40 protein-coding genes and 11 pseudogenes (1 of these 51 running past the window's edge) are annotated in these 57,671 nt (G+C 58.4%); 37 read left to right on the top strand and 14 right to left on the bottom strand.

The genetic code is table 11. From position 1 onward, the window contains the following. The 4 genes and pseudogenes from ABIB90_RS05540 to ABIB90_RS05525 all read left to right on the top strand — a co-directional run. Positions 1-808, top strand: the 3' portion of a protein-coding gene (locus ABIB90_RS05540; RefSeq protein ID WP_354159335.1) for a metallophosphoesterase. Its footprint begins 110 nt before the window's first position; 808 of the gene's 918 nt are visible here — the last part of the coding sequence; its start codon lies beyond the left edge, outside the window; the stop codon is at positions 806-808. 50 nt (positions 809-858) lie between these two features. Then, positions 859-1,050, top strand: coding sequence for a type II toxin-antitoxin system VapB family antitoxin (locus tag ABIB90_RS05535; protein WP_007599974.1), 192 nt, complete (start codon positions 859-861; stop codon positions 1,048-1,050). Further along, entirely contained in the window at positions 1,047-1,418 is a 372-nt protein-coding gene (locus ABIB90_RS05530; protein ID WP_007599975.1) for a type II toxin-antitoxin system VapC family toxin, read from the top strand. The genes ABIB90_RS05535 and ABIB90_RS05530 overlap by 4 nt, the downstream gene beginning before the upstream one ends. Further along, positions 1,415-1,507, top strand: a pseudogene (locus ABIB90_RS05525) (4-hydroxybenzoyl-CoA thioesterase); the annotation flags it as partial. The gene ABIB90_RS05530 and the pseudogene ABIB90_RS05525, both read left to right, overlap by 4 nt. Here ABIB90_RS05525 and ABIB90_RS05520 read toward each other — a convergent pair. Together ABIB90_RS05520 and ABIB90_RS05515 are read right to left on the bottom strand one after the other, a co-directional pair. Continuing rightward, the gene (locus ABIB90_RS05520; protein ID WP_354101100.1) at positions 1,486-3,132 is read right to left on the bottom strand and encodes a recombinase family protein; all 1,647 of its coding nucleotides are present in this window, start codon (positions 3,130-3,132) and stop codon (positions 1,486-1,488) included. The pseudogene ABIB90_RS05525 and the gene ABIB90_RS05520 overlap by 22 nt on opposite strands. Beyond that, positions 3,110-3,331, bottom strand: coding sequence for a hypothetical protein (locus ABIB90_RS05515; protein ID WP_198034936.1), 222 nt, complete (start codon positions 3,329-3,331; stop codon positions 3,110-3,112). The genes ABIB90_RS05520 and ABIB90_RS05515 overlap by 23 nt, the downstream gene beginning before the upstream one ends. 887 nt (positions 3,332-4,218) lie before the next feature. Between ABIB90_RS05515 and ABIB90_RS05510 the strand changes: the two genes are divergently transcribed. Beyond that, positions 4,219-4,662 carry a YbgC/FadM family acyl-CoA thioesterase gene (locus ABIB90_RS05510; protein WP_354101099.1) on the top strand — a complete coding sequence of 148 codons (444 nt, stop codon included), beginning with the start codon at positions 4,219-4,221 and terminating at the stop codon, positions 4,660-4,662. A 154-nt stretch (positions 4,663-4,816) separates the two neighbouring features. Here ABIB90_RS05510 and ABIB90_RS05505 read toward each other — a convergent pair whose 3' ends face one another. Next, positions 4,817-4,984 (bottom strand): hypothetical protein, encoded by a 168-nt coding sequence (locus ABIB90_RS05505; protein ID WP_354200399.1) that lies wholly within the window; start codon positions 4,982-4,984, stop codon positions 4,817-4,819. A gap of 148 nt (positions 4,985-5,132) precedes the next feature. Between ABIB90_RS05505 and ABIB90_RS05500 the strand changes: the two genes are divergently transcribed. From ABIB90_RS05500 to ABIB90_RS05440, 13 genes and pseudogenes are all read left to right on the top strand, one after another. Then, a complete protein-coding gene (locus ABIB90_RS05500; RefSeq protein ID WP_027515530.1) occupies positions 5,133-5,333 on the top strand; it encodes a hypothetical protein in 201 nt (66 codons plus the stop codon). 11 nt (positions 5,334-5,344) lie between these two features. Further along, a pseudogene (locus tag ABIB90_RS05495) lies at positions 5,345-5,785 on the top strand (transposase); the annotation flags it as partial. Positions 5,786-6,939: 1,154 nt separating this feature from the next. After that, complete coding sequence (locus ABIB90_RS05490) at positions 6,940-7,269, top strand: helix-turn-helix domain-containing protein (protein WP_354101973.1); 330 nt, start codon at positions 6,940-6,942, stop codon at positions 7,267-7,269. Positions 7,270-7,346: 77 nt separating this feature from the next. Beyond that, positions 7,347-7,979, top strand: a complete 633-nt coding sequence (locus ABIB90_RS05485; RefSeq protein ID WP_354101972.1) for an ImmA/IrrE family metallo-endopeptidase — start codon at positions 7,347-7,349, stop codon at positions 7,977-7,979. A gap of 119 nt (positions 7,980-8,098) precedes the next feature. Then, the gene (locus ABIB90_RS05480) at positions 8,099-8,425 is read left to right on the top strand and encodes a hypothetical protein (RefSeq protein ID WP_084462136.1); all 327 of its coding nucleotides are present in this window, start codon (positions 8,099-8,101) and stop codon (positions 8,423-8,425) included. Continuing rightward, a complete protein-coding gene (locus tag ABIB90_RS05475; RefSeq protein WP_354101971.1) occupies positions 8,422-8,796 on the top strand; it encodes a hypothetical protein in 375 nt (124 codons plus the stop codon). The genes ABIB90_RS05480 and ABIB90_RS05475 overlap by 4 nt, the downstream gene beginning before the upstream one ends. 1 nt (position 8,797) lies before the next feature. Then, positions 8,798-9,400, top strand: a complete 603-nt coding sequence (locus tag ABIB90_RS05470) for a hypothetical protein (RefSeq protein WP_354101970.1) — start codon at positions 8,798-8,800, stop codon at positions 9,398-9,400. Continuing rightward, the gene (locus ABIB90_RS05465) at positions 9,397-10,221 is read left to right on the top strand and encodes a HesA/MoeB/ThiF family protein (protein WP_354101969.1); all 825 of its coding nucleotides are present in this window, start codon (positions 9,397-9,399) and stop codon (positions 10,219-10,221) included. Before ABIB90_RS05470 ends, ABIB90_RS05465 begins: the two co-directional genes overlap by 4 nt. Before the next feature lie 985 nt (positions 10,222-11,206). After that, the gene (locus tag ABIB90_RS05460; RefSeq protein ID WP_354200398.1) at positions 11,207-12,463 is read left to right on the top strand and encodes a DUF6035 family protein; all 1,257 of its coding nucleotides are present in this window, start codon (positions 11,207-11,209) and stop codon (positions 12,461-12,463) included. Between the two features lie 126 nt (positions 12,464-12,589). Next, the gene (locus ABIB90_RS05455; protein WP_354200397.1) at positions 12,590-12,988 is read left to right on the top strand and encodes a HEPN-associated N-terminal domain-containing protein; all 399 of its coding nucleotides are present in this window, start codon (positions 12,590-12,592) and stop codon (positions 12,986-12,988) included. A gap of 20 nt (positions 12,989-13,008) precedes the next feature. Beyond that, positions 13,009-14,169, top strand: coding sequence for an IS30 family transposase (locus ABIB90_RS05450; protein ID WP_231142770.1), 1,161 nt, complete (start codon positions 13,009-13,011; stop codon positions 14,167-14,169). A 44-nt stretch (positions 14,170-14,213) separates the two neighbouring features. Next, positions 14,214-15,299, top strand: coding sequence for an RES family NAD+ phosphorylase (locus tag ABIB90_RS05445; RefSeq protein WP_354200396.1), 1,086 nt, complete (start codon positions 14,214-14,216; stop codon positions 15,297-15,299). A 968-nt stretch (positions 15,300-16,267) separates the two neighbouring features. Next, positions 16,268-17,023 (top strand): annotated as a pseudogene (locus ABIB90_RS05440) (transposase); the annotation flags it as partial. A 329-nt stretch (positions 17,024-17,352) separates the two neighbouring features. Here the strand turns inward: ABIB90_RS05440 and ABIB90_RS05435 are convergent. From ABIB90_RS05435 to ABIB90_RS05425, 3 genes and pseudogenes are all read right to left on the bottom strand, one after another. Next, positions 17,353-18,435 (bottom strand): restriction endonuclease, encoded by a 1,083-nt coding sequence (locus tag ABIB90_RS05435; protein ID WP_354101399.1) that lies wholly within the window; start codon positions 18,433-18,435, stop codon positions 17,353-17,355. Positions 18,436-18,578: 143 nt separating this feature from the next. Then, positions 18,579-19,097 carry a DUF6119 family protein gene (locus ABIB90_RS05430; RefSeq protein WP_354101400.1) on the bottom strand — a complete coding sequence of 173 codons (519 nt, stop codon included), beginning with the start codon at positions 19,095-19,097 and terminating at the stop codon, positions 18,579-18,581. 1,497 nt (positions 19,098-20,594) lie between these two features. Beyond that, a pseudogene (locus ABIB90_RS05425) lies at positions 20,595-20,890 on the bottom strand (hypothetical protein); the annotation flags it as partial. A gap of 294 nt (positions 20,891-21,184) precedes the next feature. Here ABIB90_RS05425 and ABIB90_RS05420 point away from each other — a divergent pair. Then, positions 21,185-21,391, top strand: coding sequence for a hypothetical protein (locus tag ABIB90_RS05420; protein WP_354101401.1), 207 nt, complete (start codon positions 21,185-21,187; stop codon positions 21,389-21,391). Between the two features lie 876 nt (positions 21,392-22,267). Then, a pseudogene (locus ABIB90_RS05415) lies at positions 22,268-22,497 on the top strand (hypothetical protein). 42 nt (positions 22,498-22,539) lie between these two features. Here ABIB90_RS05415 and ABIB90_RS05410 read toward each other — a convergent pair. Beyond that, positions 22,540-22,756: pseudogene (locus ABIB90_RS05410) on the bottom strand (transposase); the annotation flags it as partial. Positions 22,757-23,789: 1,033 nt separating this feature from the next. Between ABIB90_RS05410 and ABIB90_RS05405 the strand changes: the two are divergent. The 3 genes from ABIB90_RS05405 to ABIB90_RS05395 all read left to right on the top strand — a co-directional run bounded on the left by ABIB90_RS05405 (position 23,790) and on the right by ABIB90_RS05395 (position 27,461). Then, entirely contained in the window at positions 23,790-24,941 is a 1,152-nt protein-coding gene (locus ABIB90_RS05405; protein ID WP_027515542.1) for a glycoside hydrolase family protein, read from the top strand. Positions 24,942-24,952: 11 nt separating this feature from the next. Beyond that, a complete protein-coding gene (gene araD1 / locus ABIB90_RS05400; protein WP_354200395.1) occupies positions 24,953-25,945 on the top strand; it encodes an AraD1 family protein in 993 nt (330 codons plus the stop codon). A 163-nt stretch (positions 25,946-26,108) separates the two neighbouring features. Beyond that, positions 26,109-27,461 (top strand): aminotransferase-like domain-containing protein, encoded by a 1,353-nt coding sequence (locus tag ABIB90_RS05395; protein ID WP_354101403.1) that lies wholly within the window; start codon positions 26,109-26,111, stop codon positions 27,459-27,461. 58 nt (positions 27,462-27,519) lie between these two features. On the opposite strand, the gene ABIB90_RS05390 is transcribed toward ABIB90_RS05395, so the two are convergent. Next, complete coding sequence (locus ABIB90_RS05390) at positions 27,520-28,965, bottom strand: aldehyde dehydrogenase family protein (protein ID WP_354101404.1); 1,446 nt, start codon at positions 28,963-28,965, stop codon at positions 27,520-27,522. A 206-nt stretch (positions 28,966-29,171) separates the two neighbouring features. Here ABIB90_RS05390 and ABIB90_RS05385 point away from each other — a divergent pair, with 206 nt between their 5' ends. The 3 genes from ABIB90_RS05385 (at position 29,172) to ABIB90_RS05375 (ending at position 33,729) form a co-directional block, all read left to right on the top strand. Then, a complete protein-coding gene (locus ABIB90_RS05385) occupies positions 29,172-30,383 on the top strand; it encodes a CaiB/BaiF CoA transferase family protein (protein ID WP_354101405.1) in 1,212 nt (403 codons plus the stop codon). Between the two features lie 64 nt (positions 30,384-30,447). Next, the gene (locus ABIB90_RS05380; RefSeq protein ID WP_354101406.1) at positions 30,448-31,227 is read left to right on the top strand and encodes an enoyl-CoA hydratase-related protein; all 780 of its coding nucleotides are present in this window, start codon (positions 30,448-30,450) and stop codon (positions 31,225-31,227) included. A 1,173-nt stretch (positions 31,228-32,400) separates the two neighbouring features. Beyond that, positions 32,401-33,729 (top strand): MFS transporter, encoded by a 1,329-nt coding sequence (locus ABIB90_RS05375; RefSeq protein WP_354101407.1) that lies wholly within the window; start codon positions 32,401-32,403, stop codon positions 33,727-33,729. Between the two features lie 522 nt (positions 33,730-34,251). Here the strand turns inward: ABIB90_RS05375 and ABIB90_RS05370 are convergent. After that, positions 34,252-34,854, bottom strand: a complete 603-nt coding sequence (locus ABIB90_RS05370; protein ID WP_354101408.1) for an oxidoreductase C-terminal domain-containing protein — start codon at positions 34,852-34,854, stop codon at positions 34,252-34,254. Between ABIB90_RS05370 and ABIB90_RS05365 the strand changes: the two are divergent. The 9 genes and pseudogenes from ABIB90_RS05365 (at position 34,808) to ABIB90_RS05325 (ending at position 47,476) form a co-directional block, all read left to right on the top strand. Continuing rightward, positions 34,808-35,064: pseudogene (locus ABIB90_RS05365) on the top strand (Rieske 2Fe-2S domain-containing protein). The gene ABIB90_RS05370 and the pseudogene ABIB90_RS05365 sit on opposite strands and share 47 nt — an antisense overlap. Positions 35,065-35,514: 450 nt before the next feature. Next, on the top strand, positions 35,515-35,649 hold the full coding sequence (locus tag ABIB90_RS05360) for a hypothetical protein (RefSeq protein WP_256379146.1): 135 nt from the start codon (positions 35,515-35,517) through the stop codon (positions 35,647-35,649). Between the two features lie 437 nt (positions 35,650-36,086). Next, the gene (locus ABIB90_RS05355) at positions 36,087-36,785 is read left to right on the top strand and encodes a hypothetical protein (protein WP_051448290.1); all 699 of its coding nucleotides are present in this window, start codon (positions 36,087-36,089) and stop codon (positions 36,783-36,785) included. A 124-nt stretch (positions 36,786-36,909) separates the two neighbouring features. Then, positions 36,910-37,500, top strand: a pseudogene (locus tag ABIB90_RS05350) (transposase); the annotation flags it as partial. 1,048 nt (positions 37,501-38,548) lie between these two features. After that, on the top strand, positions 38,549-39,343 hold the full coding sequence (locus ABIB90_RS05345) for a polysaccharide deacetylase family protein (RefSeq protein WP_354101410.1): 795 nt from the start codon (positions 38,549-38,551) through the stop codon (positions 39,341-39,343). Between the two features lie 187 nt (positions 39,344-39,530). Further along, a pseudogene (locus ABIB90_RS05340) lies at positions 39,531-39,761 on the top strand (EAL domain-containing protein); the annotation flags it as partial. Positions 39,762-40,471: 710 nt separating this feature from the next. Beyond that, complete coding sequence (locus ABIB90_RS05335) at positions 40,472-43,672, top strand: hypothetical protein (protein ID WP_354101411.1); 3,201 nt, start codon at positions 40,472-40,474, stop codon at positions 43,670-43,672. Between the two features lie 101 nt (positions 43,673-43,773). Beyond that, a complete protein-coding gene (locus ABIB90_RS05330) occupies positions 43,774-45,147 on the top strand; it encodes a hypothetical protein (RefSeq protein WP_354200393.1) in 1,374 nt (457 codons plus the stop codon). A 73-nt stretch (positions 45,148-45,220) separates the two neighbouring features. Then, positions 45,221-47,476, top strand: coding sequence for a di-heme-cytochrome C peroxidase (locus ABIB90_RS05325; protein WP_354101413.1), 2,256 nt, complete (start codon positions 45,221-45,223; stop codon positions 47,474-47,476). Positions 47,477-47,820: 344 nt separating this feature from the next. Here the strand turns inward: ABIB90_RS05325 and ABIB90_RS05320 are convergent, their stop codons facing one another. Both ABIB90_RS05320 and ABIB90_RS05315 read right to left on the bottom strand, forming a co-directional pair. After that, complete coding sequence (locus tag ABIB90_RS05320) at positions 47,821-48,249, bottom strand: hypothetical protein (RefSeq protein WP_354101414.1); 429 nt, start codon at positions 48,247-48,249, stop codon at positions 47,821-47,823. 906 nt (positions 48,250-49,155) lie between these two features. Further along, positions 49,156-50,040, bottom strand: a complete 885-nt coding sequence (locus tag ABIB90_RS05315; RefSeq protein WP_354101415.1) for a DMT family transporter — start codon at positions 50,038-50,040, stop codon at positions 49,156-49,158. A 674-nt stretch (positions 50,041-50,714) separates the two neighbouring features. Between ABIB90_RS05315 and ABIB90_RS05310 the strand changes: the two genes are divergently transcribed. Next, a complete protein-coding gene (locus ABIB90_RS05310) occupies positions 50,715-52,700 on the top strand; it encodes an argininosuccinate synthase-related protein (RefSeq protein WP_354101416.1) in 1,986 nt (661 codons plus the stop codon). A gap of 292 nt (positions 52,701-52,992) precedes the next feature. Here ABIB90_RS05310 and ABIB90_RS05305 read toward each other — a convergent pair whose 3' ends face one another. The 3 genes and pseudogenes from ABIB90_RS05305 to ABIB90_RS05295 form a co-directional block, all read right to left on the bottom strand. Then, complete coding sequence (locus ABIB90_RS05305; RefSeq protein WP_354101417.1) at positions 52,993-53,466, bottom strand: GNAT family N-acetyltransferase; 474 nt, start codon at positions 53,464-53,466, stop codon at positions 52,993-52,995. Positions 53,467-53,878: 412 nt separating this feature from the next. Next, a pseudogene (locus tag ABIB90_RS05300) lies at positions 53,879-54,963 on the bottom strand (IS5 family transposase); the annotation flags it as partial. Positions 54,964-55,339: 376 nt separating this feature from the next. Continuing rightward, positions 55,340-56,333 (bottom strand): annotated as a pseudogene (locus tag ABIB90_RS05295) (IS91 family transposase); the annotation flags it as partial. Between the two features lie 489 nt (positions 56,334-56,822). Between ABIB90_RS05295 and ABIB90_RS05290 the strand changes: the two are divergent. After that, a partial coding sequence (locus ABIB90_RS05290) for a tyrosine-type recombinase/integrase (RefSeq protein ID WP_354200392.1) occupies positions 56,823-57,671 on the top strand: 849 nt, incomplete at its 3' end.

Here is a 57,671-nt window from a genome sequence, read left to right as displayed (position 1 = left end):
CCGCTATCATCCGACGCCGCGGCAATGGCCCGCGGACTTTCCGCTGAAGATCGCCGTGATCGCCGACATCCATGCCTGCGATCCCTGGATGTCGCTGGAGCGGATCGATTCCATCGTCGAGCGCACCAACGCACTGAACGCGGATATCATCGTGCTGCTCGGCGACTATGTCGCCGGCTTGCACCAGGTCACGCGCATCATTCCGGCGAACGAATGGGCCAAGGTGCTGGCCGGTCTGAAAGCGCCGCTCGGCGTCCATGCCGTCATGGGCAATCATGATTATTGGGCGGACAGGACCGTGCAGCAGGTGGGGCACGGGCCGACGGTCGCGCATCGCGCGCTGGAGGCGGCCGGCATTCCTGTCTACGAGAACGACGTCGTGCGGCTCGCCAAGGACGGCCGCGCGTTCTGGCTCGCTGGCCTCGGCGATCAGCTCGCCTTTCTGCCGGCGCGCCGCCTCCGGAGCACGGGGCGCTTCGGCGCTGACGATCTCGACGCGACGCTTGCCAAGGCCACCGACGATGCGCCGATCATCCTGCTCGCGCATGAGCCCAATATCGCGCCGCGCGTGCCCGCCCGCGTCGCGCTGCAACTGTCCGGCCACACCCATGGCGGCCAGATCCGCCTGCTCGGCTGGTCGCCGGCAGTTTCGCGGCAGCATGGCCTGCGGCTCGCCTATGGTCACTTCCGGCTCAAATGCGACCTCATCGTTTCCGGCGGCCTCGGTTGCAGCCTTATGCCGGTCCGCGTCGGCGTGCCGCCGGAGATCGTCGAGGTGACGCTGGGGCGGGGGCCGGTGGTGATCTAAGGCATGGAATTCTGCATCAAATGATGCTATATTCGATGTAGAGGTGCCCCATGAGAACGACGATCGCGATAGACGACGAGCTTTTTGCCAAGGCGCAGGAATTTGCTGGCGTCAGCGAAAAGGCAGCCGTCGTTAGGGAAGCCTTGATAGCCTTCGTTGAACGGGAGGCCGCACGCCGTCTCGCGCGGATGGGAGGTACCGAACCCAACGCCAAGGCTCCGCCGCGCCGCCGGCCCAAGTGAAAGTCCTGGCGGACACGTCGATCTGGATCGACCACTTCCGCCGCACGGATGGACGGCTTGCTGGCCTCCTCGATCACGGTGACATCGTTATTCATCCGTTCGTGATCGGCGAATTGCTCCTGGGGCGCGTGTCGAAGGCTTCTGACATGCTTGATGAACTGAACCTCCTCCCTAAGGCGACGATCGCCAGCAATAGCGAAGTCTTAGAGTTTATCGTTAAGCGAAAGTTGTCCGGATTGGGCATTGGGTGTGTCGATGCCCACTTGCTCGCATCGACGATGTTGACAGTCGAGGCAACAATCTGGACACGTGACAAGCGATTGCTTGCGGCAGCTCGGTCGTTGAAATTGGCTGCCGATATCCAATGAGTACGCCGATGTCTCATCTCGACGGCGAGATCCGCGACGGCCGCCACCGCATGCAGGTCCGCGTCTATTACGAGGACACGGATTTCTCAGACTGGACGTTGTCGTAACAGCTCAACGTGCTGATGTTCCCTGTTTTGGGACAGTTTTCTGGGAAAAGCTGCGGGCTGAAAAGGGCTGCGGCGTTCAAGTACGGGGTGTACTCGTAGGGCATCCGCTTGCGCGCCGGATGCACTATAATGCAGTTGAGCAGGTTGCGGAAAGCGACACGAGTCTCGATCGCCTTCGGATTTGTCGTGAGCGCGGTGACCAGTCTCTTTGCCTCCGAACAATATCGGTCACCAAACCCCGGATGATCGAACGGGATCACGTTTTCGCCACCGTTGCCGAGCAACCGCAGGCGCTCCTCGAGAGTTTCCCGCTCCGCGTCACATTCATCTATCCGCTTGACTAACTCATCCGGCTTGCGACGGCTGTTCGCGATCGCATATGACAAGCGTTCGATCTCAGTGTTCAGCACATGGCACCGACGCTCTAGGTTAGAGCGTTCGCTGGTCTTTTGCGGATTGCTCTTCTGCTCCTCCTTCCAGGCACGCATCGCCTCTTCAATGGCTTTCGGAGAAAGCAATCTTACTTCCATTTTTTCCGCAACGTCCTTCAGTAGAACGTCCATATCAAAGCTGCGGGTATGCTCGCAGGTGCTTCGCTGATGCGCGTTGGCGCATGCGGCGCGTGGTCCACCATTCCGGGAGGACTGAGCGATTCGCATATGGCCATAGCAAACGCCGCACCGAAGGACTCCTGCAAGCGGATGCTCGTTGTTGCGCGGGACCACGGGTCGGCGCCGCGGCTTGCCGGTCGGTCCGAACAGGTGGATAGCGCGCTCACTGCGAACCTTCTGCGCTCTCTGCCAGAGCGCTTGGGGAACGATCCGCAGCTCGGCGTTTTTGACGATGATGTGGCGTTCTTCAGGATTGCGGCGCTTCTGCTTCTTCTGCGTTTCCGGATTGAGAATTGTTGAGCGAACATTCCAATGTATTTCGCCGATATACAGTTCGTTGCCGACAATGCCGCGACCATGGCGGCCGCCAGTGATGCACTGATGATTCCAGGTGGTACGACCAGCCTTGTTCTTATGACGAGTGGCCCCAGGCGTGGGCACGCCTTCGCGGGTAAGATCGGCGGCGATATCTCGCGTTGAACGGCCCGACGTATACTCGATGAAGATACGGCGCACGATCTTCGCTTCGCTCTCATCGATCATCCGCTCGCCAGGCGCGCCCGGCCTTGGCCGATAACCATAGGCGTATGAGCCGGGAATTCTTCCGTTGCTGACAGCGTTATCGTGCCCGCGCCGAACCTTGTCGGCGAGCTGTGGCTTGTAGATCGTATTGTAGAGACTTGCGATGCTGATGTCAGTCGCCGTCGCATAAACGCCCTTCTGATCCATCAGCTCAACGCGGTTGAACTCAAACACCTGCTTGAGCCGCTGGATTGTGGCGGGATCGCGCGACAAGCGGTCGAAATGCTCGACGATGATCACGTCGAAGTCTTGCTTTCGCACACCTTCGAGCAAGCGCTGATAGCCATCGCGCTTGTCTTCGGTAAGGCCAGATTTTGCAGCGTCGACAAATTCACCAACGACATCGAGGCTATTGCGTGCGGCGACCTTCCGGCAGAGTAATAGCTGACCGTCAATCGAGGTCACTTTTTGCATGTCGCTCGAGTAGCGAGCGTATATCGCGGCCCTCTTTTGTTGTGATCGTGTCGCCATCCCGTTCCCCTATCGACTGCCCCGAAACGCCTTGTTCATCCCGCGCAAGCTGCCGTCCAATGGCACGCGCCAGCTCAAGCCAAATTTCCTCATTGTTGGGATTGTCCCAACTTTGCAGGTGAGAAGGATCAAGCGGTCGCATGATCGCCTTTTGGCCCCGAGGCGAGCGGATTCGGATAGGCATTGCAGCCAAGCCTTCACAAGCTACCGTAAATTTCTACCGCGCGCTATGAATAGGCGGCTGGGATCACGTGCGGCGTTCGCATGCTCCGTTCGGAGGCTCGATCGAAGCCCCTGCATTCGGCTTTCGCCTGATGCGGATCGCCATCCGGCAGCAGCCTCAGTCGGCAAGCGCCATGACCTGACAAGAGTCACGACAGGGCGACGGATGACTTTTGCTCCCGCAGCTCTCATGGAAGTCTCAATTGGCAATGGCGAGTCTAGTCATGTTGACTGTTGCAGTCGTGAATGAAAATGAGATTCTTCGAATGCAGGGCGCGAGCGCGTCGCTGCGAAGCTAATCGTAAGCCGGAGGGAATTTGCTAAGCAAAGCGGAGTAGAAATACTTGTGTCTGAGGGTGCGAGACATCCGATTGATCCGGTTCATAGGCATGACGATCCGTTTTCGCAGTCATTACACGACGAACGTCATTGAATGGGACGCAAGGCATGTCGGAGTCGCACCGACCCACTGGCCTGCGACTCTGGGACCGGATGGATCTAACTGCTCGCGCGCCTGCGACTGCGAATCCTCTGCCAACTCCTGGCAACCATCGGAGCGGTCATCTGCACCGCTGCGGGAGACGACGCCAAAGCAGCTGACTGCTATTGGACCTGCCCTAACATTCCAAATATCATATCGAACAACGTACCAGCACTGCGGGCGAGAACCCCTTCGGCGCTTGCCCGCCCGATGCGCACAGCGCGAACGAGAGGGCGCTGCAATGCCCAAGATTTTGATGATTGCTTGGAAAAGAGCGTCCGTGCCGGAGAACGAGTTCTCAAAAACCCAACAAGGGGAATCGCACTGTGACAGCCTCTCTTGACGGCGAAATTCGCGATGGACGCCATCACATGCAGGTCCGCGTCTATTTCGAAGATACGGATTCCGGCCAAATTGTGTATCACGCAAATTTTTTACGCTTCATGGAACGCGGCAGGACGAATTACTTGCGCCTGCTCGGAACCAGTCAGCACGCGCTGCTGCAAGAGGCGCGGAACGATGCGCCCGGCTTTGCCTTTGTCGTCCGGTCGATGACAATCGATTTTCTAAGGCCGGCAGTCTTGGACGACGTGCTTGACGTCGTTACTCTCCCGCAAGAGGTCAGAGGCGCGTCAATTACCTTACTGCTGGAATGCAGGCGCGCAGAGGATCTCTTGGTCACGGCGCGTGTACGTGTGGCGTTTATCTCATGCGGAAAAGCGCAGCGTATCCCGAAGGCGCTGCGGCTTGCTATAGAAGGGCATAAATGAAATCTGCTCGTAATTCAAGCCTTGGCCGTCCGGCGACAAACGGAGAGGTGCGTCGCGCCGCGGATCGGAGGCGCATAACTCCTCTGCGCTGGAGCGTGCAAATCGGACAGACCGGATGCGCTGTGGGCAAGCTGGCAGCACGCCGTGCCCGTGCTCACTTGGCCCCGTGTGCAAAGAAAAGACGAAGGTTGGCGTGAAGGCGCGCCAGCGCCCGGGCCTTTCCAAACGTCTGGATGCCGCGCTCGCCGTGGATGAATTTGGCAGCACCGGTGGTCATACCCGCCGCCAGCACCGCATTAATGCGTGCTTGAACTTCGGGCACATAACGAATCTCTCCGGCATCAAATCGCCGGCAAAACTTACATCTGAGCGAGTTCACGCATCGGACCAGCGGATAGGGTCAACTGATGGAGAGTTGCGCCTTAATGTAGCTGTGCTAGTACGCCCACTTTCGAATCGAGGAGCTAAGAGTGGCGAAGAAGGCAAAGAAGACGGCTACGAAGAAGAAACCTGTGCGTCGTGAATACACGAAGGCTGACGAGAAGGAGCTGCGCGCTCATTCGAAAGCGAAGACTCCGGTTGCGAAAATCGCGAAGCTCACAAAGCGCTCCGAAGGCTCACTCCGCCAAAAGGCGGTCAAGCTTGGAATCCGACTCGGTCACCAGCGCTAGAAGGCGGCATCATGATCGTGCTGCACGCCAGGTCGCTGCCTGATAATCCCTACGACGGTCATACCCTGCGTGACGTCATCGACCGCACCGAGGCACTCACCGGCTGTCCGATCGAGCGGGCCCATGTCGACAAGGGATATCGCGGCCACGACACGCAAAATCCCCGTCGCGTCTTCATTTCGGGCCAGAAGCGCGGCGTGTTCGGCGCCATCAAGCGCGAGCTCCGGCGCCGCTCCGCCATCGAGCCCATCATCGGACATCTGAAGGCCGAAGGTCACCTTGGCCGCTGCTATCTCAAAGGCCGCGCCGGCGACGCCGCCAACGTCGTGCTCTCAGCAGTCGGCCACAACTTCCGCCGTATCCTCGCCTGGCTCAGAGAACTCTTGTGCCTCTTCCTGATCCAGCTATCGCATACACTTGCCTGTCCACTCCCGCTCGATACGGCTTCTTAACGGACGACTACCTACGACCGCGACGAGGACTACGACGAGGACCACGCAGGAGAGACAGGATTTTGGGAGCTGGGCACCGGAAAGCCGACAAACGGCTCTATCCATTCGAACGCTCGGCACGGAAGTGCGGCTGAGCTGGCGCGTCGCGGACACATCGCCATCCATCCGACTGTGGGTTGGTGCGCACGCGAAAAAAGGAAGGGCGCTATGGCAAATCGGTCCGCTATTCCTTGATTGTCTCGATTTACACGCCTCAGCAGGAAATAGACATCTATACGCCTGTTGCCGTGCAGGTGGGTATTGAAGTTCCAATTGAGATCTAGCCTATCGGCGCGGTATGCCCCAACGCGACGGCATGTTTACGCTGGCTTGGAGTAAGAGCGCGCCAGAAATAATGTGCCTTGTTTGTCTCCATGGCAGCCAGATCGTCCATGTACCGCTTCTTTGTTAGCGTGACGTTGAAGAACGAAGGGGCGTGGTCGATACGGTTCCTGCGCAATCGCCAAAACACGACAAAGGCTTGCTTCCCGGGGTCAGTTTCTTGTTGGTTCGATAATACTCCAGCGCACCGGTAAGGATTTGCGAGTTCTCCGCCCGAGCCAGTCTCTCCAGCGCTCGGATGCAGGAATCCAACCGCATCTTCTGAACAAGCCTGTCGAGTTGCCGTTTGGCGTCCGCCGGCGTTAACCGACGGCCATTCTCGTAGACGGCAACGTTAAACTGAAGAATGCAGTGCGAGCCGACATCAAGGCTATGGTTGGTGAAGCCGTTTTGAATCTCGAAATGATATCTCAGGCCTTCCTGCCCGCAGAGGCCGCAAGTTTCGCAATCTCGTCATGGTCATGAGTCAGACCCGTGAAGCGCCATTCAGCGAAAGCTTTCGGCAATGTGTCCGCGATGGAGAGCGGAAGCATACTCTCCCTGCCCCTTCTGGTGTATGTCTCCATTTTCGCAAGACCCATATCGAATTGCTGCGCTTACAAATTGTTCTTTCCACTGAGAATTTCTCACGGTCGCAATACGAGCGGGGCCACCTGGCAGCATACCCAAAATGTCACTCTAGCGATAGCATCTGCGGCTCCCAACGCTATTTCATGGGTGACAATCAGCTAATTAGCTGATAAGCTTCCAAAAAATCGAAGAGGTTCTACAGTATGGGTCTAGATATGTCGTCCTTTGGACGTGCCATTGCCTCCGCGCGCAAGGAGAAGGGCATGAGCCAAAAGGAACTCGCCACTAAGATCGTGAAGGAGGATGGCGAGGCGATAACGCCGCAGTACTTGAACGACATCGAACACGATCGCAGAAGCCCGTCCTCGGACCATTTGGTGGGCGAGTTTGCAAAGGTTCTAAAAATGGATCCGCTTGCCTTGTACGGCGTGATCGGGATGCTGCCGGAGCAGGACAGAAAACTGGTAAGAAAATCGACACCGGACCAGATCAATCAGGCGTTTGTCGCCTTTCGAAAGAAACTGAAGGAATAGGCAGCTTGAGGTACGTCCGCGACACGATGCATGGTTTTCGGGAGAGGCCTCATTACGAGCCCGCCGAACTTGATACCATGTTTGAAAAGCTCGTGGCGGACCACCTGCGGAGCAAGCACGGCAAGGTCGAGTTTCCTATTTCGACTGACGATATCACGACCTTGATTGAGCGGGACGTTACGGATCTGGACCAATATGCGGACCTGACCATGTATGGCGCCGGCGTTGAAGGCGTCACCGAGTTTGCCGGCGCTGGAAAGCCAAGGGTCTCGATTTCCAATGACGTCCACAGGTTCGAGAACCGGCTGCGGACCACCCTCACCCACGAATATGGGCATGTGATCCTGCACGCCTACCTGTTTGGGCTGGAGCAGCGCCAGCTAGCGGTGGATGGCAAGCGGAAGCCCAACGCTATCTATTGCAAGCGGGACACAATGATTTCCGCGAGCAAGACTGACTGGATGGAATGGCAGGCAGGATACGTTTCCGGGGCAGCGCTGATGCCGAAATCCTACCTCCAGAAGATTGTTGCTGGCGTTCAGTACGCACGCAACATCTACGGCGCGTGCGAGCCTGGCGGTGCCAATGGTGAAGCGCTGATTCAGGCTGTCGTGAGTGAGTTCGCCGTCTCTCGGGAGGCGGCAACGGTTCGTCTGAAGATCCTTGGCCACCTCGGTCGGGAGCAGGCAATCGGCAATCTGTTCACCTGATCAATGCGTTAGCTACCATTGACTCTCCTGCAGGCCGGACTTATGATACGTCAATCAGCGTATCCGCTGATTGACGCCCGAGACAGCGCGGGACGTATAAACTGGATGGAGAATCAGTCATGAGCGGCAACGAGGACAACACTTCCGGCCATGGGGGCGGGAATTCCGGTGGCGGAAACGCCGGAGGCGGAGGCAATCCCGGCGGCTCCGGAAACCCGGGTCACGGCGGTCCCAACGTCCACATCGAGGTTGATGGGCACAACAAGTCGGTACGGGAGGGCGACTGGCTCGTTAGCGACCTCAAGGATAAAGTTGGTGTCGACCCCGCCAAGGTGCTGGCGGAGATTACTCCGACAGGGCTCGTCGATCTTGATGACCAGGCTCGCATCGACGTGAAGGAAGGCATGCGCTTCATGAGTCATGCGCGTAAGGGCGGTTCATCATGAGCACCGGGGCGCCCAATGACGGCCTCGATGAAAGTCTCCGGCCCATCGCGCAGCTGTGCGATGGGGTGGTGTCTTTCCAAACCGAGGGATGGCGAAAGTTGATCTATATGGAGAAGCTTCGCTTCAGGGTCGGTTCAAGCAGTCACGTCATGGATGCGATCCTCTGCCTCAACCACGACAACCCTGCATATCCCACGAAGCTTTATCTAGCCGCGAACGTGGGCGGCGAAGGCCTGAACTGGAACGAGCAGGCGTACCTGCTCGGCCGCAACTGGCCGACCTTTTCCTGGAAGGACGTGCCGGCAGACCAGCCATATGTCGATATTCTTGCCGCGCATCTCTCAGCGCTGAGCAAGGGAAAGGCAGCCTAGCATGTGGCGGCTTCTCTCCGGCCTATTCGGTCGTTCATCCCCGTCGCCTGCAGACCAAAGGCAGGTTGAACGTCGCGCATACGCGACATTTCGGGCCACGAGCTCGTTTATTCAGGAGGTAAGGCGCGATCTATCCCGGCCCCATGCATTCGCGCATGAGCGGGTCGGCTTCATTACCGTGCGCGCGGCGTCCGGTGCGGATGGCCTGGTTTTGCTCGCGGAGAACTATTATCCGGTCGCTGATGACGAGTATGTGCGCGACAATACTGTCGGCGCGATGATCGGCCAGGAAGCACTCCGCAAGGCGCTAGAGCTGGCGCTCTTGCAAGGCGTCGGCGTCTTCCATGTGCATATGCACTTCCCTTCGGCGCGGTTGTGGTTCAGCGCCACCGATCTGCGCGAACAAGCCAAGTTCGTGCCTGACTTCTTTAAAGTTTGCCCGCAGATGCCGCATGGCGCAGTCGTTCTCAACGACAAGACTGTCGCCGGACGCATATGGACTGCCCCCACCCAAGTGAAGAACATCGATGAGTTCAACATTGTTGGCACGCGCTCAACTGTGGGGCGCGCCGCGGCCGATGGCAGCACAGATTTGTTCGCATGACAAACGACCGCGATTTTAGCCGCCAGAGCTTCCTCGGTGCACATTCCGAAGCGCTGTTCGCGAATTTGCGAGTGGCTATCGTCGGACTTGGCGGAGGTGGCTCCCACATCGCGCAGCAGCTCGCCCATCTTGGCGTCGGGCATTTCCGGCTAATTGACCCTGATGAGATCGAAGCAAGTAACCTAAACCGCCTGATTGGCGGCACTCAGGACGATGTCGATCACGAGCTCCCTAAAGTAGAGATCGCCACCCGTATGATCCTTGGCATCCGGCCATGGGCGGAAGTAACCTCCAGGCAAGCGAAGTGGCAGGAGGCGGACGACCTGATCCGTGATGCGCACGTCCTGTTCGGGTGCGTCGACGGCTATCAGCAGCGCGACTATTTGGAGACCGCCGCGCGACGTTTTGGTCTGCCATACATCGATATCGGAATGGACGTGACCAGACTGCATGATGCCAGTTTTGCGGTGGCAGGGCAGATGATCATGACCTTACCGGGCAATCCGTGCATGCGCTGCCTGGGCTTCCTGACTCCCGACAAGTTGGCGCAAGAGGAGAATCGCTATGGCGACGTGGGCATCAACCCGCAAGTGGTTTGGACGAATGGCATGCTAGCCTCGTTTGCTGTCGGTGCATTCGCAAAGCTCTTTACGCCGTGGTTTTCCGCAGAAGAAAACTATACGTGGCTGGAGTTCGACGGTAATGCTCAAACCGTCTCGCGAAGCCAACAGCCAGATTACTTCCCGCTGTTACCAGTATGCCCACATCATGGGGCGACTAACGGTCTCGGCGAATTCGGCTTCGACATTCGTCGAGCGTAGCGGGCGGCTCAGCGACCACGCTATAGAGCCCTGAGTCCGGCGACACGCTCCGCGCTCCGGGGCTACCTATCACATCCGACGACAAACCGCGTTTAACAGGCTCCTGCTTGGCCTCGTGCCTACTCCGTTGCGCAGCTATCCCCAATGCACGGCCAGTAATGACCGGAAGTTAAGGCGCCCCGGCGCAAGGCTGGCGTAGCAGCTAGTCAATGAAGACCGCGAGCTCTTCAGGTGCACCTGATGGGAACAATTTTTTTAAGAAACTCGAGGGATGCGGAGAGGCTTAACAGTCGGCGCGACGGATATCCTCCGAAGGGGTCGATCCGGAACGCCATGCCGACACCAGAGGCCTGGTCTGTGGTTGTCGATTGCCAGCAAGGAGATAATCGGATGGCTAATCCCCGGCGGGTCTTGAATCAGAAACTGGCGGGGATCGTCTTGCGGGGGTGACTGGAAAGGGCATCGCCCAGTCTAGCATGGCAAGGCGAGTCGCCCTAAGGCGCATTCAATGTGAAGGCTCATCCGAGTCACAAGGAAACCGGCGCCGCTTTTTTGAAACGGCGCCGGTTTCCTCGTCGAAGATCTAGTGAGCGGCGGCACCCTTCTTGATCGCAGAGGCGAAGCCTTCGACGACCCGAACAAATAGATCGGGATCACGCAGTGCGTTCTTGAGCTCCTCAGCCCAATCCGGATTGGACTCGGTCCACTTGATCAGCGCGATCGCCTTGATGCGCGCAACCGCGCCTTCGCCGCACCCGACGCGCTATCGATCATTAACCGCCCCTTCGGCGAAGAGCCCATTCTTCCCGGTGCGGACACCTGATCGCCGCCATGCCGGGCTGACAATCGGTGATGCCGCGAGTTGCGGCTTCGCCCCCGCCGACGGTCATGCCGTCGGCTCGACTTCCGTGACGCCAAGCGATTTTCCATAGCACGCGATCCGCAAATGCTCAATGATCACGCCGGAGGAAGGGAGATTCGGTAGATGGTCGAGGCGATTCTCCGAAGGACACTCAAGAGAGTGGTTGACCTTGCATCGATGCACAGCATCACGAGTGATGCGCTCATAGCGATGACCAAGGACGATTATCAGGTTCTCCGTCGCGAGGCGACGCGGGCGCGGCTCGACAGGAAAGCGCGTTTCGTTTGCGCGAAATGCGGACATGCCGTCTATGCTCCGCGCGAAGGCCGGACCGGCCAACCCTACCGGAAACACCACCCGGGTGCCCTACAACTTTGTCCCTGGTGGACGGGGACGCCGGCCAGCGTCGATATCGTTAGCGCGGAGCAATTTGACGGAGCGCAGGAAAGCCCGTTGCATGCTAAAATGAAACATATCGTCGGTGAGCTATTGACCAACGATCCGCGCACGACCGCAGGAAGCGTCGTTGTCGATGAGTATCTCATCCTAGAGAATGGACGACGACGGCGGCCGGACGTACGCGCGATCTATGATGGCGTGCCACTCGTCGTGGAGGTTCAACTTGCAACTACGCAAATCCCCATCATCGTGCAACGCGAAGATTTCTATGAGAACGCGTCCATTCGCCTGATTTGGCTTACCTGGAATTTTGAGCCACCCACGAGCGGCCGATTACTCAGTTCATTTGAGGGCATTTTCTACTCCCACGACAAGAACCTGTTTTCAATGGACGATGAAACGATAGCCCTTTCCAGACAGCGGCGAGAAGTAATCTTGCGCGCGTTCTGGCTGGATGAAGACGCATGGCGCTCGAAATTGGTCACGATTTCCGACCTCAACTGGATCGAGGGAGGGCGCGCAAACGTGGTTCCGTCGAGGTCGCCTTGGCATCATGACTTTCTGTCGCGCTGGCGCGGCGCGCTCGGAGAAAAAGGTGCGAAATGGAAAGAGCGTGAGATCCTGTTTCGCGAACTCCTGGCCAAAGTGGCGATTCCGGGGAGCGATGTCAACGAGCTGCATGCGCTCGACGTGGATGCATTGATCAACTGCATGCTGTCGCTGGTCGACGGTCGACCGGTAGGCTCGCGGCAGCAGAATCTTGTTGAGGTGCTGAACTCCTTCTTCAAGGTCGAGCTGCGACAGCGCTATGTGCGCCTCATTCGCACCTTCGCCCAACTGACCAACAGGGACGCTCTCCTTGAAATCGAGAGTGTTCGCAACAAGATCGTGAAAGCACGCACAGTGGCGCAAGACGATCGCCAAAGCGTGTCAGGAAAGATTGCGCTGGCTTTGTTCCCGGAGATATTCTCTTCAGCTTGAAGCAATGCCAGCAGCGTATCTCAGCGCTTGACGCATTCTGTATCGCAATCAAGTGAGTCGAAGATTGCGGACGGGACCAGACTGCCTGTGGGGCAGCGACTTGGTAGGAGACGATGGCGGGACAAGGTGAAAAATATCGTGCATTCCGTAGATAGTGAGGATCTCAAAGCGAAACAGATATGCCACGCCTGCATTGGCGAGCAGTATCTAAGCGATGAAGTTCGCGCAAACGGTAAGCGCGGCAAATGCAGCTATTGCGAAAAGACACGTCGCACCTTCAGCCTTGACAAGCTGGCCAAGCGTGTGGCGACTGCGTTCGAGCAGCACTACGATCGAACTTCAGATCAACCGAACGACTACGAACATATGCTCCAGCGCGACAAGGAGCTGAGTTACGAATGGAATCGGCATGGCGATGATGTCGTGTACGCCATTCAAAACGCCGCCGAAATCCCGGAATACGCAGCCCAGAATGTCCAGTCAATCCTGGCGGTCTCAACTGATCGACGCAACACTTTATCTTAGAGGAAAAGATGGAGTGTTGGATGGAACGGAGATTTCATAGAGGTTTCACTGCGGCAGAAAAGACGGAGTTATGGGACCGGTGGAAGCGCGGGGAGTCACTGAAGGCGATCGGGCGAGCTTTTGGTAAGCAGTCATCGTCGATCTATTTTCTAGTTGCTCCGCATGGAGGGTTTCGTCCTGCGGAGCGGCGTCGCTCCAGGCTGGCATTGACGCTTGCGGAACGCGAGGTGATTTCCAGAGGCGTTACGGCACATCAATCGGCCCGGTCGATCGCCAAATTACTTGGCCGCTCCCCATCGACGGTGAGCCGGGAAATGAGCCGCAATGGCGGCTATGACCGCTACCGGGCGACACTTGCGGACGAGAATGCCTGGGCACGATCCCGTCGTCCAAAATGTTGTAAGCTGGCGACCAATCCGCGGCTTCGGCAGGCAGTGGCAAGGAAGCTCAGATTAGATTGGTCACCCGAGCAGATAGCCGGTTGGCTGAAGAGAACGTATCCTGAAGACGAGTGTAATCAGGTGTCACACGAGACCATCTACCGCAGCCTGTTTGTCCAAGCGCGTGGCGTGCTCAAGAAAGAGCTGCTTAGTCATCTTCGATCGAGGCGTTCGATGCGCCGCTCTAGGCCGGTTGATCCGAATGGCGATAGACGGGGACACATGAAGGATGCCGTCTCAATCCGTCAGCGACCGGCTGCGGTTGAAGATAGGGCTGTGCCTGGCCATTGGGAGGGCGATCTGTTGTCCGGGCCGAACAACACCTACATCGCGACCTTGGTCGAGCGTCAAACGCGTTACGTGATGTTGGCCAGGGTGGCAGGCAAGGACACCCGGACTGTAGTCAACGCGCTCATCAAGCAGGCGAAGAAGCTACCTAAAGAGCTGTATAAGTCCCTGACCTGGGACCGGGGCAAGGAACTGACGGATCATCGGCGCTTTACGATGGCGACCAACATCGATGTCTATTTTTGCGACCCGCAAAGCCCGTGGCAGCGCGGGTCGAACGAGAATACCAATGGCCTGCTCAGACAGTACTTTCCAAAGGGCACCGACTTGTCGGTGCATTCGCAAGCCCATCTGAACAAAGTGGCTCGTCAGCTAAACGAACGACCACGTGAGACCTTGCAATTTGAAACGCCAGCAGAGAGATTTAATGCCTGTGTTGCGTCGACCGGTTGAGCCGGCCCCTGGAGGAGGAACATAGCGATTTCAATAGCGCGGCTATGGGTGAAGAGACTGAGTTCGCGAGCGATAGCTATTATCAGGAGAAAAAAGTCAGCGATGATGCTTGGCGCGAGGAATGGGGTCGGTTTGAGAATTCTCTGAAGACCGAGGCGCGCTTTTTCAGCCGTACTGCAGCAGCGCATCTAGCGGCAATCTTCGGCGCGATCGATGCTTTGCGGACGCGGCAGGGGCAGCCTCTTGTCGTAGATGCGGGGCCCGGAACAGGCTTCCATACACTCTCTCGTGCCCGAGTCTTCCACTCAGAGGACAAACTCGAGGCGGCGATGTGTCGGCCCGACGTCCAGCTCGGGTCGCCGCCAGCGCTGTTGGCTGCGGCAGGCCGCATGAACGCGCGTGGCATTTCCGTGTTCTACGGCGCTAACGATCCCAAGGCCGCCATCGCCGAGGTGCGGCCTCCGGTTGGAAGCAAGGTTGCCGTGGCCCAATTCGAGATCATCCGAAAACTCCGGCTGCTAGATCTGACGGCGCTCAAGAATATCCAGATGCGTGGAAGCATCTTTGACGTCGATTTTGCGCGCCGGCTGGAACGAGCGCAATTTCTGAAATCTCTGAGCAGCCGTATCACCCAGCCAGTCATGCCCGACGATGAGCCTTTCGAGTATCTGGTAACTCAAGCCATCGCCGATTTTCTCGCAACCGAATCCTCGGTGCCTATCGATGGCATTATCTTCCCGTCGGTTCAGGTCGCCGGAGACGTGCTCAACGTCGTCCTATTCCACAAGGCTGCGCGCGTTGAGGCGATGGAAATTCCGAGCGGGACCGAGATCAGAGCCAGGACGGGGCAAAGTACCGAGGAGGGATGGGAAGTCGATTACTCTGTGTTTGAGGAGGTGCCGCCGCCGCCAATGGTTGATGAGGAAAAGGTGAAATCGCCAACATGGCCCGACTTCGATGCCGTGCCGGCGTTGGCAGGAGAACGGGTCGATTTCGATCCGCGGGAGCCAAGCCTTCGCGTGATGCCGGACAGCGTTAGCGTGCACCATGTGGAGGGCGTCGTCTTCACGACAAACGAGTATCAGGTGCGTCGTTCCCGCCGGAAGAAGGATGATCGATCGCCGTTCTAACTTTACACCCGGGCATGAGAAGGTGTTTGGCGGCAGGCAGCAAAGGCGCTGACGCATGAGAGCTTTCGTCCGCCAGAAGCAGTGGCGCGAAAAGTCCAACGACCGCGAACGATCGACGAGAACAGGGGCGCGAATTAAGGGGCCAGCGCCGGCCTGCAACTCAGGGATTAGCTTTCATTGGCGGGGGACAAACCCCAATACCAGTAGCCATGCACTATGCTTCGGAAGACCACATGGTGCGCGCTCGCCCAGCTCATTGCTTCGCGCTTATCGCGGCTTCAATAATCGTCCCCATGCAGATTCAGTTTGAGCTTGTCTTGGTACACGCCAATCCGCTTCTTTGCTCGCTCGGTGGCGTCGCCAAAGAGGAGTAACTCAAAATAGGTTTCGCCCAATGGCTGCCGCGTACGAGGATCCAAGAGGGCGCTCGATTGAAACCATCCCTGGCCAACTGAAAACGGAGTCCAAGTTCCGCTCAGTCGCAGCGGATTGACAGTGTCGCCGTAAGATATCCTGAAAATTTCCTGAGCCGGCCCCCTGATTTGGCCGCAAGCAAATGGGCGTACTCGGAAAGGTCGCCGACATGGACGTCCATTGACACTCCCGGCGCCTTGAATTCGACGATGATGGCTGAGCCTTCTTTGCTGAAGAGAGCAATGTCTGGCCGCTTTCTGCCATTGTCATCTGCCCGCTCGTAAGCAGATTTTGAAGCTCCTGGTCGATGTCAGTTTCGCAAACACGTTCGCTGTCATTCCAGCGGATCCTGGATAGCGGCACGTCTGAGGCGATGTAGTCGTAGTAATGGTATTCTTCTCAGAAGCAAATGTCGTGAGAGGCGACCTCAGTGCTGTCTTTCCGCATCGGGAAGAATATGCTGTGAATGATCTTCTCGTCCTTCCGGCGGTCACCCTCCGCGACTGCCCGTCCCGCGAGTTGCTTACGACACGTAAGATCAAGAATCTGTACGATTGCGGACCGCCGCGGAGCGCATTCAGTATGAGGGCCTATCATCGGCGAGAAGACACCAACGCGGCGATCCTCAAAAGGGCTGAGACGGGCATCTCCATCAAGGAGATCGTACGGCTCACCGGTCATAGCCGGGGCCTCATCCGCAGGGTATTGCGAGGTCAGCGATCCGACGTGTTCAGGGTGCGCGAGAGCTCGCTCGAGCACTACCTGCCGTGGCTCGACGCCCAGTGGGCTGCTGGCCATTGTAATGGCGCCGAGCTTTGGCGTTGCCTCAAGGCGCAGGGATTTAGAGGCTCGCTGCGGGTCGTTACCGAATGGACGACACGCCGTCGACGTGCCGAAAAGCCCCATGCTCAGAGCCTGCAGCGCATACCGTCCGCGACAACGATCGCTCGCCTGATGACCGATGGCCGCGATACGCAATCAAACTCAGAAACCGTCACATTGCGGCCATCGAGCAAGGCGTTCCTCTTCTGGTGGAAGTTCGAGAGATCATAGCTGCTTTCCATGCGATGATCCGCAAGAAGGCTCACGTAGAGCTTGAACCATGGTTGGAACGAGCGCGCGCAAGCCTCGTCATGTCTTTTGCCAATGGCGTCATCAAGGACAAGGCCGCTGTCAGCGCAGCGATCACGACGTCATAGTCCAATGGACAGACCGAGGGCCAGATCACCAAGCTCAAACTGGTCAAACGCCAAATGTACGGACGCCCCAAGCTCGACTGGCTACAGGCTCGGCTAATCGGCGCCACATGACCAGTGCTGCACCAAATTTGCGTCAGAGCCAATTTTGCAAGCCGAATGACACATCCAGGAGATGCGGAGCGGCTGCCCGCCAGTTACTCACGATCGCACAATGGGTGCGTTACACCGCTATCGGGGCTGTTTTGCCAACCGCGCATCGGGTCGAGTGCGCTCAAAAAGCCCACATCGTCACGCGTGGCTGCAGCAATATCTGATTGGACGTAGCTTCGGCATGGCGTCCCTGCAGACGCGGCAGTGAAACTTCGTCCCAGGGATGCGGACCGTCATGAGCCGCTTGGCCGACAAGCGGGCGCTGATTGGCGGCCGCGAGCCCATCCCGGTCAACCCAATGTTTCCTCAAACAAGAGATCCGGAAGTGGGCGCTCCGAGTGCCATATACCTTTCTGCTTTACATAGTAACGACATAACGAGCTGATTTTTGGGCTGTCGCCAAGTCTCACTCGCTGACGTGAGATCTCTCCCAACTGAGCGAAGACCTCTTGCGTGTAGCCTGAGGACGACAGGAATAATCCCCCATCGGTGGCATCACGCGCATTGACCTCAACGAACGAGGTCACGTCATCCATTCCAGAACGGTTGCGTAGCCAATGCTTGATCTCAATGTAGAATACCTTGTAGATGCCTCCAGCGACGCAACGTACAATGACATCCTTGCCGCCATCCTTAGCAGGCCGCGTTAGCTCCACCGAAAACCCGATTCCGCTTAAAGCGGTGGCAATCACCCTTTCTAGATCGCGCCACTCAATTTGCTCCAGAATACGAGGATTTCGTGCAACAAGTTCGCATAGACAAGCAGCCATCGCGCGAACTACTTGCGCGACGGGAGAAGCGATCTCGGCGTCCGGGTGTTTGGCTATTTGGGCAACGACCTCTGCGAGAGCGCTCCGGAGTTCGTTGACGCCCTCTCCCGTCTTGGCGCTAGTACGGAACACAAAATCGAACCCCAGTTCTTTCGCCAGCTTTTCAAGCCGGTCGACGTTGTGTTTGCTCGTACCCATATCCTCCCGCGTCGAGACGAGGATTCTGCGAGCAACCGATACCGATGTGTGTTCTGAAGCTGCCGAAAAGGCCTCGAGCCAACCACGTGTTGAATCACCCAACGATCCATCTTGGTGATGCGCCAGATCCACGGCGACCACGACTGCGATGGCTTCTTTCCCGTTTAGGCTGGATTTCAGCCGCGACGCCGCATAGTCGCCGGGAATGTCGTGGATTGAAACGCTGCCCTCTAGGGCAGGCAATCCAATGTCAGCTGTTATCATACTCCGCGTGCTGTATTCCTGGAATGGGTCTTCCGCGTTGCGAAGCCTCCTAAACAGGGCCGTCTTGCCTGCACCTGAGTCCCCGATGACTACGATTTCGCGATCCCTGCGTAGTTCCTCCGCTCGGGACTGAGACTTCATCCTGGCCTCCAATGTGCTGTCATCAGCATTGCGATTGAACTAAGCCGGCGGCGACGGCCGGATAACGCCGAGAACTCGAGCGGACGGTTTGATCACTTTCAAAGTCTTTCGATCAGATGAACCTCAACCGGAAATCCGATCAATTACACCCGATCAGCAACTGCCCGAGGACTGACTTTGCTGAAGAATGGGATGCTGAGAGTTCCGGATTTCTTGTACCTGTCCCGCATGATCCCAAACACCACAGTGAATTCGCTTGGAATTGGCTTCGAACGTCCGTCGGGCAAGATTGCATCAAAACCTATGTTCTTGAATTTCACTTGCCGCTTCTTGACTTCCTTACGGAGATCGACCCCAAACTTCTCGTCACGCACGAAGGACTCAGCCGAGACGACGCCCTGAACCCATAAGAGATTGATCGGCGCTGAGGAGTGCCTATCCTTCAACTGAATGAACTGCTTGGTCGCGGAGAGAAAATCACAGGGGTCACCTCCAGAAATAGCAGCGCAGCACTGCTCTGGTTGACCAGCGGCTGAGCCCACCCGTTGCAAACCCTCGAACAAAACCGAACCATGTCGGCGGCACTGCGGGCGCCTGGCCAACAAGAGCCTTCCGGCTTTGGCAGGCCCTTTTAGCACAATTCCAAACAAGGCCGCGGCCATCAATGCATGGTCGATCTGATCAAGGTCGGTCGTACGCCTCGAAAACACTACTTACTTGAAATGAGCCGCTCTTCAATACCCTAAGTAGGGTTGCAACCTGAGAGCTATTCGTTATCAACGATGCCGGCTCGATACAGGTGCTTCACTGATTGGGGGCGGAGGGGCTCGTCGTCTCAATTGCAATCAGTCGCCGCTTTCGGCTGCTGGACCGGTGAGCCGCGCAATGCGCCGCACTCCGTCCCATTCTACGTCGGATCCGCGTCGAGAAACTTCTCCGCTCGGTGCCTTGCTCCATCATCGCCCGCACGTTCCAGTTCGTAGATGCCGACTGCCACTCCGGACAAATCTACGGCGTACGCCACGTAGCGCATCAACGATACTCAAACCCGCTGAATGCTAGGATGAAAGGACGCAATTCTGACTGGGAGCGGTTGGCGCTCAGATGGTTCTCCTGGAGAACGGCGCCCTGATCTATTCGTGTACCAACAGCTGTCGTCGCCGTTGCGGCAGGGCTCGCACGAGCATCAACGATGCGGACCAGCTCCTGCAAGCATTCGTCTTACTCGCGGGGATGGAGACGCAAGCCTTGCTCCCAAAGGATGTTAGCTTTCATGATGGCTCGCAATCCGCATATCGACTTTACGCGTGCGAGCCCAACCAGCCCAATGTTCGGGTTGCGACCTAGCGTCGTCTTCAAACCGCTCTTGATCTGCCGCTCAGTTTGGCACGCCGTCTCCTGACGAGTGATCTCGCTTGTACATCTCGGACTCTGTTTCGAAGCTTCTCGACTTCTCTAAGCTCCGCCAGTATCGTTTGCAGACGTTCACGCAGAACCGCACAATTATAAACCTGACGAGTACCTGACATTACCTGCCCCTAGTTTGTTAAGTAGTCGGCCAATTCGCTACGCCGAAGCTCAGTGAGCTAGAGCCGAAGCCGCCAGATGCTCCCAGTACTCTGCCTCTGCGAGCAGCTTCCAGCTTCTCTCGGGATCACGCACGGCGGCCTGTCGGCATAGCAACGCCATCGCACGAAAGCGGCGCCTAGCTTCCATCGAAAACTCCCTGCTTCTGGTTTTCCCCAACCCTAGTTTTTAATATTGCGGTGGAGTCATCATGATTACTGGGCATAACTAAATTTGTCGTTCAGCGGCAGCGAGTTAAGTTCCGACAGAGGGTCAAAGCGGAACTAGCTTCGCTTTAGGCTTCACGTCAGCTTCGAATGCTACTCTGTGCGGCGTGTCGCGCGCGCAATTGCGCAGTTCCGCGTGAGCGAGTGCAGCGCCATGAGCCGTGCTGGGCCCAGCAACATGCATGCGAAGGGCCCTGAGTAGGCATGCCTGTCAGAAACCGAAGCGACGACCGCTCAGGTTCCTCCCCAGTTGGTCCTTTGCCCAGCACCTGAACTTTACTGGCGATCAGCCCGGCGCAAATGCCGGGCTCATTCATCAAGCTCATTTTGCGGCACACAGATTGAACGAACGACCAAGTGCGCTGGCTACCAAGTCTTAGCAATTTCTGAATTGCCGCAGCAGTCTCGCTCAGGATTAGTCCTCAGGAACGCTTTCCCTTCCTTCGGCCCCGCGATGCTCTGACGCTCGGGGATCTGCTGCGGGCGATAGCGCGACTCGCGCTCACGGGGAACCGGGCGTTCAGAGGGATTGCGGCCGATACTGGCTTGGAGCTCGACAAGACCGGTGAACACGTCGGCCTGGCGGCGCAGCTCGTCGGCGATGATCGAGGGCTGGCTCGTGATCGTGGAAACATAGTGACTCGCACGCGACGGCGCTGCAAGCATACTGTTGATCGGACGATCGTGTGTATTGACATCCTCCGAAGATTTGTTGTCGAGAGTCGCAAGGCGAACGGACAGCTCTCCTGTCGTTGGACATAGTGGTATCGGGACTGGATTGAAGCTCATCAAAATTGAACGGTCTTTGAGGCGGAAAAACTTCCACTACGAATTACTGTGGCGCAACCAGCCTTTCGGGAAATCCCTTCGAGTTGAGGATTGGAGACAGCAGCTGTGAGTGAAAGCTGAAGTGAACGGAACAAACGGCTTCGCGATGCCACCGTTCGGATCTTGCGTTGCTCGGTATGCTCCGTGATTGTTCCGAGCAGGGCGTCGCCCACGCGCGAGAGGGCTGCGAGAAGATCAAAGCCGCGTCAGAGGATATGGCTGAAGCGCTGCGCGAGACCTATTCGGGAAATGCCAGGAGCGCGACACACTACGGGCTCAAGGTCATCCAGATCTCGAACCTTAATACCGCCTCTGCGATCGATTTCTTCGTCTAAGGCAAGTCGGCAGCGGATGTCGTCACTTCGTCTGCGGTGCAAACGTGCAAGACTTTCGATACCGCATCCGTCCAAAGCAAGGACTTGTGGGACCTTACCCAGAAGCTTGCAACCGCAACCGGCGAACCGCTCAAGAAGCGCGTCGCCAAAGGTCCTTCACCGAGGCAACTAAGCGGCACTCAATTCACATCCAGGTTCGTTCAAGAGAGAGATCCGGCCGGTTCTTTCAGGGCGATCTCCACGTGTTTTCCTGAAACTCCGTTTCGCAGCGCGGCAACACTTGAGTAGCGCTGGCCGCCAACTAGGTCAGGTTCGCGCTCCTATCGCTAGCCAATGCGACCCGATATTTTGTCTTGATGTCGATTTTTGAGAACTCTGCAAATGTGATCGCGCTTCCGGTGGGGAGCTTTGTTCATGCAAATCGATTTGAGGTGGGCCGCGCGCAGCCTGGCGAGTGACGCTGAGGTGGCTGAGGTGGAGGACTGCTCCTCCGATCTTACACCTTCGAGCGAACCCGCCGCCGCGAACGACAGTGCCGAAAACACGCACTCGCCCTTCATTCCATCTCCTGACGGCTGGTACGCGACGTCTTGAAACGATCCAGATCAGAGCCTTGGCCGCGGGTCGCTCCGCAGCAGATCGACCGTTCAGCGGTCCCGTTTTGGCGGCGGTATCGCCGCGGCCCCTTCCGGTTCGCGCCTACCGCTCCCGCGGCCTTCGCCCATCCGTGCCGGCTTAGGTGGCGGCGGATCAGGTATTTATGGATTTCAAGCGTCGCCAGAAGAACTGCCAAGGCGCGCCGAAGTTAGGAGCACTTTTTAGTGCTGCGAGATTTCTTTCCTTCATCAGAGCCCTAGGCATTGCGGAGTTCTTTCCATGGCTACCCAGATCGTATGGACCAGACGGGCGACAGCAGATATTTCTTTGAACAAACTGATCCGAAGGGGCTCGCCGAGGCTAAACGGCGATTTAAGCAGCTCACGGATCAGGGATTTACCGCCGCCCCGCGGAAGGCGGGCAGTGAACTAAAGGTCACACGGTCGTTTGATCCCACCGCGGATGAGACGCTATTCTATCCGCGGATCGTGTCCCCTGGCGTGGTGTAGCTGGCGGTGGGTCACCGCGTTCGCCGGCAAGGGCCGGGCCGGTCAGCTGGCGATGGCCGGAAGGCTGACGGTTGGATCATCGCTCAATGGGGGCGATGGTTTCCAGCGTCATGTAGCGGGCGCGCTGGACGGCCCATTCATCGTTTTGTTCGAGCAGGATGGCTCCGATGAGGCGGACGATCGCATCCTCATTGGGGAAGATGCCGACCACCTCGGTCCGCCGCTTGATCTCGCCGTTGAGGCGCTCCATCCATAACGTGTGTCGCGACATTTTATGCGGCCAAGGTTCGGGATTTAGCCTCTGATCGCGGGTAGCTCCGCTGCATCGCGTGTCTTTGCAAGAGAAAATGGATATTAGGGACAGTTGTTCGCAAACGACCTTCCCCGCGAAGACGCGCCTGCGCCGAACGAAGAGTTCGAGGCGATGACGGTCATTCAAATCGGGATCAATCATAGATGAAGCGGAAGACCGATGCCAAACAGTGACGGACGTTCCCCTTAGGAAGAACGCCTCTCAACAGATCCTAAGCGCAAATTCCATCTCACCAGTGCCGATGGTGCGTGCGGCCGCTTGAAAGCTCCTCGTCTGCGGTCGACCTGTTAACCGTGTCAACTCAGATCTGGGATCTGCCGCTGGTGGCATTTCGGGGCGCGTTTGTGCCGCGTGCGCCAAGGATCGTAGCAAGCGGCGAGAAAGAAGATCCGGCGTCCACCGCGTAGGTTCCACAAGGGGCACCGGATCACATGGACAAGGGGCGGACGTGTCAGTTCGAAACCGCCTGCTGCGTGCTAATCGGCAGGAATGCACGAGCGGTCGAAAGAATTCGTCTCGGCAAAACCAGCTCGTTGCTGATGACGAAAGAACGACCGGAGCTCCGCAGGATGCGCAGTTGAACTATGTCGGTCCTAAATGTAGCGGTCGCGACTCGCGAGCGAGGAGCGCGGAACTGCACTGATCGACATGCATGCCCTCGCGCGGGTCCTCAATGTAGCGCGTTGGCACCACCTTTTGGATTTCTGCCGCGATTCTCAAACGGCTGCCTGGAGGTGCTTGAGGGCATGGCCACGCCTGTACGGGTGTCCATCGGGCCGCGCCTTCAACGGCTGAGACGGGCTCCCCACCTTGTGTCCCCATTAGTGGTGCAGCCAATTTAACTCTTGTATTTCAGTTTAAGTCCGCCATATGGACTAGATCAAATTACAATTGAACTATCTCAAAATTCATGCAAGCTTAGGATTGCCATGCGCCGCTCCAGTGGGAACAGCGCCAATGCGATCTATGAGGACGAGAAATGCTTAGAAGCTGGGATGAGGCGATCAACCTCATCAAAGAGCGCATCGATGGGACGGCCCGACAGGTAGGCGAGGGATTTCCTCATTGGGCCGATCCGAATACCGGCATATGGCGGACGACCGAAAATGGGGATTGGACGGGTGGTTACTGGCTCGGAATGCTGTGGCTGATTTCCCGAGATGGGTGCGGTGAGCGATATCGTCGCCTGGCCGAGACCGTTTGTGCGCGCCTCGCGCCACGGGTGACCGCCGACACGGCCTTCAAAGCCGCTACCTTCTACTATGGCGCCGGACTGGGTTCGCTGCTTGCGGGGAGCGAGTCCGCTCGCGCAATGGGTCTCGCTGCGGCGAACGACCTCAAGCGACGTTTCGATCCTTCGCTCGGTCTGGTTCCGTTGGGAGCCCAAGCAGAAGAGGGCGCGCATGTCGGCGCGACGGCGAGCAGCATCGACAGCCTAGTGGTTTCCCTGTTGCTTTTCTGGGCGGCGCGGGAATCCGGTGACGAGGAGATGAAGGGCATCGCTACGCGTCACACATCCAGGGTGCTCGCGCTTCATCAACGCGAGGATGGCGCCTTCATCCAATCCTCGAAACTCGACCCGAAGACGGGAGAGCTTCTGGAGCGCTACACCCACAAGGGTTACGGCGCAAACAGCGTTTGGGCGAGGGCACAGGCATGGGGCGTGTTGGGCGCGACGATCAGTTGCCTTTCGGGCGGCATTGACGAGCGCTTGCTTGCCGCCGCAACGAAGGGGGCGGATTGGTGGATAGACCACGTCCCCGCCGACGGCGTTTCGTACTGGGATTTCGATGACCCCGCGGCTCCGAACACGGAACGGGACACCGCTGCTACCGCCTTCATGGCGTCGACCTTATTGAAGTTGAGCTCGATCGCGCCGTCCGAGAGCCTGCGTCGGAAATATCGCGACGCCGCGGAGAAGGCCGCGACTGCGCTAGTGGGAGGCTATCTCACGCCGGTACGGTCCGACGACCGAAGGTCCCTCGGCATGTTGGTCGAGGGGTGCTTCAACAAGAGAGAAGATTCCCGACCCGAGGATTTCATCAACAACGCCGAATTGATCTTCGGCAGCTACTACCTATTCGAGGCGCTGCACATCCTTAGCGGTCGCCTGCGACCGTCCGACGTTTAGGGAGCCCGGTAATGCGATTGCTTCAATTCAATACTGCGGAGGGACGTCGGCAGGTGGGCGCCATCCTAAAGAATGGTGCCGAGCCGATCGTGGTCAGGAATGCGGCGGGCGTCCGCGACCTCGCACTCGAAGCCGCGCGTAGGGGCGCGTCTCTGGAACAACTTGTTTCGGAACGCGGGTTTGAGGGAGAAGTCGACTACGATACACTCATCGCCGAGAAGAGACTGCTCCCGCCGCTTGATCATGTGGAGCCTTCCCGCTGCATCATTTCGGTGACGGGTCTGACCCATCTCGGAAGCGCCGAGTCGCGCGACGCCATGCATGCGAAGTTGGCCGCTGCCGATCTCTCCGACACGATGCGGATGTTCAAACTCGGCCTCCACGGCGGCAAGCCGAGCCCTGGCACCATCGGGGCGCAGCCCGAGTGGGCGTACAAAGGAGACGGTTCATGGGCAGTGCCTCCTGAACATGCGTTAGGGCTGCCGTCATGGGCTGAAGATGGCGGAGACGAAGCGGAGGTCGTGGGCCTCTACGTCATCGGCGATCGCGGAGAAGTGTTGCGCGTGGGCTTTAGTCTTGGCAACGAATATTCCGATCACGTGATGGAGCAGCGCAACTACCTTTATCTCGCCCATTCGAAGTTGCGGCAGTGCTCCTACGGCCCAGAGGTCCTTCTCGGTCCACTGCCGAATGACGTTAACGGCAGCGTCCGCGTCACGCGGTCGGGCTCGACGGTCTGGTCCGGCAAGTTCATCTCGGGCGAGGACAACATGTCCCACGCGATAGGCAACCTCGAGCACCATCATTTCAAGTACCGTCATTTTCGTCGGCCCGGCGATGTGCACGTGCACTTCTTCGGTGCGAGCGTCTTGAGCTTCGCTTCAGGAGTGATGCCGCAGAGCGGCGACGTCTTCGAGGTGGAAGCCGAGGCCTTCGGTCGGCCGCTGCGTAATCCGATGATCGCCGACGAAAAGACGGAGCTTATTGCTGTTAAGGTCTTGTAGCGGGGTACGTGGGGCGTTCGCGAAGCCGGCCGGCCACTTCACTTCGGGAATGGCCAGGCCGGCCGGCTTTCTCAAATCTGTTGAAAATCAGCAACTTCTCGCCCAAATTCGCGATCGCGAGCTGGGCTTCGGAAGTGGAGGTCCTGTAAGATAAGCGACTACAATGCAAAAATGGTACCCCGAAATACAACCCGGCAACGCCCCCGCCTTTCTCCGTTTGCTTGAGGCGATCGAGAAGGACATTTCGTCAGGGGCGCTTGCGAGCGGGACGAAGCTTCCGACGCAACGCCACTTGGCCGAGCGTGTTGGTCTCAGCGTGGGTACCGTGATCAAGGCCTACGCGGAGGGGCAGCGCAGGAGCTTGCTCGTCGGTCACGTGGGCCGAGGGACTTTCGTCGCAGAACAACGACAGAACTCTCAGGCGCGCGGGCGGGTCGTCGACCTCAGCCTGAACATACCGGGTCCTTCCATCTTGCCGAAGGTCCTTGCCGAGAGCACCTGGACCTTTCCCAGCGACATCTCAAATTACGTCGGCTACCTTTCGCAATCGGGCGTACTCGACCACCGCAATCAATTTGCCAGGTTGTTGCGCGAGACGGGCTTCGACACATCACCCGACAATCTTGTCATCACCAATGGCGCGCTGCACGGTATCTCTCAGACTCTGAGCGCGATTTGCCAGCCCGGAGACAAGGTATTCGTCGAGGCGACCACCTATCACGGCATGAAATCCTACGCTCATTTCGCCAAGCTCGATTTGGTCGGGCTTGCTATGGACGAGGAAGGCCTCGTTCCGGACGCGTTCGAGAAGGCGGCGGCGTCCGGCGTCGCGCGCGTGCTGTTCACGATGCCGACCGTGCAGAGTTCGACCGCCGCGATCATGGGTGCGGCGCGTCGGCAGGAAATCGTTCGGATCGCGCGCAAGCACGATATCCTGATCATCGAAGACGATGCCTATGGCTTTCTTGACGAGGCCAGCGTTCCGTTGGCATCCTTGGCGCCGGAGCGGACGTTCTACGTCAACACCCTCTCCAAATGCCTGGCGCCCGGCCTCAGGCTGGGCATGCTGGTGGTGCCGGAGCAATACATTCCCCGCATTCATCAGGCCATGCGGGCAACTTGTTGGATGGCTTCCCCGATCTCATCCATGATCGCTTCCGAGTGGATCGAAAACGGCACGGCTGCGAGGGTTCGCCAGTCTCTGATCCAAGAAGCGAAAAATCGGGTTAAGCTCGCTTCGCAGATTCTGCGTCCGTACGTCCGGGCAGGTCATCCGACAAGCTTTCATGTCTGGCTCGATCTTCCGAGCCAATCCGTCGAACAGGTTGCCGCACGCGCGCTGCAGCGTGGCGTGATCACCACGCCCACGTCCGCTCTCCTTGTTGATCCGACGCTGATCTCCGGCTTGCGGATCTCGATCGGCGTTCCCGAGCGGCTCGAAGACCTCGAATGGGCCTTGCGGCAGTTGGCCAGTGCGCTTGAGATCGGCCACGCAGCGGATATGTCCATCATCTGAGACCGGAATGCGGCGGGCGCACTCCGGTCCGATTGCCGATGTCGGCGATCGCTATGCTTCAGACGGTCCCGTCGAAGGAATAGGACGTCTTCACCGTCGTGTAGAACTCGGCGGCGTAGCGGCCCTGCTCGCGCGGCCCATAGGACGAGCCCTTTCTACCGCCGAACGGTACGTGATAGTCAACGCCCGCCGTCGGCTGGTTCACCATGATCATCCCGGCCTCAGCGTTGCGCTTGAAGTGGCTCGCGTATTTCAAGCTCGTCGTACAGATGCCGGAAGACAACCCGAACGGTGTATCGTTCGCAATTTCGAGAGCTTCTTCGTAGCTTCTAGTGCGGATCACCGTCGCCACCGGCCCGAAGATCTCCTCGCGAGCGACGCGCATTCCGTTGTCAACGTCCGTGAAGAGCGCGGGAGACAAGTAGAAGCCGGGCGCATCTCGTTTCAACAGATCGCCTCCGGTGACGAGCCTCGCTCCTTCATCCTGGCCGAGGCGGATGTAGCGTAGATCCTGGTCGAGCTGGCGTTGATCGACGACCGGACCGATATGCGTCCCGGTCTTACATGCGTCGTCCACGACGAGGGATATCATGCGTTTCGTCATCGCAGCAACAAAAGCGTCGTGGATGCCATCCGTTACGGTCAGGCGAGACGAGGCGGTGCAACGCTGACCGGTCGAGAAAAAGGAGCTGTTCACCGCGCATTCGACGGCAACGTCGATATCAGCGTCGTTCAGCACGACCATGGGATTCTTACCGCCCATCTCGAGTTGAACTTTCTTCATTGGATCGGAGGCCATGCATGCTCGGGCGACGTGTTTTCCCGTCGAGACCGAACCCGTAAACGAGATGGCCGCGATCTTGGAACTCTTCAGCATGGCTTCGCCTATGATCGAGCCGTGCCCCATCACGAGGTTGAACACTCCCGACGGGATCCCCGAGCGGGCGATGATCTCGGCTAATTTGTGTGCCGATCCCGGCACCAATTCCGCCGGTTTTAATACGATCGTGTTTCCGTAGGCCAGTGCAGGAGCGATCTTCCAGGCGGGGATTGCGATCGGGAAATTCCAGGGCGTGATAAGCCCGATGACACCCAACGGCTCTCGCGTGATTTCGACGCCCACGCCCGCACGAACCGACGGCGCGTTCTCACCTGCGAGGCGCAGACATTCACCGGCGAAGAACTGGAATATCTGTCCGGCGCGCGTGACCTCACTTATCCCTTCCGGGAGTGTCTTGCCTTCCTCACGGGAGAGCAGACGCCCGAGTTCCTCCTTGCGACAGAGGATCTCGGTCGCGATCGCATTCAGGCAGTCGTGCCTGGTCTGAATGGTCGATCGTGACCAATTCCGGAACGCTTCGGATGCTGCGTTGATCGCTCGCTCGACGTCGATGGGTGACGCAAGCGCATAGTCCCCGAGAATGTCGTTCGTGTTCGAAGGGTTCACGTTGGCAGCAGCATCCGCTGCGGCGGTCCATTCTCCGGCGATGTAATTCAATGTCATCTCGTGTCCATCCATGTGGGAGGGGGCGCCCTGCGGGGACGAGCAACTGGGCAAAAACCAAATTCCGGTGTAATTCTGCTTTCACACATATTGGGATATATCAATGTATAATTGAGCTGTAGTAATAATTGACCGCCCGGAAGCTGTGCAGTAGCGTTCGGATGTCGCTCGGTCGGCCAAGAACCCGTTTTAGGAGAGGATGCCCAATGAACGCTCAACCCAACGGCAAATCGCTCACCGCCAAGGCTGGTGCCCTGAATGGCATCGTCGTGCTGGAAGTGGGGATGGTGATGCAGGTTCCGCTGGCCTGCCAAGTTCTGGGCGACCTCGGGGCGGACGTCATCAAGGTTGAGCGGCCGCAAGGCGACATCACGCGCGGTCTCGACTTCGAAGCCACGCGCCTGGGCGGTATGAGTTCTTACTACGCGGCAATGGGGCGCAACAAGCGGTTGCTGTCGCTGGATCTCAAAAATCCGGCGGCGAAGGAGATCCTGCTTCAGTTGGTCGACAAGGCCGATGTCCTCATGCACAACTTCCGGCCGGGCGTCATGGAACGCCTAGGCCTCGGCTACGCCGAACTGAGCGCCCGCAATCCGCGACTGGTCTACGCCGCGGGCTTCGGCTTCGGCGAGAGCGGGCCTCTTGCTGATAGACCAGGCCAGGATATGTTGGCTCAGGCGTTCAGCGGAATGGCCCGCGGTGGGCTGCAAGACAACGAGCCGCCTCACCTGACCAATTCGCCCATCGTCGATTACGGCGCGGCCATGTCTCTTGTACAAGGGGTTCTCGCCGCTCTCATCGAGCGGCAGACTTCGGGCCGCGGCCAGATCGTCTCGACGTGCCTGTACGACGTAGCGCTCGCGATGCAGCTTTGCGAGGTCGCGAGTGAAAGCATCTACGGCACGAAGACCAATTGGATCAAGCAATCGATATTCTTCAAGACGTCGGACAGTTGGGTGTCCGTGGTCATGTTGTTTCGGGACAACCCGCTGGGCCTCATGTGCAAAGCGCTGAAACTGCCGGACATCAGCACGCGACCGGAGCTTTCGTCTCTGAGCGGGCAGGTTGAGCACCTTTCTGTCGTCAAGGCACACTGTGAAAAGACGATTGCGGCGCTCACGACGGAAAAAGTGGTGCGAAAGCTGTCCGAGGTCGATCTGCTCTGCATGCCGGTCAATGAAATTGCCGACGCCGTCGCTCAGGAGCAGACTGCACACAACGGCATCATGTGGGACGTGGAAGTGCCGGGCCGCGGGACCGTGCCTCTCGTCGGCCTTCCAGTGCGTCTGTCGCGAACTCCGCCCGGGGTGCGCATTCATCCGGCGCCAATCGGCGCGGCCACCGACGAAGTTCTGTGCTCGTTCGGATTCAGTGTCGAGGCCATCGCCGAGGCGCGCGGCAAGAAAGCTTTCGGTTGATCTGGCACCGTCCTTTCACACGATCGGACTCAATGAAAATCCAATTGGAACCCGAGTACGCCCAATGACCACGTCGGACCTCGTCATCGCGACAACGCCGTCTCCGCATGTTCGACTGTTGAATATGAACCGACACGCGAAGCGCAACGCGCTGAGCAACGAGCTCATCGCGGCGATCGCTGGCGCTTGCCGAGCCGCCGTCGCCGACAAGGATATCCGTTGCATCGTTCTTACGGGCGGCGACGCGTTCTTCTGCGCCGGCGCAGACATCAAGGAGATGCAGCAGCGTGGATTCGAAGCCATCAACAATCCGGACAGGCGGAACGATTGGCGGGACATCACGAACTGCGTGAAGCCGATGGTCGCGGCGGTCGAAGGCATCTGTTTCGGTGGTGGGAACGAACTCGCCATGCTCGCTGACGTCGTCGTGGCGGGCGAGAGCGCTCAGTTCGGGCAACCGGAGATCAACATCGGTGTCATTCCCGGGGATGGGGGTACGCAGCGCCTGACGCGTGTGGCGGGAAAATCTTTGGCGATGTTGATGGTCCTCAGCGGCCAGCCTATCTCCGCCCGGACCGCGCTGCAGGCCGGACTCGTTGCGGACATTGTCCCGACCGGGACGGCGACGGCGAGCGCCCTCGAGATCGCCCGCATCATCGCGCAGAAGCCGCCACGTTCGGTCGAGCTCGCGAAATCGGCGGTGCTCGCTGCCTACCAGACGCCCCTTGACGCCGGCGTTGAGTTCGAGCGCCAAGCCATCCGGGTCGCCTTCACGACCGCGGACCAGCAGGAAGGGATGGATGCGTTCTTCGAGAAGCGGTCCCCGGACTATCGGGGACGCTGAGCGCTTCAAACCGAACGCTCTAGGTCCGAGACGCAGGGCGCCGCTTTATCCCGGGAAGTCAGCGACAAGTCATTCGGCCACAAGATCTCGCGCACATTGATGATGCTTACCTCCGCCGCGCAGTTTGATTTCTCGTTGATCGCTTTCGTGAACGTGTAGGTCGCGGCGACGGTTTCGCCGAGATGCACCCCACGCAAGAATCGCAGCCAATCGTATACGTAAGACAGAACGGGACGAGCGCATCGCCGTTCCGACGCCCACCATCAGGCTAACCAGCAACTCGCCCTGGACGACGCGACCGCCCACTCCGTTGTGGGCTGGGCAACGCTTCGTCGAGATGATTGATGAGAGTCCAGTGTGATGTCGGCGAACGCGATCACGTCGTCCTCTCCGATTCTCGATGGAGACGGATCTTCCGATCAGCTTGTCCAGCGAAGATCTGCCTTTCATGGCGCCTCCTTTTCGAAATCAGAATCTCGCGTTGCGCGATGCGGCCCGATCGGCGCCGTGAGGTCCGCTCGCGCCTGGAGCGAGTGAATTCTCCGGAAGAGGCGAACGAAAGCATGTCCCTCGGAGCAGCGGATCGAATGAGATATATCAATTTCTAGAAAGGACGAACTTTGCGGCCAATTTGCTCTAGCGTAATCAATCACTTAAGGCGCTGAGGACTATCGCTGGAGAAGCGGATGAACTTCGATTTCCGACTTGAAATGTAGCAAGACAATATTGAGACACTTCAATATTGACATTGGGCTATATGCGTGATGTGCTCTTGAAGCGAAAGGGTAGGGCATCAGATCGCCCGGCCTTCGACAGGATCGCGAGAGCGACGTTCGTTTCCGCTTTCCCTACTGCGGACTTGCAGCAGACCGCAGCAATGTGCCGCCAACAAAAAAGACCATCACGACGCGCAAAGCGCGTGAGCAGAAGGAGAGGAACAATGACTCTGGCGAGGGGCCTGCACGCGCCTACTTTTTGCCAAGTTCGGAAGAATCGCCTCGACGGCGCTCGTCCTGGAAACTTCAAAAGGATTTGCCAAGAGCGGCGGGACGACGCGCGAATGCGCTCCCGGCCTGTCGGAGCGAACGTCGCCGACGTTCGATGACCGCTCATTCCGCATCCGGCTCTTCGATGAGCCTCATCAATTCATTCTGACAATCGGAAGCGGCATCGATGCAAGCCTCTGTACAAACTTTCGACGACAACTCCATTGAACTGGAAAAGCCCGTTGCGACAAAGTCGATGACCCTTGGGCTTGGCGGCGGTGTCGCTCTCGAGTTCTACGACTGGCAGCTCTACGGCTTCATGGCGGCGTTTCTGTCGCCACACTTCTTTCCCGCTACCGATCCGGTCGTATCTCTGCTCGCCGGGCTCGCAGTTTTCGGAGCCGGCTTTGCCGCTCGTCCTATCGGTGCAGCGATTCTCGGCCCGGTCGCGGATCGCATCAGCCATAAGACAGTGATGATGGTTGCCGTGTCGGCGATGGCGCTTTCCTCGCTGCTGATCGCACTACTGCCGGGCTACAAGGACCTCGGCATCGCCGCCACGATCATACTGGTCACTCTCCGTTTGGTCCAAGGCTTGGCCGTCGGCGCCGAAGCAGGTGTCGCGAATGCGATCGCGATCGAATTGGCACCGCCCGGACGGGAGGGGCGCTACCTCGGCCTGATCAACGGCACCTTCATCATGGTGGGCTCGATCGGAGCCAGCTTGGTCGCCTTCCTCGTCAGCGCCGCCGTTAGCCCGGAAGTCATGAAAGATTGGGCTTGGCGAGTTCCGTTCGGCGTTGGTGGCGTTCTCGGTCTGCTGATCATCTATCTTCGTCAAACCCTTCCCGAAACCTTGATTGCCCGCGCCATGCATCATGCGGACGAGGATTCGCGTATACAAGATACGACCGGAGGAGTTTGGAAGGCACTCTGGAAGGCGCGGCTGTCGCTGCTCGCGGCAATTCTGGTGGTCGGCAGCGTGCAGCTTGCGAACTACACATACAATTTCGGCCTGCCCACTATCGCTAACGGCGTGTTCAAGGAGAACAGCACCTACGTGTACGGCATCGTGACGCTTATGGGCGCCATCTGGATGGTGTTCTCGCCAGCGATCGGCGCCTTCGCGGATAGGATCCGGCCCTCGCGCGCATTCATCATGATGCGGTTGCTGCTTATTCCCTCGTTCTTCTTGCCGCTGTTTTATTCTGAGAAGAACATTGTGGTCTATTCCGTTATCATGCTGGTGGGCGGCACACTGGTCGGCTGCAACATGGCGCTGTACAATTTCATTGCAACTACCTTGATGCCGAGAAACGTCCGGACTACCGGAGTTGCTCTGGGTTACGCCGTCGGAGCGACGATATTCGGCGGTACAACGCCATTCCTGCTGCTTTGGCTTCAGCGCTCGAATCTCTCTTGGATGTTTCCGGTCTATGGCACGGCCATCGCACTGCTCAGCATCGCGGTGTATGTGATCGCTAAGAAGCGGGGCGGCGTCTACGTCGGAGACTAGGCGTTTGGACCTATTCGAGCGCGCCGCATCATCGCGGCGCGCTCGGCCTGCCGTCCTCGGCGATTGCCGCCGAATTGCGCGCATTTCGTCTACGATATCGCATCGTCAATTGCGAACAGGGCCAACGTGCTGTGAGTTCCTCAGCGAGCGAAGGCGCAGCGGGTGCCGACAGCGATGCCTGCGGCGGCGTGAGTTGGTTGAGGCGAATGCGAAGATCAATGGTGGTTCAGAGTATCTAGCCAACATAACGTTCCGCGCATTACCATTACGTCTCCGGGTCATGGACCTGAATTTGTGAGTACTATAGTTGCCCATGTCTTCCCGCCTTTGCACAATACTGCGGGGCCCGAGCGGGATCTCTTTTCGGCCGACGCGACGATCTTCAACGTGGCGGCCTTAGGCCGTGTCGAACGTTGAATTGCTAACCCAGTAGAGCTTTCATGTTTATCGCGGGGTCTGCGAGAGCCTCTGCCCTGGGGCTGAGCTTCCTACTCATAATCTCGGCAAAACGTATTCCTCTCGCTACAGAGCCCGGCTCCCGAATCCGAACGCGGCCTCGAGGCGTCCGTCGGCGGCTAGGTAAAACAAGATCTGGCGCCTTGCGCCGAGGTCTCTGATGACGGGCACTTCTCGTTCCGGACAGAGTCCGAGGATTTGCAGTGTCTGGTCGTATTGATCTGACCCAAAACCAGGGAATGTCCTCGTAAGGACGGTCTCGCCTAGCAAGTTCGTTGCCACAGCTGCTTTTTGCCGCTGCGCGTTGCGCGATGCCTCCAGCCTGATGCGCTTTTTATAGAGGCGATCCGCAGTCAGCCACCGCCAAAACGTGCGGAACCGAAGCCGCGAGCATCTCCCCGGAACGATGCCTTCGTCGACCGCTAATCCGGCCGTTTGCTCAAGCTCGATATTCGGCGTCGCACCGACCCCAACTATCGCCAAATGGGCCAGATGCGAGCGACCACCTGCAATCACCACGTTGGAACGTCCTTCGCTGACATCGATACATTCGGCGACAGCGCCTGGTTCGATGCGCACGCCAGAACGTTCGTGCTTGAGCGCGATCAGCTCAGCATAGAAGCTGGCACTGCCGGAAGAGGCCGTTCGCTTCGATGCTGGCAGCCGCACGTTTGTATGTTCGCTCTCCGGGAGGAGACTATTCCGCAATCGACGGCCATTGCTCTCACGAGAAAGTCCATCTTGCGGTGGGGGATCATCGGGTGCCCTAAGCATTTCGGGACCTTCGATTACCGAACCGGCAAGTCGCGTGCACTGCCACCATGCGTCGACCTGCGCAGCTACGAGCTAAAGGTCGAAAACGGCACCGTCTTCATCTAAGCGTAGCCAAAGGCCGGAATGCAAGACAATGTCGAAGCAGAGTTTTTATGCTACAGTCACTTTGGGCCATGGAACTGCGCCAGCCCGATGGGGTCGAACGTTCTTCGACCATAGTATCGCGATGGTCCGGGAGGCGGGCTCGACGGCATCAGCACCTGATGCACTGATCCCGCGCGTCGCCCCGATTGCGCGTGCCCTAGCCGGCTCAGGACTTGCAGTCGAGTGCATGTGCTTTCACGATAGATCACTTGAAAGCTGCCATTGATCTCGCTCGGCAGCTCGAGGTCTTCCATCTCCAGCCTGACATCCGCCCGCGCCGTATCGCCGACGGTATACCGTTGCGGGAAGGTGGGATCAGGGCGACGCGCGATGCGGGCATACCGATCTACTCCGAAACGCATCGCAATAGGATGACGACGGATCTACTCGGATCAGGTTCCAGAGATGTGCATGCTAGCTGATCTCTCACACTTCCTGCTCGGCCGCGTATTCTGGTATCCGAACTCGGACGAAAACGAAGCGCTGGTGCGGCAGGTACTCGAGCGCAACGTCGCAACCGCCTCGCCCTGTTGCGAGCGCTTGTAAGTCTGCTCGTTTCGTCGAACTCAAGGACAACCGTTCGGCGCGGTCAAGAACGTTGATCATCGGCAGATGAGATCGTCGGGTCGGCTTCAATGCGGCTCGTCCACTCGCATCCCAGTCAGAAATTGAAGAGGGCGCCGCGCGGGTCCAAAGGTCCCGCTTGCCATGTGGCGGGACCATCTGATTCGATCGTGCTCCTCTGTGAAAAGGCGATAGGCTGAAGCAGCTGCTCGATCAGGACTCGATTGCTGGATCAGAACGCCTAGCGCGGCTCGAAATCGTCATGCTCGCTCATGCGACCGTCGGAGTCCTGACATTCTGTCGAACTGCGACAGGCGCTAAATAGGAATACGCAAGACGAATCAGTATTTGCCGTTTGGCACGCTTCTTGAAACCACATCCACCGAGTGTTCTGGGTTTTAAGAATAGGTGATCTTGGAATGAGCGTCCCTAATTTGACGAAACGAGCAAATACCCTGGGAACCGACAAGGGTGATGAGGTTGGCGACGCCCATGGCTACACCAGTTTCTACTCTTTTCTGTTCGAGGAATTTCGCCAGGAGGCCTTCACGATTGTCGAGATTGGACTGCAGCACGGGCACGGTTCTCTCGATCCCGATGCACTGCTGACTCGTAAGGTCTCTGACATTCCGTCTATTAGGATGTGGCTGGAGTTCTTTCCCAAAGCCGAAGTCGTCGGCTGCGACATCTCCGACTTTAGTGCCTTTAAGACCGACCGGTTCCGTTTCGAACGTGTTGATATGGGCGATGCGCGAGCCCTGGAACGCCTTGCGAGCTCACTCCCGCCCGTAAGGATCATCATCGACGACGCTTCGCACGCCGCTTACCACCAACAGCTTGCTCTAGCAAAGCTCTTTCCCATCGTCGAGCCTGGAGGTTTTTACTTTATCGAGGATCTGCATGCCACGCACGGGATTGCCGCAAGACTACCGCCCTGCAATTTAACTGAGGCGGTGGTTGAGAACTTCGCGCAAACGCGTCAACTGGACATTCCGTTCCTGCTTGGCATCGAGCGCAGAAACCTTGAGACCTCGATCCGGAAGACGTTTATTCACCGCGACGACAAGGGCGGCGTCGACCGCTGGCGGATGAAAATGGTCGGATTTGAAAAGTACTAGGTCGTCGGATTCGAGCGATTTGAGATTGCGGGGAATGGGAGGTTGAGGCCGCCATACCGTGCAATTTCGCTTTTGGATTTCCCTTCCCTTCGGCCCATGATTCTGTGGTGCATCGGAGGGAACGATGTGGCCGAAGAAGCTCAAGACGACAGTATCGAACGATCTGTTCCGGGCGCGGGCCGGACCAGATCAATCTGAAGCACGAGCTGGTTCTGCTTGCTGGCAAGATCGATTGGGACTGGATCGACGGCGCGGTCGCGCCGCTCTACAGCGAGAACGGCCGGCCTTGGATCGAGACCCGCTTCATGATCGGGCTCTTTTTGCTCAAGAATATCTACGGGCTGTCCGATGAGGGGGTGTTCGCGCTGGGTCCACGACCCTTATTTCCAGTTGTTCACCGGCGAAGAGTTTTTCCAGCGCGCTTTCCCGCACGAACGACGGACCTGAGCCATTGGCGCAAGCCGCTCGGCGACAAGCCGGAGCTGCTGCTGGCTGAGAGCCTGCGGGTGGCGCACGAGGCCGGCGCGTTACGCGGCCACGACCTCAAGCGCGTCAGGTCGACACCACGGTGCAGCCGAAGGCCATCACCTTTCCGACCGATGCCAAGCTGCTTCATGCGGCCATCAAGGGACGCAACCGCCTGGCGAGAAGGCACGGCGTCAGGCTGCGGCAATCCTATTCTCGTGTGGCCAAGGCCGCCGCGATGATGGCGGGCGGCTAAAGGCGCCTTGAAGCCCGACCTCTTCGTCCAGATGCGTTGCGCCGTCCACAAGCCCGGCCCGGACAGCGGCGTGACAGATCCTCCCGTAGAGAATGAGGAGCATGCCCGCACATCGCGAACCTCTCTGCCGCAAGAGGGCGGAACGAGCCGTAACCAAGCTGGAAAAATGCTCTCACTCCTCACAACAGCAGGAATAATGCGCTGGTTTTTAATATTAACTTATGTGCTAACCGTCAAACGGCGCAACGCAGCCATTGCTGCTCTCTTTTCTGCGGTGCAATCGACGATATTTTATGCGCAATCATGAGCTTGTTCCCGGTAGCTTCCTGGACCGACCGCGGCCGGCCTCGTGCTGTTCTGCTCGAGCCTACTCGTCTTTGTCTTCGCTTAGCGGCTGCATCCGATGACGAGGAACCGATCGACATCGAGCATATGGAATTATGAGCCGGTGGTCTTGCTGCGGTGAAGATTGCTGAGCGTTGGCATTTCGGTAGGCGTTGTGCAGCATTGGCGGCTCCGCGGCAAAGCCGCCGCTTGTAAGCGGTTTTATGTCCTCTGGAGGAAGAACGTCACCTCGCGAAGGTGATGGTATTGCGGTCAGTCGCTGCAATTGTCGATCGCTGGAGCGCCGTCGGCACAGGCCAACAGTCGTTGATGAAATCCGTCGATAAATGGCATCAGAACGCCGACTTCAGGCGTCAGTGCCGCGCCATTGTATGAATCAGTATCGCCATATCCGTACTGTGCAGGGGCGAACGCGACGATTGCACAGTACGGTTTTGGTGGAGACCGGCAGAAGTAGAATGGCGGCGGCCAAACCAATTCCAATTGGACGAAGCAGAAAGTGATCTGGTTGCAGACAATTTGATGCGCTCGGCAGCGACATAGTCCGATTTGAGCGCAGGTCCACCGCGACGGATCATCTAGTCCGAAATGGAAACGAGGCGGCTGATGCCATCGGCGTGATGATGTAACTCCAGCCATGACGGCAAGACTAACTTGTTCAAGCCCGCAACCAGACACCTGTTCGGGGACGACCTCGATGTCAGAATGGGCGGCCCTGCTGCTTGTGAGCGTCGCGACGGCGGTGCTTGCCGGCATCACGGCTGCGGAGGCGGCCGACTGTCCGCGCAAGGACGCACTAGGGACCTCGCGCGTGCTCGCCGTTGACGCCAAGACTCATCCGCGGGTTGGACTGAAGAACTTTCCCCAAACTCTCCCCTTAGCCGACCACGAGGTCGTGCTGACCTTCGACGACGGGCCCCGGCCGCCGTACACGGAAAAGGTGCTGGCGGCGCTCGCGCAGGAGTGCGTCCGAGCCACGTTCTTCCTGGTCGGTAAGTCGTCAGTCCAATTTCCCGAGCTCGTGCGGCGCGCGGCCGCGCAAGGCCATACCATCGCGCACCACACTTGGTCGCATTCGATGGCGTCGAAGACCAGCTTCGAGAAGGCGAAAGAGGACATCGATCGCGGGATTGCCGCCGACGAAATGGCGCTCCATGGCGTATCGACAATGGCGCCTTCGACGCCGTTCTTCCGCTTCCCCTATTTCGATGCGACCCCTCAGACGCTCGAGCTACTCCAGTCTCGGGGCATCGTCGTGTTCGGAGCGGACCTGTGGGCCAGCGACTGGGAGGAAATGACGCCAGACCAGGAGCTGAAGCTGATCACCAGCCGGCTCAATGCCGAGGGGAAGGGGATCATTTTGTTTCACGACGCCAAGGCACATACCGCCGCGATGATGCCCACCTTCCTACGGTACCTGCACGACAACGGCTATCACGTCGTTCACGTCGTTCCGACGGCGCCGCTGCAGAGGAATGCCGACACGCATTGATGGCGGAATGTCACGGCGGCGCAGAGTGGAGTAATCCCGAATCAACTAAGCCTACGTTCATGCTAGCCGGTGCAATGATGAAGGCGGAATCGCGCGTGAGCCGTTTCGGTAGGAACCGCAAAGTGACGTGGATCACTTCAGACGTCTGCCTCATCCTTGCCGTTTACGCGCCGGTAGAAGTGGTAGGCGCAGCTTTCCGTTCGACAAGATCAAGATCGATCGGTGCTTTGTGAAGGACCTTGCGAAACGTTCCGACTGCGTCGCCATCGTGCGCGCGATTCGGGCTTCCGGCGTAGCCTCAACATCACTATGACCGAAAAGGGCGTGGAGAGTGCCGAGCAGCTCGATTGGCTTCGCGTGGAGGGCTGCAACGGGGTGCAAGGATTCTCATTCACCCAGCGCCAAGCCTACTGCTTAGGTAGAGCAGATCTTGCGTCGTTTCGGCGCGAGGGCCTCGATAGCTGCGTAAATTTCGAGCCGGCAGCACCAGGTTTGTAATGATTTGCGCAGATCCAATCGGGGCGATACCGCCCGAGACTGTCGCTCGTGCCCAATGGGCGCCATCTCGGAGCGCATCTTAATCCGCTGAGGTCGTTTCGATCGGCTCACCTATCGCGCATCGCTCGCGTAGACCAAGGATTAGGATCGACACTTGAGTGCGCGCAAAAACTGCGCAGTCAGCGAATCGGGCGCATAAATTCAAACTCTAGTCGGATTAAATTGAGAAACTTTGACTCCAAGGTACGGTACGTTGACCGCGCCGGGCATGTCCGACGGCGAGTAAGCGAAGACGATCTATCGAGGGGAGACCGAGGAATGTTGTAGGCAACGCACAAAGGCGTGTGCTTGCCGCGTGGACTGGCAATGTAGCCAACGAGTTCGTCATAGTCTCGGGTATCCGCGTCGAAAAACCTCGATCCACCGTCGACAAAGCCGGATTGCTACTGTAGGTTAAGTCATCAATTTCGACGCTCTTCTCGCAAGCGCGCCATATTTATTTTGTTGCAGGTCCCCTGTATGCCACGGGGCTCGATCCTGTTCGGTACCAGCAGCACGAATGTCCGCAATCCGCGTCTGCTTCACTAACTCCGTGAGTAATCTCCGCGAACCTCTGAGGGAAATGATGCGATGACTGTGCGCGAACAGCTCTTTGCCCTGTTACGCAACCTTCGGTGGATGATTGTCCTGTCGGTATCCATCTCAATATTGCTGTATCTGCCAGATCAGATCCAGGAGCTCTATCGGATAGCCGCTGACGACATTGGTTGGGTGACCGTCAGGGAGTTCGCCGCCTTGGGCGTGATTGCCGTAATGATCTGGGCAGGCGCGTTTCAGCTCACAACTGCGTCCCTGCCGGAAATCCCCCACGCTACGGGCCGTTTGGCCTTTTACATAAGACTTGCGCCCGTTTTGCTCGGAGCGCTGCCGATAATCGCCGCGACGGCAGGTCAATTGGCGTCGCGCCCAGCGAAAAAGGTCGGGGAGGTCGAGGAAGTCGGAAGTATCTTCCGCATTCAGGACCAGGCGCTCGCGTTTGAGCGTAACGTGCTGCTCATCCTCGCAATAACCATGCTGATCATGCTCGTCTGCTTCGTGATATTTACGTGGCGGATGGGATCAAGAGATCGATCGATTGATCTCGCGAGCCGCGCCAACAATAGCTACTTCATCCGCTACAGGTTTCTCGCGCTCACGATCGGCGGCATCGTCCTGTTGACAACAGCATTCATCCTGCTGCCGGATAGGCTCGCACAATTTTTTGGATCGTTCGGCGTGATCGCTCTCTTTGCGGTTTGCGTCGTTGGTCTCACCGTCCACTTCGCCCTACTGACGATCAAGTTTACCTTTCCATTTATACCGGTTGTCTTTGGCGGCTTGTTTCTGCTTGCCTCCTTGTCGGGAGGCGACGACCACGAACTGCGCACCGTCGCTGAAGCAAACAGCCTGCCGCAAGACGCGCGCGTGTCTGCGGTCGCGGCGTTCCGTGAGTGGCTCTTACAGAAGCCGCGGCTGGAAGAAGCGAGGAGGCTCGGCGAATATCCCGTCTTCATTGTCGCGGCTCAAGGAGGAGGTATCTATGCTGCCAATAATGCGGCGCGGTTTCTTGCGAGGATGCAGGATCTCTGTCCGGCATTTCGACAGCACCTGTTTGCGATAAGCGCTGTCTCCGGAGGCAGCGTCGGTTCCGCCATCTTCGCCGCGGCGCTCCACGCCGAGAATGCGTCCCTTGATTCGAATGCCGACGACGGAAAGACATGCCCGAAAATCGCGGACTTTCTGGCCGGTGTCGGACGAGTCCAAGATATTGATGCCCCCGGCCCAGTAGAGCAGCGCGTTGCAAGCGTCTTGGCGACCGATTTTCTGTCGCCTTTGGTTGCCGGCTTCCTCTTTACCGATTTCACTCAGATGTTCTCTCCGGTCGCGATCCCGGCCTTCGATCGCGCGCGTTTTCTGGAATACACTTTGGAGAACGCCGGCGACAGAATGCTCGACAGCCACAAGGGCACCGGCGATCAATCCAATCTGCTAAGGGCCGACTTTCAGTCCCATTGGACAGCCGGCAACAACATGCCGGCGCTGTTGTTCAACACGACAGATGCGGGCAGCGGCAAACGGGCCGTCATCTCTCCCTTCGATTTCGATCCGCTACACCCGAATGACACGGACCTGTGTATTCTCGCGAGCCTCGAACGCGTGACAACGGGGGCCGACCAAACGGTCAAGAGCCACTCAGTTCGGATTCCGCTCAGCACAGCCGCATTCACGAGCGCGCGGTTTCCATGGGTGACACCGGCAGCGACCGTCTCATTGAAGAATGACTGCATAACCAGCAACCCGCAGGCGCGCCTGGTGGATGGCGGATATGTGGAGAATTCGGGGATCGAGACCGCGCTCGACCTGGTTGAGAAGCTTAACAGCATCAAGGGCACTTCTGATGCGCCAAAATTCCGGATCTACCTGCTGTCCCTGGTGAGCGGGCAATTCGGTGATCATGGTTCATTCATGTTCGGTGAGCTCATGGAGCCGGTACGCGCGCTCTTGAGCACGCGAAGCTCCCGAACCTATGTCGCGCTCCATCATGCAACCAGCATCGATCGTCGGCCCGACGCGGAAGTCACCCCCAGCGTGCAGCGTTTTCCAGCCTTCGGCCGAACCGATATAACAGGCTTGTTCTATAGCCTTCCGCTCGGGTGGACGTTGTCCCAGCAAACCGAAGATATCATCTCACTGAGCAGTGGCCGGTTTTGGGACTGCGTGCCGAAGGACGACTTCGATCAGTCCCGCCAGCGGCAGAGCAACGCTGATTGCCTGCAAGTGAAGTTGTTTCATCTTCTGAATGGATCGGTCGCGTCCGCATTTGAAACGCTCAAAGACGCCAAACTCGCACAGGCTGCCTACGCCGACGAGCTAGCCAAGGAATATCGACCAACTCCAAAGATCAAGCCACAGCCATTGCTTGCCTGTTATGAGAGCAATTGGTTGCAAAAGCGCGGTTATGAGAAATATCAGGATAAAGTCGCATCCTACGCGCACCAGCTGACTGAATCGAGCAAGGACCATTCGCCGGCCCCTTCACCTGTTCCGCCATATCGCAAGAGCTATATGGCATATTTTCAGACCGAGCAGGTCAAAGCCTTGTTGCAAGAATGGGATCGCGTCGAGGAGACGGATCCCCGGATCCTGGCCTATATTCTGGGATCAGTCTCCTACGACAGCTCCGACTTTACGCGCAGCAGCGAGAACTTCTCTTACAGCGCGGTGTCTCAACTCCCGCAGAAATGGCACGATCGCATCGACAAGAACAACGCAAAGCTTGTGGCCGCAAACAGGCCGGCCGTCGACGCGAATTCATTGCTTAACCATCCCAAAGAGTTGGCCAACTTCGTTCTTGGCTACGACGGCAACCCGTTCGGAAATCAGCCCGGAACGGATGACGGATGGCTGTTTCGTCCGCGAGGAATGTATCAATTGGTCGGGCGCGAACAATATCTGGAAGCACAGAGGCAAACGCAACAGCTTGACGAGCTGGAAGGACTTGATCTGCTAACGCTTCCCGACGCCCTAAGGGATGCAAAGATTGCAGCCAAGGTGACGTTCGCTCACTTTCGACTCCATCCTTACGAAAACCATCAGACACTGTTCGAGTTGCTGAAAGATCGTGCGAAGGATTGGACGGCCGTGCGTGCATTGCAGACGGACATGGAACATGCCCCGGCTGACGGCGCGCGCGTCAATGCAAGGAGTGAGATGTTCCTCGGCTGTATCGAGGAGGCGTTGCATCCGACGAAAATCAAGACCCTGCAAAGCCAGTTCTACGGTGATGAATGAGAAGCTTGAGCCGCCGGTCCGTTTTGCTTGTTGAGTGAACGTTGCGCCGAGATTTCGACGACTGATGTTTGAACGTTTTAGGTCTCAACGGAGGATTGCCAATGACGGCAAGGGGTGAAATGTGCGGCTCAAGTTTTCGTCGACGGCTTGCAAGACTGTTTGCGGCGGGGGTAGTGTTCGTCACGGCTTTGGGGGTGGGAGCGGCTCCGGCGCAAACGGCCGCAAAGCCGCTTTCGCCCAACGATGTGTCCATCCTCTTCCCTTCACCGCAGTCGTCGGCTGACCTGGCCAATCTAATCGCGGCATCCGATCTCGCCGGCCGCATAGGAGCTCCGCAGCGACTTTTTTCCGACGCAGACTTTGCACGCTTTATCGCCAACGCCGAGCATCCCGAGCATCCAGGAGTGCCAGACTCAGGCGTACGCCACATCCAGCTGCCCGATGCCGTGAAAAAAATCGACGCCTGGTTTGTTGCCGGCATCAGAATCGACCCGGGCGCGCCGGGATTGTCGCCGGATGTCATTGCCCAGTTTGGCCGACAACCGCAAATCCGCCTCATCATTCAGCCGGTAACCAATGGACCAGACGGATTCAAAGTTCATGACACCGCCGGCCACCTCATCTTTAACTTTAGCCTCGACCCGGATCCGCCTCTCGACGGTTGTGCGCCGTTTTCGCGGTTCAAGCCGGATGATGAAGCTTTCAAGGCAATCATTCGTGACATCGCGACCTTGCGCGATCAACTTGCAGCCGGACATTTTGGCAATGTCAAAATCTCGACTGCTGGTGATCTGAACGTGCATCCGGGCCTTGTTGGGGCATCGGCAAAGGCGTTTCGTGATGCACTCAAGGCCCTGCTCGAGAAGCATCTTTCACCGCAGCGCCTTAACACCATGGCTGTCATGGGCATCTCGCCGCCCGAGCCCTGGATTTTCGTCTCGATGTTAAGGGTCCCGCAGGCTGGCTTAATACCCGTGCCGGGCCCGACGCTTGATGGCGTACACGCAGCGCAGATGTTCAGCATCATTGGCGGAAAACACGTCATCCCGCAGCCGATTACCAACAATCAGAGTCCGATCACCTGTCGTCACGCGGCATTGCAGAATCCGCCTTTAGCAGTGGCCGATCGCAAGGGTGTTTCGACATCCGAGTTCATTGATGGCAACGTGCCCAACAGTCGCATACTCGAAATCGTCAATATCATTGCCGACCCGAAGAAAAGCCACTTCTTCAATACGGATTGCGTCAGCTGTCACACCGAGACGGCGCAGCCACTCGTCAGGAAAGTTCCAAACTTCGCAGTGCCGGGCGTGGACCGAGCGGTCTTGCCAAAGGAAAACTGGAATGTTCGCAATTTCGGTTGGTTCCCATCGTTCTTGCAGGGCGGACCGGCGGCGGCGACGATAACGCGGCGCGCGGCAGCCGAGACGGCCGACGTGGTCGCCTTCATCAATAGCCAATTGCTGAACAAGTAACAGACGCCGTCGCCGTTTCCGGCTGCCGGCCGGCCGGGCTGAACGCGCGAAAGAGATAGATGGAGTACTTGCTATGGGGAGACGTTCTTTCGGCTCTCGCCTTTATTCCTGGGTGAGGCGCTGGCCTCATGTCGCCGGGCTGTTGTTCGCAATCGTCGTCGTCGCGATTGTGTCGGTCGGCTCGGTGTATTTCGCGCCTGAGAAGGTTCGCGATGCAGCTCTTAAAACCAAGAACGACGCAAACCTGCTCGCTCAACTGCTGCCTGCTACCTTGCCGGAGCCGTCGAAAATCGAAAGCGCCTATTGGCTGCCGCAGAATTGGAGCTCGCGCCAGCGTTACTGGTTTCACCACACCTCGCAGGGGACGGCGACCATACCTGTTCCTTATCAATGGTTCCTGGCGTTGGAGCGCCCAGAGCTGTCCTTCTCTTACACGAGCTTGACGGACGACGACTACCTGCGCCGCCTTGGCTTTATCCCAAGTCCTAGCTCAAAGGACTTCGCCCGTAACGCGCCCTCATACGGTTATCACGAAGATCGGTCGAATGCGGGCGGCGGGAGCCCCGGTTGGACTCCAAACCTACCCGACAATCCAAATGGCTTGCCTGTCGGGTTTGCCATCCTTAAGGGCGGCGTCGACCCGGCGACGGGAGGCTCGTACGAAGATCAGATCGGATTGACCTGCGCCGCCTGTCATACGGGGCATCTGGAGTACAAAAATGTCAGCCTTAGGTTCGACGGTGGGCCGGCGATGGTCAATCTCGGGGAGGTTGAACGAGTCGTCGGGCTGTCTATCGGCTACACGCTGATTTTGCCGTGGCGGTTTGAACGTTTCGCCAGCAGGCTGGAGCAGATCAAAGGTCAAGGCGTTGATCGAAAGCAGCTTCGAAGCGATCTGGACCTTGCACTTCAAAAGATCAAAAAACAAAAGGCGCAGGGCGATAGGCTTTTGACGGAACAGGGAGTTGCGGATCTCGATGAAGGTTTCGGTCGACTTGACGCGCTGAACCGGATCGGGAACCAGGTTTTCTATAGCAACCTAGTCGATCCCCTGACCGGCGAACTCGCCGATCCACTCCTCAAGGGCAACTTAGCCCGCCACGATGCGCCCGTGAGCTTTCCGCCGATCTGGGACACGCCGTATTTCCTGTGGGCGCAGTATGACGCCTCCGTTCTCAACGAACTTGTTCGCAATTCAGGCGAGGCGCTCGGTGTCAGCGCGAAAATCAATATGGCCGCGCCCGCGCCCGGACGACCGCTTTTTGCCTCATCGATACATCTATCCGACATCGCGCGGTTCGAAGAGCTTCTGCGCGGCGCGGATCCTTTTTCGGCGGCCGATGCAAGCGGCAGAAAATTTACCGGGCTCGTAGCGCCCAAGTGGAAGGACGCTCAGGAAAAATTCCGGAGCGACCCAGCATGGGGCATTGACGAAAAGCTCGTTGAAAAAGGCCGCGATCTCTATCGCGCGCACTGCTTTGAATGCCACCGAGGCCCGGTCAACGATCCTGCCTTCGACAAAAGATGGCCGGCGGATTCGTTCTGGAAGCCGGAGAACCCCGATCGCTCCGCCAAGAACGAGAAGAATTGGGTGGACATAGGGGGACGCCACTATTTCAATGTGGTCCAGATGCCGGTCACGGCGATCGGTACCGATCGTCAACAATCCGATGTCCTCACCACGCGCCGCGTTCACCTACCCGAGTCACTTGGATTGAGTCCAGTCGATGACCTCAACAAAGCCTGGGCTTGCGGCCTTTCAGCGAACAAAGGGGCAGATCCTCTTTTCGTACTCGCACTCATGGACGTGGTCGGAAAGACAATCGACCAATGGATGATTGCGAACGGCACCTCCGAAGAAGCCAAGCAGCAGATCTGGGGACCCAGGAAGAATTGTCAAAACCAACGAGTCTACGTTGGGGCCCGAGCGAACCATAACGGAAAGGACGAAGATGTTCTTGCGCTCGAACCTCAATATCGGGCGCGCCCGTTGGATGGTGTTTGGGCGACAGCTCCGTATCTGCACAACGGGTCCGTGCCGACGCTGAGACACATGTTGTTGCCGCAGAAGGAGCGGCCAACGTCCTTCTGCGTTGGCAGCCGCGAATTCGATCCAGTCAATGTTGGGCTTGTTACGAAAACACAAGCGAGCGACGCCTGTGCGGCCGGTCTGACGGAATTCAACGTGTCGCTGCTTGGGAACAGCAATCGTGGACATTCGTTTGAAGGCAAGGAAACCGACTTAGCGAAGCTGCCGCCTGGTGTCATCGGGCCAGAATTGACCGACGCCGAGCGGCGCGCACTTGTCGAGTATCTCAAGACGCTGTGAGAGGTCCGTTGCCCGCACGAGAAAGTCAAAGCGAGACGTTTCGAAGTGTCGAAGCCGTTGGCTCATCTCGTCCATACGAGCAGCTCTTCCGTCGGTCGCTTCTCGTGTATTCCCCTGAGGTGGGTCAAACGCCGTCGCATATCACAGATTGTCGAAGGAATGTGAACCAGCCGACTTCCGCTGCTCCAATGAGGATTGACTTGACGTGGGCGGCGTGTTTGAGCAAAATTCCCGTCTGAGGCTGAGCTACGCACATCCTGCAGCTCTTTGTGATGTCGCCAGCAGCACTCCCCTTCTCCGCTACTGGATAAGCGTGATCGGTACATACGTTTCCCATGCCGTTTTTAGGAGTTGTGGGTGACAAGGATTGCCGTGCTCAAACCGGTCTCGTCGCTGCACTCCTCCTGCATGCCCCTCTGGGTCGCTATGCGCGCGCTGCCCGGGTGGCATTTCTCCAGGGCAATGCGCGCGCTCGCACGCCGGAATCTCTGCGCCCAGGACAGCTCAAATTCGAGCATGGTGCACCCGGAATCGACTTCATAGTCGTCGTTGCTGAGGTCGACGCCATACGCGCGCTTGAGCCCATAGGCTGATCGCATATCGTCGAAGCCATTGACGATTACAGACGGTCGCATGTCGCTGATATCGTCAGGCTTGAAATGCAGCGCCTTGCGGTTCGCCCGATCCTTAGCTCCACCTCGGATAGACCGAAATTGCCCTTCCTGAAAAGGTAGCAGGACGCCACCGTGTAGTATTGCGACCTTAAGAATCATCGGACGCCTGGCGGTGGGCACAACGACCGGAATTCTGTGGTCGATAAGACCGGCCAAAGTGCCCGGGTCAAAATCCCAATCAATCTCGTAAGTTGATGGTTCTCCCGGTTTCGGAGCGGCCGGACTCGCTTTTGACCTGCGGTCAGGTGTTGCCGTAGCGCTTGCCCTCGGACTCAACAAAGCGCGCCGAGATTGCTACTTTACCGTTCTCCTGCTCACCCGTTGTCCAATCCGCGCCCTTTCCGATTCTGCCAAACGACAGGATTGCATTTGCCGACGGGCAAGGGCCATGAAAACTCGCGTCGATCCCTCCTTCCTGGCCTCCTCCTGCTTCGCTTCCGCCTTTTTGGTGTCGTTCTTATCGTCTGTCGGAGTGCTGTCCTTGTCCTCTCTCCTGAATGCCCTGGGATTCGCCATGAACGTAATCAGCGGGATGAGGAGCGCCTGGTAATCTTCGATGTCGAAAGGGATCTCAGGTACGCCACCCTGCTCCTTATAGAAATCCTCGGCAACCCCGTTCGAACCGTCCGCGATCGCCTGTTCAAGCCGAGCGTTCCAGCTCGCAAATTGCCAATGAAGCCTGAGACTGGTCAGCTGTTGACCGGAAGCGATGATCTCGTTCTTGGGGTGCTCGCAACCAGATCGCGATCATCGGCGGCGTTGAGTGGCGGCCCTGTGTTTATGGCGAAAGTCACCGGTGGTGACAGGCTGACTGACCCCCGGTCAACCCGCGAGGTGGCCCAAGCCTTATCCAAAGGCCCCTTTCGTCCGCCCATCAAAAAGGCTGCGTTACGATGCGGATCATGTTCCTGGCGTCTCGTTCTCGCCGATCTCCTCGCGAGGTTTAGGTAGCACCGCGCGCGGGTCGCTCAGTCGAGGTCGAGGGCGAAGCCCCTACGCCGAAATTCAATCGCGTGCGACTGGCACTCTGTTCAACGCCATTGGCACGACATGCAGGCCTACGCCCACGAGAACGATCGCAGCCGATGTCAGTACCCGAAAATTCAGATGTTCTCCTAGCACTAACCCAGCCAGAGCGACCCCGAACACTGGGATCAAGAGTGCGATGGGGGAGGTCGAAGCCAGACCAATGGAAGTAATGGCTCGGCCCCAAAGAATCTGTGCCATGGCGAATGACGCAATAGCCACGTAAGCCACGGCCAGCCAGCCGGCGAGCGGCGCTTGTGTCAGCGCTTCGCCCACCGCTGGGGCAGCGGGCCGCATCAGCGCACGCGCAACCCAGACGGCAGGCAGACAGATCAACGCACTCGCACACTGCAAACGGATCACCGTTTCAGACGTTTGCTTGAGCGTCATGTTTGCGATGGCCCAGCCGGCAGCCGAGAGCAGGCATATGGCACTCGCGACCAACGGGGCCTTGCTGCCACCCGTGGCCAGCACTCCGATAAGGCCGACTACGCCCAAGGCACTTCCAACCATCGTGGTAGTCCGCACCGGTTCCCGGAGCATCAGCAAACTGAGAGCCAAGGATATGAAGACCTGAAACTGGATCAGCAACGCCGCGAGACCGGGGGACAAGCCCAGATCAATTGCCAATGTCGACAGCAGATATTGGCCGATGCCAGAGCCTAGAGTGTACGTGAGCAGAGTTCGGGCAGGCACACGCGGCCAACCGACAAGAGGGACCAGCATCGCCACGATCGAAAACCGCAACGCGGTCAGCAGATATGGATCGAAGTGGTCAAGTGCAAGTCGCACCGCGACGAAATTGCCGCCCCATAAGCCAGCAGCCCCAATTGCGCCTGCATAAGCACTGCGCTTGAGTATCATGTTCGCACGTCCTGCGAGCGCAAGCCAACGGAAGCGGAAACATCAGCGATCGTGCGATACTCGGCGTTAGCTCGAGACCGAATCGGTACGTAGGAAAAGACTTCAGCCCTCAAGCCTTTCAACAGCTCAAGCACGGACTGCCCCAGTAAATCGCCTCTCCGTTTGGAATCGGTGCTCGTAGCTCGCGCCATAACTGCGGCCCGAACTTGCGGCCCTATTCGCCCATCTGAACAGTCCCTGTTGTTGACGTAGGTCTTTTGCAGTCTCCTCATATTGAGGCGATGGTCTATAAAAAATTGCTCATCGAGAGGAATTGAAATGTCGGTTGCAGCTGTCATAGAAGCGTCGTGCATTCAATTTTGAATGGTGCATGTTGACGAGATGACCTCTCGAGTCAAACGACGCGTTTTGGTAGGTTGCATGACAATAATACCAGGCAGATATCCTTCTCTGTGGAGTCTCGACTGAGACTTTCCTACGTCGATCGGCACACAGAAGAAGCGGGATACTGGGATTGTGCAGTTCGCTGCGAGACGATTTCTAACGTTTGTCGTGCGATATAGCCAACGGCTCCGGTCTTTGGAGCTTTTGCTCGTTGCCTCGATCAACGACGTTCCACACCAGAACAGCCCTTGTAGCTGCTGCGCTGCTGGTCAAAATGAGAGCGATCACAGATGACCGTCAGAAAAATTCGATGTTTCCAAGACCTCATCTCTATTCCCGACAAGAGTGCGCCAGTCGTGACATTGTTCAGCGGCGGCCTAGATAGTTCGTACCTCCTCTGTTTCTTGTATGAGGCGGGCTTTACGAGTGTAACGGCGCTTTGTGTTGACCTCGGCGAGGCTGTCGAAGCTGAGGCGCTGGAGACGACCGCCAAGCGATTTGGCGCGGAATTGCTGATCGAAGACCGTAGGGTGGAGTTTGCAGACCGATACGTGAAGCCGGCCCTTAAGGCCCACGCGAAATACCTCGACATCTACCCGGTGAGTTCATCTCTCTCTCGCCCCTTGGTCGCGCAACGCGCGGTTTGCGTCGCGTTGGAGCGCAATGCGGGCGCCGTGCTGCACACCGCGAACCAGTCTCAAAACAGCTTGCGGCGCTTAAATACGGCGATATCTGCCGAAGACTTTTTAGGGCTTTTCGGCAGCCCTTACGAATACAGCGCCTTGTCGCGCGAAGACAAGGCGAGGGCGTTGGCGGGCTACGGTTTGACGTATTACGCCGGTCGAAAGCTTAGCGGTGACGCGAACATCTGGTGCCGAGAATTTGAATCGGGCCCATTGGATAACCCCGAAGCCTTTACGCTCCCGGAGGAAGCTTTCACTTGGTCACGGCGCCAACCTGACGTTGCCCCTTGCTCAATTTCCCTCGGCATCGAGGAGGGTGAACTCGTCCAGGTCGACGGTGAAGCTGTGGCGTTTGCGGATGCAATTGCTCACCTGAATGCGCTGGTCGGCTCCTACGGCTTTGGCCGATTCCTAGGATTGGAGCACCTGGACGAAGGCGAGAAGGTTCTGGAGGTGCGTGAGGCCCCAGCTGCGTTCATCTTGATGCAGGCCCTTCGGCACCTGGAAACCGCAACCTTGTCTGCGAACTCCATGATTCTGAAGCAAGCCTTGGAGAGAAGTTGGACGCTCGAAGCCGTGGAAGGGAGATGGAACTCGGACGTAAAGGCGGCCGCGGAAGCAGGCATATTGTCGCTCGCTCAACGCGTGACCGGAACGGTCCGCTTTGACATCGATCATCAATCGTGCCTGCCAAGTTCAATTCGCGCTGACCGCCCGCTTTACCTCACTAATCGTGATACTTGGGAAATCGAAAAGGCCCGCGAGCGCGGCACGCGTTCGCGGGCTGATTTTTTGCGGAATTACTTCGACGAGACTCCCAAAAGAAACCCAAAGTCGCGCTCAATTGAAACTCGCTTGATATCGGCTTCTATGGCTACCGGAAAGGTTGGCACCCCGCTTGTCGATGCATTGACTAGCGATGGGTACTGGGTAGAACGCGGCGCGAAGAACTTCGAACGCTGGGACTTCTACGATCCTCAGAGTTGGCATGATTTTGCGACGTGCTGGGATGATCTTCCGCTCGACGAGTATATGCGAGACGGGGGAACATATCGCTTTCGCCGCTATAGCCAGCTTTTCTACAGCGCGAATGATGGCCATCTAGCTCTGCTTCCTCACGCTCCCTACGAACAGTCGGCGATGATCAATCGGCTCAACGGAGGTTTCCAACGGCACTTCGAGGCGATCGACGGGCGATTTCTGGAGAACAGGTTTTTCCAAGGTCTGATGCGGTGGATGGGCTCTAGCTACAGTGCGGCCGCCGGCCATCTCAACTGGAATATCAAACTGCACCCGTACCGTATTGTCGCGACCGAGAGGCCTGGGGAGCCGAGTCCCGAGGGTCTGCATCGCGACGGCGTCGACTACATCTGCTCGTTCATGGTGCGGAAATGCAATGTCAACGGCGGCGAAACAGTTATAACTGATGCGAACGAAAATGAACTGGTCCGTTTCACGCTGGAGATGCCGGGCGATATTATGATTGCTGATGACAACATCGTCATGCACGGTGTGAGCCCGATCCAAATGATTAACAGGAAAAAATCTGTTGCTTACCGTGACGTGCTGGTCTGCGCGTTCACCAAGGACTGATCCCTCAACGCTGACGAGGGCGATCATGTGGTTCGCGCTTGCTCGCTGGTTGCCCTCGGCTGTTGTGACACTTCCTATCTCCTCTGGTAGTTCAGGCACTATCAATCTGTAACGCTTCCGTTGCTCTCTGAGGAGAGCGTACGTTCATCGAGCTCATCCTGGGGTGGAGGGATCACCGGCATCGGGTTCTCGTCGTGGGTTCTCGATCCCTTGTCAGCACGTCGAATCAGGCTACGCGACCACTCCTCAGGTGCATGGGCAAGCTCCCGACCAACCCGCAACCTGAGGGCATTCAAGTGGAGAGGTCGAGGCTCATGAACTGGTTGTGCGGGCTTTCCTGATAGTCGGCGAACCGCTCACAGGAAAGGAAGCCCGCGTTGCGGTAGAGCGCGACCGCAGGAGCGTGCAGCGCCGCGGTACCGGTCTCGAGGCTGAGGCGTGCATACCCTCGGTTGCGGGCTTCAGCAATGATGTGGTGCAGAATAGCGCGACCGACCCCGGTCCTCCGTGCGGCGGGCGAAGCGCGCATCGACTTCACTTCTCCATGCGTGCGATCCAGTTGCTTGAGAGCACCGAATCCAACCAGCACATGACCCTGCCAGGCCGTCCAGAAAGTAACGGCCGCGCCCGAAAGGCCAGTCGCGTCCAGCGCTCGCGCGTGCTCGCCCATGACGCTGCGCAGCTCTCTTAAGTGATATGCTAACAAGTCGGCGACATATGGCGCCGTCGGATCGTCCTGCCTGATTTCCACTTCACGCCCCGTCATTGTACTCAACCAACCAGTCGGCACTAGCGGCAGTTGCGGATATATTCAAGGTCATTCTTCATTGTGCAGCCAGGATTGGCATTGTGATCGAAAGATCGCATTGCATCGGTCCACGCGGCGGACGCCGATCGTGGTCGCCAGTAATGGCCAAATTCGACCGAGTAGTCAGGAACAAGACGCGCTCCCCGACCCACGATCTTTGGATCCAAGCGGCTAGAGAATCTTAAGCACGATCTCGACTGATCGCGCAAGCTGCCTAGCCGGTGGTTTCTTCTGCACAGATGACTGACGCAGATCACAATCGTGCAAACTCCTCGAGAGTGAGATGTACGTTCGGAATGTCCGTCTGACTTCGCGGCGGATGGACTTCGCCCGCTTCGAAGGATTCGAGCTAGTCGGGCCGCGGCCATGGGGGCCGAGTGTGGCCGCGGTATCCCTGTCGGCGAGGATGCGCGCAATGGTGCTGCCAACCAGCGCCTCCATGTCCGGTATCACAGTGGCCAGCGTGTGCCCGTCGTAGGGATTGCCTGCCAGCGCCTTCACATGGGTGACGAACCGGCAACCCTTGGCTGGCTGAGGGTGGTCGCGACGGAGACTTTGACACCGAACTCGTAAAGCCGATGGGCCTTGCCTTTGCCGATACATTCGACTTCCGACGCGTGCAGAGAGTAGACCTTCGGACCGGGTTGACGCCGTTGCTGCTCGCGCACGCGCCGCGCCAGCGCCAGCAGCTTTGCGAACGCCGCTTCGAGCCCGCCATTCCCCCCCGATCTTACGACCGATGTCGCGGATGAAGCGGCCGAGATAGGTGCGCAGCTTCTTCAGGATCCGGTTGGCGTGCTTGAACTGTTTGGCATGGGCATAGCGCTGATGCTGGATCAGGGCGATCTTATCCAGCTGCGCATAGGACTGGCGTAAATCCCCCGTTCAGCTGCGCCAGCCGCACCAGCTTCGCACGGGCCGGTTCAGAAGCTTGGCATCGATGGGGAATGTCACGTTCTTGGGCTGAACCGTGGTGTCGACGATCACCCATGGCAGCTCGGACGGTTTGATCGCCTTGGTCCTGGTGGCAACCGACAGGCTCTCGTGGATCAGCGTAACCAGCCGCTTTCTCGCCCATGCGGTTGCGCCAGCGCGCCAGCGACGAACGGTCGAACACCAGCCGGTGATGGAAGAACTCCCCGCCACCGAAGTATTGGTAATAGGATTCTCGACCCACCGCTCGCACAGCACCTCGTCGGAGAGGTCGTCGGTGTGCTTGAGAATCGCCAGCCCCGCCATCAGGCGCGTCGGCAGCGGCGGCCGGCCGGGATCATCGGTGTAGAACTCGCCGAACCGCTCCTCCAGGCACCCCCAATCCACCGTCAGCGCCACCAGCGGATGCTTCATCTCGATGATCTGGTCGAGCCGCGAGCGGAACAGATCCTGCTCTCCCGTCTCCCGTCTCCCGTCGTTCCGGTGGCCGCATTGCCTCTTGGTCCCTCGCCAAAGCTTCAAAGGCGAGTGAATCACAAATCAAGTTTGCAAGGAATCTGGAGGGTTCTGTAGGGTCGCGCTCACGTGCTGGCGCGGCATGCGCAGTTACGCGACCTCATTGAAGCCGGATTGAACGAAGGCGCGGGCGGGTATGCGCGGGTTTGCAGCTATGGGGATTGTTGGAGATCGCAAGGCCCGGTCTGCCGGCTCGGCACGTGAGGCAGAGCTGCGAGATGTGTGCATCGGGGAAGAGTTGAGATCAGGCGCGCTTTGCCGGAGATCGCGACAGGCGTTTTGCTGCATCGGACGGTTGTTGTCGCGCCGTGTGGCAGCACGGATTCGACAGCGTCCGCGAGCGGAATGACGAATGGCGATCGTTTGCACGGCATGACTTGGCTCACGATGTATCGCACCGGAACGGGGATGTTTGAGGACTGGAGCGGTTGAAGCTGTGTCGAAAGCGCTCGACGATGCGCATGACGCCACCACACTCAGGACAGGCGGGAGCCTTGGGCCACGTCAGAGCGTCCGACTCCACAGGCGACGGCTCGCCATCGTTTGCCGCTGTCCGCTCACGATCGAGAAGTTTGCGGCAAAGGGCGAGTTTGGCAGCGCGATGGCTGTTGGCCATGAAGCCGAAGTGGCGGATGCGATGGAAGCCATCGGGCAGCGTGTGAAGAAGGAAGCGGCGGATGAACTCGTCGACCTTGAGCTTCATGATCTTTGTCGTGCCGTTCTGGCGGTACGTGATCCTCGTCGAGGGCGACGAGCCGGCTGTTGGCTATTGCAACGCGATGGGTATAGCGGCCGAGATAGGCCAGCACCTGCGCGGGGCCGCCGAACGGCCGTTTGGCGTAGACGACCCAGCTGATGCGCCGCATGGCGACGAGGTGAGCTGTGAAGGCAGCAGGCTCGGCCAGGGATGCGAGATCGCCGAAGAAGTTCAGGGGGCCGGCGTCGAAGGCGGCGGTCAGACGTTCGAGGAACAGGCGTCTGAACAGCCGGGCGAGCGGTTTGACGGCCAGGAAGAACTTTGGTCGGCTGGCAATCCAGCGCGCGCTATCGGGCGAGAGGCCGCCGCCCGGGACGACGCAGTGGACGTGGGGATGGTGCGTCAGCGCCTGCCCCCAGGTGTGGAGGACGGCGACGACGCCGATCCCGGCGCCGAGCCGGCGTGGATTGGCGGCGAGCGTCGACATTGCCTCGGCGGCGGCTTTGAACAGGATCGTATAAACGATGGCCTTGTTCTGAAAGGCGATCGCGGCGATCGGAGCCGGCAGTGTGAAGACGGCGTGGAAATAGGGAACCGGCAGCAGGTCGGCTTCTCGCGCGGCGAGCCACGGGGCTCGGTCTGGCCCCTGACACTTCGGACAGTGCCGGTTGCGACAGGTAATGGGCGACGCCCATTACCTGTCTTATGGGCAAAGCCGGTAATGGGGAGCTGGCGATCGCGATCACCGTATTTTCCTGTGTATTGCCGCTCTCGAGCTCTCCATTACAAGTCGCCCGTGCGGCCCCGTTGGGTCGGCCACTGATGGCCGGTCACATACGGAGACGAACATGTTGGAGACGTACTTTTCGGCGGCGAAGATGCTGGGGCATCTGCGCAGCGGGCCGAGCGGGCCCTACCTTGACGGGTTTGCAGCGGCACTGGAGCAGCAAGGCTATGGCCCCGAGACAGCGGTACGCAATTTGCGAGCGGCGGCTCACAGCGGCCATGTCATGGCCGAGCAAGGCGCGGGCCTAACGGACATTGATCTCGCCGCGTTCGACGAGCACCTGCGCACTTGCCGGTGTCCACGCGCCAAAGGCGGCCGGCGCAACCACCACACCATCTACGGTGCCAGGCTCTTTCGTCGGCACCTCGTCGAGCTCGGCCTTTGCCGGTCCGCAGCCGTGGGGCAGCACCCGCCGAGCCGCAGCTGGTCGCCGACTTCAAGACGTGGCTGCGCAAGCATCGCGGCGCATCCGATCCCACCGTCAGGCTCTACGCCCGCGACGCCGCGGGCCTGATGATGGAGCTTCGATCTGACCCGGCCGGCTGGAGGCCGAACGATGTCCGCAGCTACGTCCTGGAGCGCGCGAGCAATAGCGGGAGTGGCACGATCGAGAAGATGACGACGAGCCTGCGGGCTTTCCTGCGGTATCTCGCAGTCGCAGGCCGTTGTCAGGCAGGTCTCGACGGCGCCGTTCCGGCCTACGCTCATTGGCAGCTTGCCGACATGCCCCGGTATCTGTCGACCGAGCAGGTCGACCGGCTGATCGCTGCCTGTGACGGCGACGCCGGCGCGCGCCGGCGTGATCGTGCGATCGTTCTTTTGTTGGTGCGCCTCGGCCTGCGGGCCGGTGACGTGGCGCAACTGCGCCTCACCGATATCGAGTGGCAAACAGGGTCGCTGCGGGTCTGCGGCAAGTCGCGCTACGAGGTCCGGCTGCCGTTGCCGCAAGACGTCGGGGATGCGATCGCCGCCTACCTCGAATGCCGGCCGTCTACCCGCCGGAGCGATCTCTTGTTCCTGCGTACGATCGCGCCGTGCCGGCCATTCCGACGAGGCGACGGCATCTCGTCGGTGGTAAAGCGCATCATGAAGCGGGCCGACATCGTGGCGCCGGTCAAAGGGGCCCACGCTCTGCGGCAAACCGCGGCGACCGAGATGCTGCGCCACGGCGTGCCGCTCGACAAGATCGGCCTCGTCCTTCGGCATCGCGGCATCGACACGACGGCCTAT

The organism is Bradyrhizobium sp. JR4.1, from assembly GCF_040548605.1.
GTDB classification, from domain to species: domain Bacteria; phylum Pseudomonadota; class Alphaproteobacteria; order Rhizobiales; family Xanthobacteraceae; genus Bradyrhizobium; species Bradyrhizobium canariense.
Note: the sequence above shows the minus strand (reverse complement) of the source record. Positions and strands in the feature narration are given on the sequence as shown.

Excerpts from the sequence above, each read along its gene's own strand:
- ABIB90_RS05405 (WP_027515542.1), top strand. The coding sequence starts at position 23,790 with ATGCTTAGAAGCTGGGATGAGGCGATCAACCTCATCAAAGAGCGCATC.
- ABIB90_RS05465 (WP_354101969.1), top strand. The coding sequence starts at position 9,397 with ATGACAAACGACCGCGATTTTAGCCGCCAGAGCTTCCTCGGTGCACAT.
- ABIB90_RS05480 (WP_084462136.1), top strand. The coding sequence starts at position 8,099 with ATGAGCGGCAACGAGGACAACACTTCCGGCCATGGGGGCGGGAATTCC.
- araD1 (WP_354200395.1), top strand. The coding sequence starts at position 24,953 with ATGCGATTGCTTCAATTCAATACTGCGGAGGGACGTCGGCAGGTGGGC.
- ABIB90_RS05535 (WP_007599974.1), top strand. The coding sequence starts at position 859 with ATGAGAACGACGATCGCGATAGACGACGAGCTTTTTGCCAAGGCGCAG.
- ABIB90_RS05325 (WP_354101413.1), top strand. The coding sequence starts at position 45,221 with ATGGGGAGACGTTCTTTCGGCTCTCGCCTTTATTCCTGGGTGAGGCGC.
- ABIB90_RS05305 (WP_354101417.1), bottom strand. The coding sequence starts at position 53,466 with ATGACGGGGCGTGAAGTGGAAATCAGGCAGGACGATCCGACGGCGCCA.
- ABIB90_RS05375 (WP_354101407.1), top strand. The coding sequence starts at position 32,401 with ATGCAAGCCTCTGTACAAACTTTCGACGACAACTCCATTGAACTGGAA.
- ABIB90_RS05355 (WP_051448290.1), top strand. The coding sequence starts at position 36,087 with ATGAGCGTCCCTAATTTGACGAAACGAGCAAATACCCTGGGAACCGAC.
- ABIB90_RS05320 (WP_354101414.1), bottom strand. The coding sequence starts at position 48,249 with ATGATTCTTAAGGTCGCAATACTACACGGTGGCGTCCTGCTACCTTTT.
- ABIB90_RS05450 (WP_231142770.1), top strand. The coding sequence starts at position 13,009 with ATGGAACGGAGATTTCATAGAGGTTTCACTGCGGCAGAAAAGACGGAG.
- ABIB90_RS05520 (WP_354101100.1), bottom strand. The coding sequence starts at position 3,132 with ATGCAAAAAGTGACCTCGATTGACGGTCAGCTATTACTCTGCCGGAAG.
- ABIB90_RS05380 (WP_354101406.1), top strand. The coding sequence starts at position 30,448 with ATGACCACGTCGGACCTCGTCATCGCGACAACGCCGTCTCCGCATGTT.
- ABIB90_RS05445 (WP_354200396.1), top strand. The coding sequence starts at position 14,214 with ATGGGTGAAGAGACTGAGTTCGCGAGCGATAGCTATTATCAGGAGAAA.
- ABIB90_RS05330 (WP_354200393.1), top strand. The coding sequence starts at position 43,774 with ATGACGGCAAGGGGTGAAATGTGCGGCTCAAGTTTTCGTCGACGGCTT.
- ABIB90_RS05435 (WP_354101399.1), bottom strand. The coding sequence starts at position 18,435 with ATGAAGTCTCAGTCCCGAGCGGAGGAACTACGCAGGGATCGCGAAATC.
- ABIB90_RS05390 (WP_354101404.1), bottom strand. The coding sequence starts at position 28,965 with ATGACATTGAATTACATCGCCGGAGAATGGACCGCCGCAGCGGATGCT.
- ABIB90_RS05315 (WP_354101415.1), bottom strand. The coding sequence starts at position 50,040 with ATGATACTCAAGCGCAGTGCTTATGCAGGCGCAATTGGGGCTGCTGGC.
- ABIB90_RS05345 (WP_354101410.1), top strand. The coding sequence starts at position 38,549 with ATGTCAGAATGGGCGGCCCTGCTGCTTGTGAGCGTCGCGACGGCGGTG.
- ABIB90_RS05470 (WP_354101970.1), top strand. The coding sequence starts at position 8,798 with ATGTGGCGGCTTCTCTCCGGCCTATTCGGTCGTTCATCCCCGTCGCCT.
- ABIB90_RS05385 (WP_354101405.1), top strand. The coding sequence starts at position 29,172 with ATGAACGCTCAACCCAACGGCAAATCGCTCACCGCCAAGGCTGGTGCC.
- ABIB90_RS05310 (WP_354101416.1), top strand. The coding sequence starts at position 50,715 with ATGACCGTCAGAAAAATTCGATGTTTCCAAGACCTCATCTCTATTCCC.
- ABIB90_RS05490 (WP_354101973.1), top strand. The coding sequence starts at position 6,940 with ATGGGTCTAGATATGTCGTCCTTTGGACGTGCCATTGCCTCCGCGCGC.
- ABIB90_RS05475 (WP_354101971.1), top strand. The coding sequence starts at position 8,422 with ATGAGCACCGGGGCGCCCAATGACGGCCTCGATGAAAGTCTCCGGCCC.
- ABIB90_RS05395 (WP_354101403.1), top strand. The coding sequence starts at position 26,109 with ATGCAAAAATGGTACCCCGAAATACAACCCGGCAACGCCCCCGCCTTT.
- ABIB90_RS05485 (WP_354101972.1), top strand. The coding sequence starts at position 7,347 with ATGTTTGAAAAGCTCGTGGCGGACCACCTGCGGAGCAAGCACGGCAAG.
- ABIB90_RS05460 (WP_354200398.1), top strand. The coding sequence starts at position 11,207 with ATGGTCGAGGCGATTCTCCGAAGGACACTCAAGAGAGTGGTTGACCTT.
- ABIB90_RS05335 (WP_354101411.1), top strand. The coding sequence starts at position 40,472 with ATGACTGTGCGCGAACAGCTCTTTGCCCTGTTACGCAACCTTCGGTGG.
- ABIB90_RS05430 (WP_354101400.1), bottom strand. The coding sequence starts at position 19,097 with ATGGCCGCGGCCTTGTTTGGAATTGTGCTAAAAGGGCCTGCCAAAGCC.
- ABIB90_RS05515 (WP_198034936.1), bottom strand. The coding sequence starts at position 3,331 with ATGCGACCGCTTGATCCTTCTCACCTGCAAAGTTGGGACAATCCCAAC.
- ABIB90_RS05360 (WP_256379146.1), top strand. The coding sequence starts at position 35,515 with ATGCTAGCTGATCTCTCACACTTCCTGCTCGGCCGCGTATTCTGGTAT.